A 57671-nucleotide genomic window follows, 5' to 3' on the forward strand; every position below is an offset into this window, starting at 1 on the left:
TTACGTATTGCTCAGGTTGATCAGGGAAACGCGATAGAATCCGAACAGCACCTTCGATCCTGAGGGTGAAGAAGATGCTGGTGATCGAGCCTGTCAGGAATTCGCGCATGGCAAACATCTCGCCGCGCATCCAGAGCGGCGGCAGGATCTCGAACATGTAATCGTGGCCGGCCTGGTCCAGTTCGAACCATTCGCTGCGATAGAGCGCGCTGTCATCATTTGCCCAACGGTTTGGACGCTGGACGTGCCGATCGAACATTCGGAACATCTGCCGGCGGTCGGCGATGCCCTGGTAGACTTTGCGGGTTGTTGAGAGGGTCATGGCTGGGCTCCTTCAAGGCCTCGTCCGGGCTGAAGCGCGGCCATCTTCGCGATGTCACCATTCCTCTTCAGCCCTTCCTGACCCCTCCCCCGCAGCCGCCTCTCCGTCCGGCCGGGTCAAGGGCCGGCGCAGCCGGGCGAAGCTTCACCCTTGACGCAGTCGGCGGGCATGCGGCACTCCCACATTCTCCTTCTTCCCCCTGCCCTCTTTTTCTGCCCCACTCGAAAATTAGTCTGTCCCTGAATGCGGGCGCGCGTTTCAGGTCAGGGGATCATTGCATCTCGGTCGAGTTGCGAGCCATTCGGCGGCGACGATCATGAACTCGGTCCGCTTTTCAAATTCCCGCGGCGCCGGGCACGAAGCTCCTCGTTCCAATCTTCCAGGTCAGGACGAAGCCGCTCGAAATCGCACCCCATCTCGGAGGCGATCCCGCGAAGGCGGTCGGCGTAGACGTCGCCCTGCGCGTTGTTGTCGGTAGCGGCCACCAGAAGCCCCTTATGGCGCGCCGCTATCATTCCGATTGCCGCCTCCGTAGCCGGAGCCCAGCCGCCACCCGTGCTGACATAGAGGCTATCGTGTCGGCCGGTTTCCAGAGCCGCGAGGCTCAGGGCGTCGATTGCCGCCTCGGTCACGCAGAGGCGCACTACACCGCCGTGGCCGAACCGGAACAGCACCTTGGCGCCACCAGTCGAATAGCCGCGCCATTCGGGACCGCGCTCCTCCCAGCCCGTCACGGTCCCCTCCCCGTTTTTGTGCGCGGCCCACATACTGCCGCGAGGGCCCTCGCGCAGCAGGTCGTCACGGACGGCGGCCCGGATCAGGGCTTCCGGAAGATGGCGCTCGTCGCGCAGATAGCGCCAGGTTCTCGAGCCCGGCCAGGGCTTGCGGCGCGTCCTCCATCGCTCAGCCACGGCGATTTCCGGATCGTATTGCCGGGCCTGCTTTTTCCACACTGGCTGGCGCGGCTCGTAGCCGACCAATCGGCCTACCAGCATCTTGGCCTCAGGAAAGCCGACCGTGTGCAAATGGGTCATGAGAGAGAACACGTCCCCCTTCGCATCGGAAAGCGGGTCGAACCAGCCTTTCCCCTCATGGATCACGATGACGATCTCGTCTCCAAGCCTATACTTGACCGCCCGTCGCGTGCTCTCCTTCAAATCGATCGCATAGCCGGCCGCATCCAGCACAGCCGCGCAGGGCACCCTGTTTCTAAGTTCATTCAGTTCGTGCTGATCCATTTTCCTCTTCGTGCGCCGCGGGCGCGCGCCTTTCCTTCGGGTTTTCTTTCCCGCACTTTGCGGGGCTCCTTCCGGACGACGCGAAGAGCAAAGGGGGCAAGGGCGCGGCTGGCAACCTGCAGATCTGCATCTCGGCACCCGCCGAAACAGCCAGCCGCGGCGAAGCTTCCCTTGCCGCCTGCTGCTCGCAAGCGGCACCTCAGGAGGAGGAACCCGGCTCAATGAGCCGGTCTATGGTCGAAGGGATCGAACTCGGCGATGGCTTCGACCTCGCCGTCTTCAAGTTCATCGGACGGAAGGACGCCGAACTCGTTGCCGGAGCGGAAGAGCGTGACGGGAACCATGAGAGTGCGGGCGAGCTGGAAGGCGTGGTTTTGGGCAAGAGCAAGATCAGACATTTGAAGGCTCCATCTTCGGAGCGGGCCAATCCCGCTCGATGGCTCCATCAGTGTCCGTCCCCGGGCGCGATCACCGCGGAGGCGAAGCCGCGCGCTTTTAGGCCCGGGGGTTGCGATCGTGAAGATCCGGGCTTGCTTTGGACTGCAGGGGACGATCGGGTCGATGAAATGCGCGGCCGGTACCGGCGGGATCTCGCCGCTCGCACGAAGGATCGTCACACGAATGTGCCGAAATCCGTCAGGGGTTCGGTGGAGCTTCGGCAAGGCCGCGGCGGAATAGAGCCTGGTCCGAAGGACGTGCCACTTCCAGAGGACACTGGAAGAACAGGATTTTTGTGCCAGCTTGACGAATCGGCACTTGCCCGCCAATCTCATCTTGGCGTGGCCTGCGCCTAACCTCCCAGATCTTCCCCAGCAAGGTCTTGAACGGAGGCAAAGGGACTTCTGTCTCGGGTTGCTTGTCTTGGTCCGATCGTTTCGGGCGGGTTGCTGGGGAACTGCGTCCGAGACGTGAAAGGCCCGACAATGACTCAAAACGGAAATTTCAAACGCCGTGTCCGTGCTCGCGCAGCCAAAACCGGCGAGTCTTACACCGCAGTCTCTCCATCACATAAGCAAGGCAGCGGACAATCCCGCGATCCGTTCAATACGGCTGGCTGTAGCACAAACATCCCTGTTCAACGATCCCCGTGACAGTTCGGCGCTGCACGCCAGCGCAGCAGAGATGCGCCGCCTCATGGAGGAGGCCAATAAAGCGGGGGCTCGCCTTATACACTTTCCGGAAGGCACCACCTGCTGGCCCAACAAGCGGATCATGTCCGAGGTTGGACCGAATGAAATCGGACCCTCCGATTGGACTCGCTTTGAATGGGAAGCTTTGCGTGAAGAACTGGAAGGGATTCGGAGGCTGGCAAAGCAGCTAAAGCTTTGGACGGTGTTCGGCGCCGTGCACCGACTGATCTCGCCGCACCGTCCGCATAACAGCCTCTACGTCGTCTCCGATCGCGGTGAACTGTTGAGCCGCTACGATGAGCGCCTGCTATCGAACACGAAAATCTCGTTCATGTACTCGCCGGGGAAAACCCCCGTGACTTTCGAGGTGGATGGACTGCGCTTCGGTTGCGCCCTGGGCATGGAGGTGCACTATCCGGAGATTTTCGTCGACTACGAGAACCTCGACGTCGATTGTGTCCTGTTTTCGACCGCAGGAGAGACGCCTTCTAACGCTTCGGCATTTGCCGCAGAGGCGTTGGGGCATGCCGCAAGCAATACCTATTGGGTGAGCTTTTCCACGCTCGCACCGCAGAGCACGGCCGCTCCGTCGGGGATCGCCGCTCCAGATGGCCAATGGGCGACCCAATGCCCGAAGAACGGTCTGGCTGCTATTTCAGTCGCTGACATCAACATTGACCCGGAAAATCTTGCCAGGCCATGGCGGCGGCGGGTCCGGACCGACCTCTACACGCCTCACCATGTGGAAGGTGATCCAAGGAGCGACGGGAAGAATCTTTTCTGAATAATATCGATTGTCAGGGACTCGCCGCGGTCCCTGACACCACGACATCAAAAAGTCGGCCCCAGCGCGGATCCTGAAGAAGTGATTCCACCGACCGACTAAACGAGGACATAATGACCGAAGCTATAAGCGTCGAATTCTCTTTGTTTGTCGAGCATGGCCGGGAACGAGAGGCCGCTAATTTCTATGCGGCCGCCTTTGGTGCGCAGGAAGTGGACACCTATAGCATCGACGGCGTTTTGGCGGGTGTCGTGATGAGGCTTTGGGAGATGGGCGTGACGGTCGCCGGGTCCAACCCCAATCGCGAAAAGGAGCCTTCGTCCGTTCTTCCCCAAAAAACCTGGGGCTGTCAGCACGATTTTCCAGCTTAGGGTCGTCGATATAGACAGCGCGATGCAGCGCGCCGTTGCGGCAGGAGCCGTGCTCCGTGACGAAATCCAGACGGACACGCTCAGCCGGCGCGTAGCCTCGATCTTCGATCCTTTCGGCCACATCTGGGCACTGGTAGAGCGGAAGGCCGCGGGCATGTCGCTGGCGGCGTGATCGCCCAGACAGGCCGTTGGTCGGCCCTATAGGTCATTCCTGATCGGAAACATGTCTTCGCCGTAGTGGTGAAGACGCGTGTGATGCCGTCGGCATAACCACCGCACCCTCAAAGGCTCGTCGTATTGATCATGATGGGCATCGACCGCGTCGACGCCACAGACCTCGCACGTTTGCTTCTCCAGCTCTCCTGCCTTCACCGCACGCTGCACAGCAAGGTGAGCATCGTATTTGCCCGGATTGGCACGGCGCCAATTCGCTTGGCGGGTATCGGTTTTCAGCATCGCCGCATCCTGCCTTGTGAAGATCTGTGCTCTGATCTGCTAGATACTTGCGTCAGGAGGCAAGCTCAAGGCTTCCTTAGCGATCAACGGGAGAACGCTCTCGATATATTCGTCCAGCTCGGCCCTGCTCCTGAGGCCTGTTCTTGAGTCCGTACATGCGTCGAATAGCTTCCGGTGCTGAGTTACGGTCCAAGAGCTGTCACGCAGTCAAACACATGTCGGCTTTGACCGAAAAAAGCACACAAGTTTCGGACAGCTATCCTTGCTTGAAGTCCGAAAAAAGACTACAAGTTTCGGACATGGTAGCCGATTCATCCGACCTCAAGAGTGTCATGCTCGATCGCATTCATACCGATCCGCCGCGCAAGGTATGGACGCCGAGCGACTTCGTTGATCTCGCCTCGCGTGACGCAATCGACAAGGCGTTGCAGCGACTGACAAAGGCGGGGACCCTTAGGCGAATCGATCGCGGCCTTTATGATCAGCCGGGATTCAACAAACTAACCCAAAAACCCAATCCGCCGGATCCCCGCTCCGTGATTGATGCGGTCGGGCGACGCGACCAAACGAGGATGCTCGTTGATGGAATGACCGCTGCCAACGATCTCGGCCTGACCGATGCGGTTCCGGCAAAAATCGTCGTCCACACCGATGCCCGGCGTCGTGCGATCAAGCTGGGCAACGTCACAATCGCTTTCCGGCCGACCGCAGCAAGCAAGCTGTTCTGGGCCGGGCGCCCGGGCATGCGGGTCGTACAGGCGCTTCACTGGCTACGCGATCTCCTCGATCGCGAAGGGGAGAGTGATCAGATCAGACGCAAGTTGGCCAAGCTCTTCGACGATCCTACGACCGGACCGCCGCTGAAAGCAGACCTCACGGCTGGCATGACGGCTTTGCCAAACTGGATGAGGGTGTTTCTCAAGCCCCTCGTCGAGGACGCTGCTCCTCAGGGCGATATCGACGATGATGATCAGCGCGCCTCCAAGGTTGTCAGAACGGCGCGAAAACCACTCCCCACACAGAAGACGGAGACCGTCACACGCGGTTCAACTCGATCGGCCAAGACATGAATCCTGCTTTTGACGAAGTTCTCGCAGCCGGAGAGGCTGCGATGTTGAGCGCCTTCGACACGACGGCGCAACGCCTCGGCACGGCCGCTCAGAACATAGAAAAAGACTTCTGGGTTTGCTGGACGCTGGACGTCTTGTTCAACGGATTGAAAAAAGGCGGACCCCGCCTTCTCTTCAAAGGCGGAACCTCGTTGTCCAAAGGGTTTGGCCTGATCAGCCGCTTTTCCGAGGATATCGATGTCACCGTGTTCAGGGACGATATCGGCGAGGCGGCGACTATCGAAGAACTCGAGGAACTCAGCGGTAAGAAGCGCAAGGCACGTCTCGAGGCGATCAAGGATGCCTGCAAGGCCTACATCAACGGCCCACTTCGCGACGAACTGACGGTGATCCTTGCGGACCGCCTCAAGGCCGCCGGTGTTGATGCCGCAAAAGCGCGGATCGAGGCTGACGACAGCGACCCTGACGGTCAGACTTTGCTGATCTGGTACCCCGCGGCGACGCCGCGTTCCGATTATGTGAGGGCGGCCATCAAGATCGAGTCGGGCGCGAAATCCGCGCTTGATCCGAACAGCGAAGTGCCGATCAAGCCCTATGTCGACGATGATCTTCCGGCGCTCGACCTGACGGTGCCGGCGGTGCGGACCGTCGATCCCGAACGGACCTTCTGGGACAAGGTCGTAATTCTCCACGGGCTGCGGCGCTGGTTCGACAAGCGTGATGAATTAAAAGGCGGCGGCCAACGTGTATCGCGACACTATTACGATCTGCACCGGCTGATTGGGACAGCCGTTGGGGCAGCCGCCATCAAAGACAGAGCACTCGGCGACGATTGCGTCGCGCATGCGCGCATGTTCTTCAATCGGCCCGACTTCGACCTTGCGACCGCTGTACCCGGCTCGTTCGCGCTTGCGCCGCATGACGCGATGGTCGAACAGCTCTCGCGTTGATTACCGGGCGATGCAGGGCATGATTTTCGGCGAGGCTCCGGCGTTCGAAGCCGTGATCGAGAGCATCGCTTCGCTCGAGGCAAGCCTGAACAAGATGGCCGAATGAGGCGGGGGCGGCGATGAAGAAGCTGGAGGGATCGGTGGGCGCGAAACCGGAGCCGGACGCATATCGCAACGGCTACGCGGTGGTCGCGCCGCTGCGCAAGCGACGACTGACTGGCGAGCTTTATGAGCGCGACCCGAAGGTGGAAACACTCATCGCAGAACTGGCAGCCCTGCCGCGCGAGGAGTTGATCGGCCGAGCGGCAATCACCAAGCGCTCCGACCCAGGCTACGTACCGAGCGAGTGCCTCGTATATTTCATTCGCGCGTCTCGTTACGACAATAACGAGGCCTGGTTCGAGCGGCTATACCGCATTCTCATGGAGCGGGTGCTGCGCAGCGTGCCCAGATCAGAAAACTCCGACGGCAAGACTGAATCGCTGACGCGCAGCCTGGTCCGTGACAAGGTCTTCAGCCGGTTTGTCGAAATGCTGTCCGCGGACCGGGCATCATACGTCGACAAACTCGACTATTTCGAAGTGCGGTTCGATGGCGCTGTTGCGAGCCTCAGACGCGATGCCCAGGAACAGGCTTGGCGGGACGAGAACAGATCCCAGCCTCTCGAATATGACGAGGAGAGCGGTGAGCTGACCGCGGAGGTGGAGAGAGCGGCCGGGGCCCATGATCCTTTTGCCGCACCGGATTTCGACGATCCGGTTTACCGGTCGCGTCTAGATGCGGCGATTGAAGCTCTGCCGCCAGAACAAATCAGGATCATACACATGTTGAAAGAGGGCTTTCCCATAGATTCAAAGGAGCCAGACGTCATGACCATCTCCAAGGCATTGGGCCGCTCCGAGAAGACGATCCGGACCTATCGCGATAAAGCGATTGCAACATTGCGGTCGGCTCTGGCTGACGGGGAACAGCAATGAGCCCGGCTGGCGAACGCCCCTCCCGTGAAGCCGTGCTTGACGCATTCGCTGTCGAAAGCGAGCAAGATCGTTCGACCCTCGAACGCTATCTGCGGCTTTATCCGGAATATGCCGCGGAACTCGTTGACCTCTCGCGCGAGCTACGCCGTGAAATTCCAGAAGATGACGCGCCGCTCTCCGCTGCGGATCAGGCGCTGATCGAGGCCGCCTGGTCGCAACACGCCAACGCTTTGCCAGCGGCCGGACCAGATCCTTTTGCGGCTCTGACAGCCGACGATTGGCGCGCCGTCGCTCGCCAACTGGATGTCCCGCGCCAGGTCATCACCGCGTTGCGTGAACGGCGGGTGTCACTGCTGAGTATTCCGCAACGGTTTCTTAAAAATCTGGCAGAGGCGATGCGCTGCTCGCTCACACAGCTGCAGATGTCTTGGGGACCGGCACCGTTGATCGCAGCTCGCAGCTACAAGGCAGATGGCAAGCCGAACGCAGGAGACCAGGTCACCTTCGAGAAAGTTCTGATCGACGCCGGCGTTTCCGATGAGAGGCGCGCCGAGCTTTTGAGAGAGGCCGAATGACATGGATAGCGTGGAGCTTGCCAGGCAAGTCGCCGCCGAGCTTCACGCTCACCTGGTTCAATCCGGGGCCGATCCCTGGTCGCCATATGACTTCGTCGTCACCGAAGCCAAACGACGGGGCATCGACGTTGAGCCGACTGCGGCGGGTGCCGCTCTTCTCAACGGCGGTCGCGCGACCTTCATAGCCGCCGACGACCTGATCCTTCATGAGAATGTCGGTTCCTTGTTCGACAGAGCCTTCCTTGTTGCGCACGAGATTGGACATGTCGAGCTTGGCGACGATCCCGATGATGCTCCAGCGCCGACAATCGATCCCGCTCGCGCGGCCGAGCCTTCGCCGGTCGGCATTGATCGGGTTGTCGACTACGGGCGCAAGCAGCGGCGCGAAGTTCAAATGGATCTGTTCGCGCGCGAACTGCTGCTGCCGCGCAACGTCGCGCGGGCACTTCATATCGACCAAGGGCTTTCCGCATCCGACATTGCCACGAAGCTCGGCGCACCATTCGACGTCGTCGCGCAACAGCTGTTCGATGCCCTGCTCCTGCCGCCGGTGCCGCCGGCGAACGAGGCGGCGCATGAGGAACGGCCATTGAATCCTTTGCAAGCGGCGGCAGCGGCACATCGCGGCGAAGCCTATCTGCTCGAAGCGGGTCCAGGCACCGGCAAGACCCAGACGCTGGTTGCACGCGTCATAGGCCTTCTGGAAGAGGGGGTCGATCCGAGGCGGATCTTGCTTCTGACTTTCTCGAACAAGGCAGCGGGCGAAATGGCCGAAAGGATCGCGCGCAAGCGGCCCGAGGCGGCCGCCGCTATGTGGATCGGCACGTTTCACGCCTTCGGCCTCGATATCATTCGGCGATTCTATGCGGAACTCGGCTTGCCGAAGGATCCGCGGATGATGGATCGGACCGAGGCTGTCGAACTCCTCGAGGAAGAGTTTCCGCGCCTGAAGCTTTCCCACTATCGGAATCTCTATGATCCCACCCAGATTATCGCCGATATGCTGGTTGCCGTGTCGAGAGCCAAGGATGAGGTGGTCGATGCCGACAGCTACGCTGCGCTCGCCGGCGCCATGCTGTCAACGGCGGCTGACCCGGAGGCGCGCGAAGCGGCAGAGCGCGCCGTCGAGGTCGCCCGCCTCTACGCGGCCTATGAGCAGCTAAAGCGCAATGCGAACTGTGTCGACTTTGGCGACCTTGTCGCCCTACCGGTGCAAGTGCTCGAGAAGGATGCGGCTATCCGCGCGACACTCCAGGCGCAGTACGATCATGTCCTCGTCGACGAATATCAGGACGTCAACCGCAGCAGCGTGAGACTGCTAAGCGCACTACGCCCCGACGGCGATAATCTCTGGGTGGTCGGTGACGCCAAGCAGTCGATCTATCGGTTCCGCGGAGCGTCATCGTTCAACATGTCGCGCTTCGGCAGCCAAGATTTCACCGGCGGCAAACGCGGTCGATTGAAGCGCAATTATCGCTCGGTGCCTGAGATCACGACCAGCTTTTCCAATTTCGCGATCAAGATGCGCGCTGGCGATGCCGATAGCGGCCTGGAGGCAGAGCGGGACGCCAATGGAAATGAGCCGGAACTGCGCACCGTGCGGCGAGCCGAAGAACAGCAGGTCGCCCTGGCCGAGGCGATCGAGGAACTGCGGCGCGAGGGGCATGCCTATCGCGATCAGGCGGTCTTGTGCACCGGCAATGAAAAGCTGTCCAGGATAGGGCAAGATCTTGAGCGCCTCGGTGTGCCGGTTCTGTTCCTGGGCAGTCTGTTCGAGCGAGGTGAGGTCAAGGACCTGCTGGCGCTCCTATCAATCCTCGTGGACCGGCGCGCCATGGGTCTCGTTCGCATCGCCTGCTGGCCGGATTTCGCGATGCCTTTCGCGGACGTCGCAGCTGTATTCGCGTACTTGAGAGCTACAGATTCCGCGCCGGCGCGTTGGCTGCAAAATATCGACTCCATCCCGGAACTGAGTGAGGCAGGACGCCGGACGCTGGGCAACCTGTCAGTTGCCCTGGATGGATTCGGCGACGCCACCTCGCCGTGGACAATTCTCGCGATGCTGCTTCTTGATCGCACGCAGATTGCGGCACGTCTCGGAGCATCGTCGGACCTCGGTGATCGCACCCGCGGTATTGCAATCTGGCAGTTCCTCAACTTCGTGCGCGTACAGCCGGCGGGTCGCGGGCTGCCGGTAACGCGTCTGCTCGATCGCGTGCGCAGACTTGTGCGCCTGGGCGACGACCGCGACCTGCGACAGTTGCCGGCAGCAGCACAGCATCTCGACGGCGTGCGACTGATGACGATCCACGGCGCCAAGGGGCTGGAATTCGAAGCGGTGCATATCCTGGGACTTAACAGCGATACCCTACCGCGGGCCCCGCAGGCTCCGCCATGCCCGGCGCCGACGGGCATGATCACTGGTGCGGAAGGCAGCGCCCTGGATGCGTTCCGCGTTGGCCAGACCGAGGAGCAAGAATGCCTCTTCTATGTAGCCCTGTCACGCGCTCGCGACCGCCTGTTCCTCTATGCACCGACAGAGAAGAGCAATGGGCACAATCGGCCGCTCTCACCGTTCCTGGACCGCCTCGGGACCACGTTGATGCGCCGTCCGATCGTGCCGGGGCGACCCCTCCCCCCGGCCGCAGACTCGCAGAGTGTTGAATTGATCATCGACGGTCGGCTTCGCTTTAGCGGACCGCAAATCGCTCTTTATGAGTCATGTCCCCGCCGCTTCTTCTACACGCATGTCCTTCAGGTTGGCGGACGTCGAACCACCACCGCGTTCATGCAGTTGCACGAGGCAGTTCGCTCGGTGGTTGGGGCGGTGGTCGCTTCTGACCTGTCTCTTTCTGAGCGGGAGTTGCAAGATCGCGCGGAAGCAGCGTTCGTCAGCCAAGGGCTTTCCGATCATGGATATCGCGCCGAATTCCTCGATCTCGCCTTGGCGATGCTGCGGTTCTTTCTGTCCAGCCGCGCAGGAATGGTCGCGAAAGTCCCTACCGCTGTCAGTCTCATAATTGGCGGCGAGGAAATCCTCGTCCAGCCGGACGAGGTGCTGGTGCGCCCTGATGGCGTCCGCGCCGTGCGCCGCATCGGCACAGGTCACATGCGATCCACGGAGGGCAAGGATGTCGCCGCCGCGGCGTTGATCCTCGCGGTCAAGCAGGCCTTCCCCGGCGCCGTTGCAGAGCTGCTCCACCTCTCGGACAGCGAAGCGCATCCGTTATCCCTGTCGGACCGCGAACTATCGGGGCGCAGAGACAAGCTTGCAAAGTTTCTGGGCGAGATTCGCGCGGGGCGGTTTCCTGCCGCGGTTTCATCGTTCACGTGCCCGAACTGTCCCGCGTTCTTTATCTGTGGCTCGACCCCGGAAGGACCGCTTAAAAAAAAGTTTGCCTGACCTTACCGGTCGGCCAATGTCGCACCGATTGGATCCTTAGAGCCGTGGCGTCGCCACGGCGAATACATAAGGAACCAATCTATGACTACAAACGAACTTCTTGATTATGACGACGTCGGAGACGCCCTGCGCGAAGGCCGGGCACTTCGTCCGGCGAAAGCGTATCGCTTTCTGCTTGGTGAGGGCGACCTCAATTTTCAGCAGCGTCAGGTGAGCGATCCCGTGCCGCTCGGGCGCCAGTTGCTGGAGGCCGCATCGCTCGATCACCGGCATGGCTATAGCCTCTTTGCGATCCTGCCCACGGGCGATTTCGAGGATGTGCGGTTGAACGAGTCCTTCGACCTGCGCGAGCGCGGGGCTGAGCGGTTCATTGCTTTCCAGTCGGATCGCGAATTCAAGCTGACCCTCAACGACGACGAACTGCGCTGGGGCAAACCCGTCATCAGCGGTGCTGTCCTTTATGGTCTGGCAAAGCCAGGAGACAACGAGGCGGTATTCCTCGAGGTTCCGGGCAGTGAAGATCGCCTGATCGAACACAACGAGCTGATTGATCTGAACGGCGCCGGCATCGAGCGCTTCATCACCGCGCGCAAGCCGCCGGTGACCTTCGAAATCGTCGTCAACTCGCGTCTCCGCACGGTGGACGAACAGACGGTCACGTTCGAGCAGGTCGTCCAGCTCGCGTTTCCGGGCCAGCACGAGCCGAATGTCGTCTTCTCGATGACCTATCGGCACGCGGCGTCGGCGCCCCATGCCGGAGAACTCGGGGCTGGCGGCTCCGTCGATGTCAAGAAGAAAGGTACGGTGTTTAATGTCACGCGCACTGTTCAATCGTAATCCGGACCTCAAGCGCCTGCTGGACGAGGGCTACTTCGTCCAGCAGCAGGGCGGCTATCTCGTTATGCGTGAGATCCCTTACGTCGACGAGCGCCGACAGCCGCGCATCGGCACGTTAATCTCCAGCCTCACGCTAGCGGGCGATCAAACCCGTACGCCCGACACGCATGTCGTCCACTGGGATGGTGATTTCCCCTGCCATGCCGATGGCGTTCGAATTCAAGGGATTTCGCACATGAGCGGCACCTTCGACCTTGGTCATGGTCTGAAGGCGACGCACAGCTTCTCCAGCAAGCCGGAGGGCGGCTATGCGGACTACCACCACAAGATGACGAGCTATGCGAACATCATCGCAGGCCCCGCTGCAGTACTGAAGCCCGGTTCGACCGCACGCACTTTCCGCGAGCCCGAACAGGAGGAAGAGAGCGTCTTCAACTACGTCGAGACTGCGTCCGACCGCGTTGGTATCGGCGCGTTGACAGGACGGCTCGTGGGCGAGCGCATCGCCATTATCGGGCTCGGCGGCACGGGCGGCTACATTCTCGACCTCGTCGCGAAAACACCGGTTTGCGAAATCCGGATCTTCGACAGCGATGAATTTCTCACCCACAATGCGTTCCGCGCGCCAGGTGCTCCCAGCCTGGACGAGCTCCGGGACGCGCCCAAGAAGGTCGAATATCTCAAGCGCATTTACAGTCGCATGCACCGCAACATCGTAGCGAACGATGTCGCTCTGAACGCTGACAACCTCCACCTTCTCGACGGCGTGACCTTCGCGTTCCTTTCCCTTGATGCGGGTGAGGCCAAGCAGTCAATCGTGGAGAAACTCCAGGCAATCGGCGCCGGTTTCATCGATGTCGGGATGGGTCTTGAGCTTGATGAAGGCTCGCTGGGTGGCATCCTGCGGGTGACCGCCAGCACGCCCGAAAAGCGGGATCACGTGCCGCAGCGCATTTCCTTTGTGGGCGGCGGCGCCAAAGACATCTACGCCTCCAACATCCAGGTGGCCGACCTCAACGCACTCAATGCCGTTCTCGCGGTGGTGAAGTGGAAGAAGATCCGCGGCTTCTATCGCGATCTGGAGCAGGAACACCACTGCACCTACACGACCGACGGCAACATGCTGATCAACGGAGACCTCGCATGATCCGGTACCAACGACTTGAGCACCGCTTCGTCGAACATATTCCCGAGCGTCTGCAGGCTGGTGTCCTCTACGTGTCGATGGACTATGCGACGTCAGCCCATAGTTGCTGCTGCGGCTGCGGCGAGGAAGTGATCGTCCCCTTCACACCGACGGACTGGAAGATGACATTCGACGGCGAAACCATCTCCCTTCGTCCGTCAATCGGCAATTGGACGCTGAAGTGCCGGTCACATTATGTGATCGAACGAAGCAAGGTTATCGAAGCAGGCCCGTGGAGCGAGGAGCAGGTCGAAGCTGAGCGTCGTCGCGATCGCGCCGCTAAGGAGCGTTTCTACGGCCAGCCGGCAAAGGTCGAACCTCCTGCCCATACCGCTCCGGCAACGCCCCAGCGCGGTGTCTGGCGACGCATTTGGACGTGGATATCAGCACCTAAGCAATAAACCTGTGAGTTACATTGCGACGCAAGCATATCGCGCCAAAGTGTACTTCCAAACCGTTGCTTGTACCTCATAAGAAGGACCGTGCGGCCTGAAAAGCGGGCGTTCGCGCGGTCCACGGCACAGCGAAACCGACCGGGAAACGGGTTGGTGAGGAAAGGGAACATCATGACCACTGTAAGTCGGTCAACACTTGTCGTCCATGGCCGCCTCGCTATGCGGGAAGCCCGGCTTGCGGCTGCGCGCGACGGTCGCCACGGCCTCCAGATCATGTCTTTTGAGCAAGCCGCTGCGCGACTTGCAGGCGGCTTCGCCCGGTCGATCGACGAGGAAAGCCTGCGCGCGGCCATCCAGGTGGTTTTGCCAGAAACGTCGATGGGCGAACTCGAAAGCATCAAGATGCTGCCGGGCATGATTGGCGCGGCGGCCGACTCGCTGCACAAGGCATGGCGCGCAGGCATCGAACTTTCAGCTCGGGCAGGCGACCATCCGCGTCTTGGCGCCATGGCTGGACTGGAGGCTGCGGTCCTTGCGCAACTTCCGGACGGAATGATGCGCCCCGTCGACATCGTCGCCATTGCAGGCAGCCGCATTGCTCACGCACCGGCGATTTTCGGCGACCTCGAAATCGTCGGTCTGACGGAACTGTCCCCGTGCTGGCGTCCGCTGGTCAAGCAGCTTGCTGAGCGCATCCCGGTGCGATGGACGGCCGGACCGCGCTCCGTTCCGGCCTGGCTCGGCGATTGCGGCGTCACCGTCGCCCAAGGTGGGATCGAAGAGCCGGCTGTCCGTTCCATTAGTTGCGCGACCGCTCACCACGAAGCTATCGAGGCGATGCGCTGGGCACGTGCCTTGCTCGCCGCGGGCATCTCGCCTTCCGAAATCGCCATCGCGACGGCTTCTCCGGCCGATTATGACGACCACTTCCTGGCCTTGCGCGCCGACGCCAATATCGACCTGCATTTCGTTCACGGCGTTCGCGCCGTCGCGACGCGAGAGGGACAGGCTGCTGCGGCACTTGCCGACATCGTCGTGCGTGGGCTCACACAATCACGTCTGCGCCGCTTGGCTTCGCTGTGCCGAGAATCGACGCCGCTGTCTGGTCTTCCCGACGGATGGCTGCGAGTGCTGCCGAGCGATGCACCCTTATCGACATCTGCCGCGTGGAATCGTCTGCTCGCACGCCTCAAGCCGGAAGATTGGCCCGATGGCACGGATCACGTAGCAGCTTTGCGGGCGGTGGTTGAGTTACTTGCCCAGGGACCAGATGCCGCAAAGGAGATAGGCGAGGTTTTCCTCGAAGGCAGGGCGCTGTCCATCTGGCGCAAGGCGCTGCTTGCCGGGCCTGCCACGTCCGTTGACGCCACGCTTGATGCATTGAAGCAGGACGACGAGCTGGAGGCCTGCGTGTCGGTCGCGTGGATGCCGGCAAGCGCGCTTGCCGCATCGCCTCGACGCTTCGTTCGGCTGATCGGGCTCAACTCTTCGCGTTGGCCGCGCGGGATTGCTGAAGACAGGCTGATACCCGATCACATCATCCCGACTGGCGAGCTTGACCCTCTTCCCGTCAGCCTCGCCGATCGCAGGGATTTCGAAACGATCCTTGCGACCACCTCCCGTGAGGTGGTGCTTTCCCGCGCCCGTCGTGACAGCGACGGCCGTTTACTCGGCCGCAGCCCGTTGTTTGCCGCCTACGGCGATGAAGCCTATCTGCGCCGTAACGCAATTCCTGAGCATGCCTTCAGCGAAACCGACCGACTGATGGCTCGCCCGCGGGAGTTTGCCGCTGATCCTCAGGCGATCGGCGCCCGCAGCTGCTGGCGGGACTGGCGCACGGCCGACATCACCGCTCATGATGGCCTCGTCCGGCCTGATCATCCGCTCATTCTCGCTATTCTCGAGCGGACCCAGTCGGCCAGTTCGCTGAAAACCCTGCTGCGCAGCCCGCTCGGATTTCTTTGGCGCTACGCTTTCGGGTGGAAGTCGCCGCAGAGCAGCGCTGAACCGCTGGTGCTTGATGCGCTTGCGGCCGGCGATCTCATTCACTTGGTGCTTGATCGCGCATTGCGGGCTCTTGAAACGGCCGGCGGGCTGGCTTCCGCCAATGCGTCCGCCATCGAGGGAGCCGTGGCCGAGGCCGTGGACGCGGTCGCCATCGACTGGGAAAGCGAACGCCCCGTTCCCCCCAATGTCATATGGGGCCGAACACTTGCTGACGTGCGCCTTCTGGCCGGTCAGGCGCTTGCCTATGACGACGTGCATCTGCCCGGCAGCCGTTCCTATGGCGAAGTGCCCTTTGGTGGGTCAGAACCCAAGTCGACGGCAGAGCTACCTTGGGATGCGACCTTGCCCGTGGCAATTCCAGACACCGGGTTTTGCATCGCCGGCTACATCGATCGGCTCGATATTGCCCGCGACGGAAGCCGCGCGCTGGTTCGCGACTATAAGACCGGAAAGCTTCCCAAAGGCGAAATTCGGCTGAACGGCGGACGCGAACTCCAGCGCTGCCTCTACGCTTTCGCTGTGAAGGCGCTGTTGGGCGACCATGTCGCGATCAGCGCATCACTGCTTTATCCGCGCGAAGCGATCGACCTTCAGCTCGATGATCCAGAAGCCACGCTGACGGAAATTGTCCAGCATCTGCGGGCGGCGCGAAGTGCATTTGCGAGTGGCGCCGCCTTGCCCGGTCCGGATACGGGCAGCGATTATGACGATCTTGCTTTCGCTCTGCCGGCCAACGCCAGCGCCACCTACTGCAAACGCAAGCAATCCGCCGCGACCGAGCGGCTTGGCGAAGTCGCTCTGGTCTGGGAGGCGGAATAATGAATACCATGCAGAGAATTCTCAAGGACGATGACGCCCGGCGCGATGCCATCAGCGGGCACGACCGTTCGATCCTGGTTGAGGCCGGCGCGGGTTCGGGCAAGACTGCGGTCATGGCGGGGCGCATCGCAGTCATGCTCGCGCAGGGTGTTGCACCGCGCGCTATTGCGGCAGTTACGTTCACGGAACTCGCCGCGAGTGAACTCCTTTCCCGCGTGCGGGACTTCGTCACCGATCTCGCCGTAGGTCGCATTGCGCCCGAACTCCGCGTCGGGCTGCCGAACGGACTGTCGCAAGCGCAGCGCGATAACCTCATCATCGCGAGCGCGGCCATCGACGAGATCACCTGCTCGACCATCCACGGCTTCTGTCAGCGTTTAATCAAGCCCTACCCTGCCGAGGCGGATATCGATCCCGGTGCAACCGTCATGGACCGCAACCAGGCGGATCTCATCTTTCTCGAAATTGTCGATGAGTGGCTGCGAGAACGCTTGTCGGGCAATCAGAGCGGAATACTCGCCGAAATGGTGTTGCACAGTCCAGGCGAGACCGTGGCGCTCATGCATAAGATCGCCGGAGCCTTGCGCCGGCGCAGGAGCCTCGTCGCGCCAGCGGTAACAGCACTAGCCCAGCATTTGCAGGCATTTCGCCAAGCGGCCGATAGGCTTTCTGCCTTCATGCGGGCAGCCGGCGTCACCGAGCCGGAGACCGAGGTCTACGCGGCTCGCTTTTCCGAAATGGCGACGCGCTTGCCAACTTCAGCTGATGCATCAACGCCTGCAGGTCTCGTCGGACTGTTAGTGTCACGCCCCCATCCCGATCTGTGCACCAAGGCTGGCGGGTTTTCATCTTATCGCAAGAAGGGCAAATGGGTGGCCGCGGCGAAGCAGGCAGGGCTTTCCAAGGCTGACGGCGACCGGCTCAATGATGCTGCAGAGAGCCTTTTTGATGCCTGCTGCGCCGCCTGGACCGCGCTTCTACAGGCCGCGTCCGGCCAGGTGCTCGCGACGCTCATCGATGAGGCACGACCAATCCTGGAGCGGTACCGAGAACACAAGCGCGCCAGCGCCCAGCTCGATTTTGATGACCTCATATACGCTGCCCGTGATCTGCTCCGAGATCATGAGGCGGTACGGCAGGCGCTTGGACAGCGCTACGCCCGCATTCTCGTGGATGAGTTTCAGGATACAGATCCCTTGCAGGCGGAAATCTTTTGGCGCCTGTGTGGCGATGCTGCAGACGGGGCTCAGGATTGGACCAGCTTTCGAATTCGCCCCGGCGCGCTCTTCGTTGTTGGCGACCCGAAGCAAGCAATTTATCGCTTTCGCGGCGCAGACGTCGGGGCCTATGTCCAGGCGCGCGCGGCCTTCGCGGCACGGGATGCAGACGGCCTGGTGTCGATCTCGACCAATTTCCGCTCCTGCGCCTCGATCCTCGCATTCGTCAACGAGCGCTTCGAGGCGATCCTGTCAGCGGATGGACAGCCCGGCTTCACGGCGCTCGACCCTTTTCACAACGATCGCGGCGAAGGCCTTTGCGTCGCCGCCCTCGACATTGCAGTCGCGGACGCAGACGGCAAGGCGAGCGCCGAACAGCAACGTGACGCGGAGGCCGATGCCGTGGCCGAACTCTGCGCCCGCTTGATAGGCAGCCACCACATTTTCGACCGAAAAAGTGGTGAGGACCGGCTGTGTCAGCCTGGCGATATCGCTCTCCTTGCCCCGACCGGCGCGGACCTGTGGCGCTATGAAGAAGCGCTGGAGCGGCGGGGCATTCCGGTGGCGACACAGGCTGGCAAGGGCCTTTTCCGCCGGCAGGAGATTCAGGATCTCATTGCGCTGACCCGCGTGCTGGCAGATCGCCGTGACACCCTGGCACTGGGTGCGCTATTGCGCGGCCCACTTGTCGGGCTGAGTGAAGAAGAGCTGCTGGACATCAGCTGGACCTTGCCGCGCTCGGAGGACGAACCCAACCGGATTCCTCGTCTCGACCTTGGCGTCGATCCGGCGGCTATCGGTCATCTTGTAGCTCGCGACGTGCTTCAAAAGCTGCAGGCGCTTCATCGGGGCAGCAACGGCACAACACCACACGCGCTTCTTTCCCAGGCTATAGATGTATTGCGCGTGCGTCCTATCCTCCTCGAACGACACCGCGGTCAGGCCGAGCGCGCGCTCGCCAATGTCGATCTTTATCTCAGTCTGTCGACGAACTATGCGGTCCGCGGCTTGCGGGCATTCTCCGAGGCGATGACCGCAGCTTGGACCGATGAGGCCCGCGCCGTCGAGGGCCGGCCAGACGCTCAGGAAGAAGCCGTCGCGCTCTTCACCATGCACGCGGCCAAGGGCCTCGAATGGCCGATCGTCATTCCCATCAACACAATGACCGGTGTGATGCCGCCCGACAGCGCAGTGCTCGACCGGCAGAACGATACGTTCTACTGCCCAATTCTCGGGGTCCCGCCGACCGGCTATGAGACCGCGCGGCAGGCAGAAAAGGACGAGCTCGACCGTGAACGCGTACGTCTCTGGTATGTCGCTGCCACGCGTGCCCGGGAGTTACTGGTTCTTCCGCGACTCGACGTGACGCCTTCGAAATCGGCGTGGATCAGTCTCGTCGACTTGTCGATCGCAGCGCTCGCCACGCTGGACGCGTCGCACCTGCCGCCAGATCCCGTTGTGGTCGGTGGCGGCCCGAGCAACGACCAGACGCGCGAGGCCTTCGCCGCCGAGGCCGGCGCGATCGCCGATCGGCAAATGCGCCTGACATGGCTTGCGCCAAGCCGCGACGAGAATGCAGCCGGGGCGATACTGCAGGAAGAGGAACCGGATATCTGGAGTGGATCAGACCAAGGTGCGCCGACCGAGCTCGAAACACCCGCCTCTCCGCAGGGTGGTCGCGAGCGCGGGCTTATCCTGCATAAGCTGATGGAAGAAGTCCTGACCGGCGAAACCGACGACGCGCTCGCGGCGCTCGCCACGCGCGCCGAAGAACTTATCCGCGCGCTCGGCAAGGTTCCGGTCGCCAATTCGGCCGCCGGACTCGTGCCGGAAGAACTGGCCGGCTGCGTTAGCCGGACGCTGGCGCTGCCGGAAATCGCGCCTCTGCGGTCAAGTCTGCTTGCCGAGTTTCCCGTTTATGTCCTCCGTGCAGAAGACAATGAAATTTTCGCAACGGCAGGCATCGCGGATGCTCTTACGGTCAACCACGAAGGTCGCCCTGTCGTGGTGGTCGATTGGAAGAGCGATGTGGACCCAGATGCAAAGACACTGGACCAGTACCGGGGCCAGGTTCATGCCTATCTCGAAACGACAGGTGCCGAGCTGGGCCTGATCGTGCTGATGACGAGCGCGACCGTAATCGCCGTTAATCCGGCAAAGGCGCCCCTGCCGCCCTCCTGACGACGAGATCACCGCAGCCTGCGGAACGCCTGTTCGGCTGGTTTCTTAGCGGTGATAACACCGCCGCAGGAGCCAGCCGCCGATTTTAACTCACTGCCCAGACGGATGCACATGTCCTACCTTGCTTGGATTGATTTCGACCCGGAGGAACGACGACGCGCTCAGACGCTCATCGATCTCTTCAAACAACCAGAAGCTCGCGACGAGTTGGGTCTCGGAACTGTGCGCGACGGGCTTGCCGATTTTCTTTTTCCAAGGACCAGCACCATCCAGACACGGCTGCGCTATATGCTTGTTCATTCCGTGGACCGATTGCGAGGCAACGCCGAAAGGCGACGCAAGCAGAACGCACAAGCATTGCGCGCGATCTGGAATTTCGGCTGAGCGAAGCGCTGCTTCGCGGCGGTGAGACTGTCGGTGTGATCGGCCGTGATGCCGGCCGAGACCTCAAGCGGCTTGCCTCAAGTGTGTACTGGGCGGGTCTGAACAGTCTTGGTATCCGCACCATGATGGGTTCGCAGGCAACCTTCCTGTCCTATGGTCCTGAAATGTTCAAGGATCACGACCTGAAGCTTTGGTCATCAAGCCTGCCGAAGGCGCCTGCCAATCTGTTTGAGGAGGCAACATTCGCTCTGACGCCGAAGGAAGCGGACTTTCTGCGCGACCCCATCGCCAGTAACGCGAAGCCGAGCCTGCTGAATGAACTGTCTGCGACGGGCAAGTCCTTCAGCCAGGATTGGCCATGGCAGAGCGAGAGCACCATCTCAAAGTCCAATCGCGCGCTACTGCGCCACGCAGAGAGATTTTCCGGCGTGATGTATGGCGCAAGCTTGCTCTACAATCTCTTGCTGGCGCGGCGTGCCGCTGAACGACCGAACGCAAAGAAGCACGCTGATGCTCCAGCGCTGATAGCGCATTACCGCTCGCGTCTCGACGATTGGACGACGAAGCTCAATTTCTTCGACTTGAACAGCTGGGACCTTGACGGCCGTGCCTGCCGTGCGTCGGGCGACTTGATATCGACGATCCCGGCATCAAGGGAGCTGCCGAGAAGGCGAGACTCCGTATTATTGACGTTACGTCTGTTCAAGCGTCAGACGGCATAGGGCACGACCGCTATGCATCCCTGGCAAGGTTCGACGCTCAGGTCGCGTCCTTTGACAGTGGCAGACCCGCAACCGCTGGTGAAGTGGGCGCCTACGTCCTTGACACCGCGGGCGATGCAGTCGCGACCCCGTTCCAATTTGCTGGGAGCATCGTTGGCGCTCAGAGATGACGACCTCTAAACCTTTGGGCGCCTTCTCGATGTAGGCCTCACGAAGTACGTCCGCAGTCTACGGTGTCGCGCATTAAAGCTCATCCGCTCGGGGCCGCGGAACTCTGCGGGCGAAGGGCAGCCCCCTGGGCGGAAGTGATCGACGATTGCGCCACCGCGCCATAACTGTCACCGCGTCTGTGATGCGCTCGAATTCGGGGAGCCGGGAGAGATGCAGGTGGTTGTGCCGCCAGCGTGTGCAGATCGGAAATTTGCTTAGTCCGCTCTCACGCTCGGCCAAATTGACGTTGGTTGATCCGGTATAAACAGCTTGACGCACGATCACCGCATGCGGTCCGCTCGAAATGGGTAAGCCGAGTGAAACAATCGTTCAGCGCACCGACGGATCAGCGCTCTCGACTATGATCCACATATATCTGCTGCATGGTGGATTTTCAAGAAAGCGACAGGCAAGATCGAGCACTCAGGAGCCTGAGTGGTGCATCCTCCCCTCAGATCGCCATGACCTCAGCTTGAAATAATCGTCGGCTTTACCGTTCAACAAGTCAGCCTCCAGATCGAGGGCTGCCCGCACGATTGCATCCATTTCCCTCTCCCGATTAACCACTTCATATCGCTCTTCAAGGCGGCGCTGCTGAATTTCAATTGATTCCCGCCAATAGGGGGTTCCCTTAATGTCAGCATGTGTTTCAACGTATCTGGCCAACGGACCGCCCGTTTCCCAGCCTATGAAACCCGGGCAGGCGCGGCAAAACTCGTAGAGCTTATCGTCGCTCGTTGCGATCCAGACATCATGCTCGATGACCCCGAAACTAAACTGCTCCCGCGAGTTGTTCACGATATCTGCAGCAGAAATCAGCTTGAGATCGTTTGCTCCATTCAAAGCGATGCGCTCCAGGATTTTGGCAGGTGTCAAACCTTTGCCGCCGCCCTTTTTCAGTTTCGCGAAATTGTTTGTGATCGCGACTTTCCGCGTCCTTAGTTCTTCCGATATGCCATTCTCGGGCGCGAATATGTATCGCGCGATCGTCAGTTCCTTGAGACTGATAAGGTCGAGTACCTCGGCGCAATAATCGATGTAGAGGACGAATTTTCCTAAGCCATCCAACGCATCTAATCGGTGTATGACATTCATCGCGAGCAATGAAGCGTATGAGCACGCGATTGTCTTCTGACGCTCTAGTGGTAGGGCGCTGAAATGCTCGGGGTCTGCTCCTCCGCCCGCAAGCGGAACTTTTATCGCGTTGGGGTCTCCACCGAACTTTGGCAGATAGTCGCCGAGAAATCTGTCGAGCGCTGCCTCAACGTCACCTCTGCGCGCAGGAGGGAGTTCCTGGTAAGCGGCCGCGGGCGAGATGAATACGCCATACTTCGAGGTTTTCTCGATAAGTCTCGCCAGTTCCAGAACACCAGCATTCTTGAGTTCCTGGTGTCGCTGACCGGTCTTATAGGCGCTTTCGATTGCAATCAGGATATTGGTGTCGAACATAATATTGGTTTGCCTACCAATCCGATGGTTTTTTCGGATAGCATCTCTATCGAGGTTGATGATTTCGGTTGAGTTCGACGATGATTTGAAAGCGCGTATCATGAGATTCTCTGTTCAGTACGTTCTGCGGGAAGTTCTCGATTCTAACGTCTAGCACCGCGGTTTCTTGTCGATGCCAAGATGCCAACCGCCAATTCTGCATAATAATCTGATGATCTAACTAACGTCGGACCTCCAACAGCGACTTTCGTTCTGAAAATCGAGCTCAAGCTTTAAACTCCTCTAATGCCGCGGCTGGCCTGACAGTGCCGACCGCCACTGCGCCTTAGAGCAAAAGATCAGTGGAAGTTCCGGCTTTTGATTTGTAGCGTATCGATGTGCAAGTCAGGCACAAACATGTCCCGCGGGACTACCGGCTTCGGCCTGTCTCTGGAATCCGGCCCGCCGCCACCGTGGGCAAACTCGTCGCCGCGCCCGGTCTGCAGCCTGAGCTCGCTATCCCGATCAGCCAGCCCGACGAGATCGCCCGAGAGGTCAAACATTTGTTGTGCGACGAGGTGCACGACCTCCCCTTCCCGCTGGATTCGCCCATTGATCGCCATCATCGAGGAGCCGAGCACGACACGTCGGCGCTTCTCGAACAAGGTGGGCCAGACGACGACGTTGGCCGGCCCCGTTTCGTCTTCGATGGTGATGAACATCACCCCCTTGGCTGACCCGGGTTTCTGCCGCACAAGGACGAGACCGGCGGCATAAACCCACCGGCCGTCCCGCGCATTCATCGCCTCCGCACACGTGATGATATTGCGTGCCGAGAGGTCCTCGCGCAGAAACGCGACGGGATGCTGTCGCAACGTCAGTCCGGTATGGCTGTAGTCCTCGATGACGTTATGGCCGTCTGTCATTTGCCGGAGGACAACCTTCGGCTCCTGCTGCTCGGCAATTGCTGTCATTTCGCGTCCGGCCGCGGCAGCAAACAATGGCAATGGCTCATCGCGCAGCGCCTTGATCGCCCAGAGGGCATCACGCCTTTCGAGTTCGAGCGAGGGTAGAAAAGCATCAGCCTCTGCAAGCTGGACAAGGGCTTCCGTCGGCACGCTCGACCGGCGCCACATATCATCCACCGACACAAAAGGGCTGTCCATGCGGGCCGTCACGATGCGGGCGGCATCCGCGACCGCCAGTCCCTTCACTCTGCGAAACCCAAGCCGCACTGCATGCCGATCGTTGCTCCCGATCTCTTCCAGCGTACAGTCCCAGCGTGAGCGGTTGACGCAGACCGGCCGCACCTCGACGCCATGTTTGATTGCATCACCGACGATCTGGGCTGGAGCATAAAATCCCATCGGCTGACTGTTGAGAAGAGCTGCGCAAAATACATCCGGATAGTGGCACTTGATGTAGTTCGATGCGTAAGCGATCAGCGCAAATGAGGCTGCGTGGCTCTCGGGGAAACCGTAGGAGCCGAAGCCTTCCAGCTGCGAAAAGGTCTTTTCGGCGAACTCGGACGAATAGCCGTTCTTCACCATGCCGGAGACGAGTTTCTCCTTGAAACGTGAGACCCCTCCGGTGAACTTGAAGGTGGCCATTGATTTGCGCAACTGGTCGGCTTCGCCGCCGGTAAAGCCGGCGCAGACCATTGCCACGCGCATGGCGCTTTCCTGAAACAGTGGAACACCGAGCGTCTTGCCGAGCACAGCCTCAAGCTCGGGCGTTGGATATTCGACCGGCTCCTTGCCTTCACGCCGGCGAAGATAAGGATGCACCATGTCGCCCTGGATCGGGCCGGGCCGGACGATCGCCACCTGGACGACGAGATCATAAAAGGTGCGCGGTTTTAGCCGCGGCAACATCGCCATCTGGGCACGGCTTTCGATCTGGAAGGTGCCGAGCGTGTCGGCCTTGCGGATCATCGCATAGGTGGCGGCATCCTCTTGCTCGATCTTCGACAGATCGAGATCGTCATCCTTATGCTCGCGAATGAGATCAAAGGCCTTCGCCATGCAGGTCAGCATGCCAAGTGCCAGCACGTCCACCTTCATGAACTTCAGCGCTTCGACATCATCCTTGTCCCATTCGATGATCTGTCGGTCTTTCATCGTGGCGGGTTCGATCGGTACGAGATCGTCCAGACGGTCATGAGTAAGGACAAAACCGCCGGGATGCTGGCCAAGATGGCGCGGCGCGCCCATCAGTTGCTGCGCCAGTTTCAGGGTGAGCGCTAAGCGCCGGTCGTCGGGGTTAAGATTGAGTTCACGGATATTGCGATCCGGCACTTCCTCCGACCAGGACCACATGCCTGACGACAGCGCCTTGATCACATCTTCCGGCAGTCCAAGCGCTTTACCGACATCGCGGATCGCGCCTTTTGCCCGGTACCTTGTAACGGTGGCGCAAAGCGCCGCCTTTTCTTTGGTGTAAGTCTTGTAGATCCACTGGATGACCTCTTCGCGCCGCTCATGCTCGAAGTCGACGTCGATATCCGGCGGCTCGTCACGCTCCTGGCTGACGAAACGTTCGAAGAGGAGATCATTGGTCGAAGGATCGATCGAGGTGATGCCGAGGACATAGCAGACGGCGCTATTGGCCGCAGATCCCCGGCCTTGGCAGAGAATGCCCTGGCTTCTGGCAAAGCGCACGATCGAAAACACCGTCAGGAAATATGGGGCGTATCTCATGGTGCGGATAAGATCGAGCTCGTGCCGCACCGTCTTCAGAACATCCGGCGGCAGGCCTTCCGGATAGCGATCGGGCACGCATTGCCAGACATAGTGCTCCAGTGAGGCCTGGGCGTCCTTACCCGGTACGATGGCCTCTTCGGGATATTGGTAGGTCAGTTCCTCCAGCGAGAACGTGCAGCGTCGAACGATCTCCATCGTCCGCGCCAGTGCCTCTGGATAGCGCGGAAACAACCGCTCCATCTCCTCCGGCGGCTTCAGGTATCGATCGGCATGGCGCTCGCGTTCGAAACCGACCTCGTCGATGGTCGTGCGAGTGCGAATGCAGGTGACGATGTCCTGCAATTGCCGCCGGCTCGACTCATGAAACAGCACGTCATTAGTGACGACGGTCTTCACCTTGAACCGCGCCGCCATGTTGGAGATTTCATGCAGACGCAGTTGGTCGTTCGGTCGCCGGCGCAGACAAAGAGAGACATAGGCGCGATCGCCGAACGCTCCAGCCATCTTGCGAAGCTGCGCGGCGCATGTGGCGTCCGGCAAATCCGGTACCAGAATGCCGATCATGCCTTCCGAGTAGGCGACGACATCGTCCCAGAGCAGGATGCAGTTATTCTTGCCGCCACGCGACTTGCCGAGCGTGATCAGCCGTGTCAGGCGTGAATAGGCGGATCGATCGATCGGGTAGACCAGCACAGACATTCCATCCTGAAGATCCAGACGACAGCCGACGACGAGCCGGACACCTGACGTGCGGGAACCTTCAAGTGCACGGACGATTCCTGCCAGCGAATTGCGATCGACGACACCGAGCGCCTGGATACCCAGAGCCTTTGCCGTCTCGAACAATTCCTGCGCCGAGCTTGCGCCGCGCAAGAAGGAAAAATGGGTGGTGACCTGAAGCTCGGCGTAGCTCATGCGAAGATCCCATGGCAGAACCAGCGGTGGCTTCCGGTTTCAGGATCGATGCCATCACCGGACCGAAAGACCCAGAGGCGCTCGCCTGCCTCATCCTCAATGACAAAGTAGTCGCGCACGGCGTCCATCTCGGCGTCGCGCTGCCACCATTCCCCGAAGATGCGTTCCGGGCCGTCAGCATGTTTGACCTTGCGACGCTTGCCACGCCAGACGATCGAGACCGGCGGGCGGTCGGGCATCAGCGCAATCGCCTCGATCAGCTCGGGACGTGGCAAAAGCCGCACCGGCCGGCGCCAATGGCTGACCCAGGCAACAGCAATCGGCTCAGCGACAGGGCTGATCCTCTTAACGGAGCGTTCCGGTACATCGGAGGCAACCGGTGCGACGCGATAAACCCTCTGCCCCCGGTTTCCATAGATATCGATGAGCGGAGTGACGTCGGTGACGTCATCCTCGACCAAAGCCGACGCTTTCTGCGCTTCCTCCAATGGCTCAGCCATTACGGCGACGAGAGTGAGCTTTTCGATCCCGAAACCAGGCTCGATCTTTTCCGTCCGGTCTCGAAACAGTTTTGTCAGCCAGGCGACATCACGGGCAGGCCTAGCTGTACCCGCCCGGATCGCCTGTCTCTTGCCATCGACCTTCTCGACAATGAGATCGGCGCGCCGCACGCCAAGCCCGCGCTTCTGGAGCTCACCAACCAGCTGGACAACGAGGCGGCCGACATATTTGTTGATCGTCTCGGCAGCCCCGATCGGTTCGGCAAAGGCTTTGGAGACTTCAATCAGCTCAGGCGTGCGGATTGGCTGGATTGGCTCGGAGACACGACAGAACATCTGGTCGAGACGGCGGCCCACCTCAGGGCCGAAGCGCAGGGTGAGTGGCGCGCGTGGCGTGTTGGCAAGCTCGCCGATTGTTCGGAAACCAAGGACGCGCAGGTCGCCGACGATCTTTGCCGGCAAGCGCAGGAGCGAGATTGGCAGCTTTTCGACGGCGCGCACCGTCTCGCCGGGCGGAACGACGATCGTCTCGCGACTGATTGCCCGGGCGCAGGCATGTGCCGCACCCCAGCTGTCGGCGACAGCCACACGGGCAGTCAGCTTCTTTGCCAGAAATTGGTTGGCGATCTTCGTCACCATCGGCAGCTCTCCCCTGCAGATGGTCGGCGCCCTCGGTATCCATGACGATGCCATCGATCCCGTCGATGGCGACAATTGGCGAATAGATCGTCAGCGCCCAGAGCGTAATACGTTCGAGTGCAGCGGCGTCGGCAGCGGGATCCGCATCAATGAGCATCAGGCCGCGAAACAACGACTGCGCTTTTGCGGCTGCCATGCCGACGCGCACACCTGCCTTTTTGGCAGCCAAGTCGGCGGCCGACACCCATCGCTTCGAACCGCTTTTGGCGATTATGGCCATTGGCTGTTCAGGCGGAATAGAGGGATCGACTCGACGAATGCGATCCGTCGATAGATCGGGAAGATAGATCGAGACGACCCTTGTCATCGCATGCCCTTACGAGAAACTCAGCACACTCACCCGCTTTCACGCGCATTAATTCCAGGAGCCATTGTGCCCGCCCCACACCTGGTACCGGTAGTTCTTCCGATGGCATCACACTGACACGCCACCGCGTGGCCGCCGCCGTCGGCTGACCGAAGTCATTTGCTTCCGTCTGCCGTCGCCAACGCCTGACCGCGAGCGCCATCGTCCCCGTCCGCTCTGCGGCCAGCTGCAGCCGGCGCGAGGCGACCATCGGTAGACGGACAAGTTCACCGACCACAGCGCCGAGACCGCCGAAGGAAAGTCCCTCCTCCATATTGGCAAGTACATCCTCTTCCCTGTCGGACTCGACGAAGATGACGCGGTCGGGATTCAGGCCGACCTGGGCTAGAGCGGGAAAGAACAAATCGGGCCTCGTCAGGCACCAGACGATCGGGCCTTTGGTGCGCGCGACAATGCCGGCGGCACACAGAGCGGCAGCCGCTCCATCGACGGTGCCTGAGCCCCCACCGGCAAACTCATGCAGCGCTCCATAGGCGAGACCACCGTCCGGCAAGACCGCATCGATCTCGGACACTCCGAAGGGCAGGCTGCCGGCGCGTTTGCCCGACACGCCCTCGAGCAACGAGATGCGCTCACGCAAATCGGAAATTACCCGCTCACGGGCAGCAGTCATCGTTCACGGCTCCCTTCAAGGTCGTGTTGGCGGGATCGACGTCATGTCGGGCGGGCTTTATGTTCTTTATTTGTTCTCCGGCTCGCTTAGAGTCAAGCGGCATCAGGCCTAGGAATATTGGCCTAGGCGAGAAAAGTCGAAGATTCGGAGTGGAATCAATTGCCTAAAGCCAGAAAGAATTTTTGCTCTGGGTTCGGGTGCGCGCACTGTTCCCGTGCATAGTGGGGACAGTACGAGATCTTCAGCGTGTTTTTAAGATTTATCTGCTGAAGTCTCGGAATGACGAAGCCTCCGAGATCTAAACCGCTCCTTCGTGATGCCGAAGCCCCGATCCGCTCCAAGCCGCGCGGGAAACGCAATCCCGCGCAGCCACAGTTGCCGTTCGACCCGATGCCTGACCGCGTCGAGCCGGCACTCGCGCAGTTGAAGGCGCATCCGCCACGCGGCGACCAGTGGAGTTGGGAGCTGAAATGGGATGGCTATCGCTTGGCTGTTCATATCGAGCCAGCAGGGATCCGCATCCTGACACGCGGTGGCCATGACTGGACGCATCGGTTTCCGGCGATCGAAGCAGCCGCCCGTGCGCTCGGTCCTGCCACTATGATCATCGACGGCGAGGCCGTTGTCCTTGACGAAGAAGGGCGGCCGGACTTCGGGTTGCTTCAGCAGTCGTTGGGTGCCTCCGGAAAGATGACCGGCAACCGTGCCTCCGATGCAGTCCTCTATGCCTTCGATCTCATCTATCTCGACGGACATGACCTGCGCGGTGTCGAATATCGATCGCGCCGGCATCTTCTTGAAGACACGCTTGATGGCAAGGACGGTGCAATTCGTCTTTCTGAAACTCTCGACGCCGAACCGGCCGTGCTGCTTGAGCATGTTTGTCGCCTGGGGCTGGAAGGCATTGTCGGCAAGAACCTCGATCAGCCCTATCGTTCCGGTCGGATCGGTGACTGGGTGAAGGTAAAATGCGTCCAGAGCGAAGCGTTCATGGTCGTCGGGTATGAGCCGTCGACGGCGTCGTCTGCCGGCTTCGGCTCGCTCGTGCTCGCTGCCTACCGCGATCACGATCTTGTCCATGTCGGGAGCGTCGGTACAGGCTTTAGGGAAGCCGAGACGAACAAGCTACGTAAGATGCTGGACAAACTGCGCTGGAAGCAAAAGCAGCCACCTGTTCCCTATTCCGGAAAAGCGGACATTATCTGGGTCGAGCCGACTTTGATCGCCGAGATCGAGTTTCGGGCATGGACCGCGGACCACAAACTGCGACATCCATCCTATAAAGGTCTGAGAGAACGGCAGGATAATGCCGACATCTTCCGCCTCGACTAGTGAAATCAACGGCGTCCGCTACATTGACTCACTCTTGAGCAAAATGGACGGTGTTCGATGTGCAACCTCTATCGGATGGAAGACAAGGACTGGGTCTCGAAGTGGGCCGAGGACGCGGAAAGCATGGTCAACCTGATGCCGGCCTATCAGATGAACCCTGACCAGATGGGGCCGATCGTGCGCAATACTGCGGACGGCAAGAAGCAATTGGTCCATGCGCGCTGGGGACTGCCCTCGCCCCGCTTCGCCCTCGAAAAGGCAGCAAAGACCAAGGCCGAGAAACTGGTCGCCAAGGGTAGGCCCTTTGACCTTGAGGAGTTGATTCGAATGGAGGCCGACCGTGGCACGACTAACGTGCGCAAGCTCAACTTCCCGCACTGGACTCGATGGTTCGGCATCGAACACCAGATGCCTCGTCCCGGTCACCAGCTTTGCCGAACCGGATCCAGCAAGCCAGGCAGACGGCGGAAAAGTTCCAAATGCCTGGTTTGCTCGCGACGAAGCAAAATCGCTGATGTTCTTCGCCGGCATCCATGTGCCTCAATGGAAGAGTGTCCGGAAGGTCCGGGACGGTCTCACGACCGACGATCTATATGGTTTCTTGACCACGGATCCGAACGATCTCGTCAAACCAATCCACGAGAAGGCCATGCCTGTTTTGTTGATCACAAAGGAAGAGACCGACAAGCTGGATGCGGGCGCCGTGGGATGAGGCGAAGCATCTGGCCCGGCCTCTCCCAAACGACGCATTGATCATTTCGTCGCGAGAGCCTTACGGCTCCTCAATCGTCGCCAAGTCGGGCGAACCGGTCGAACCAAGCCTGTTGCTGTGACGAGGTTTATATAGGAGCGTCACACTTCTAAGGAACACTCAAGCAAAGACATCTAAAGATGCCCCAACGCAGCTTTGGAGTTGGCGCGGGCAAGTTCCGCCCGAGCGGCATATAATCAGGCGAATAGTGCAACGCGACGTGATCAAGGTCGCCTTCCGGCAAGGCTTTCACTGGTCATCGCGGGACTTCTAGTAACCATCTACAACTCACGAGCGGTCAACCATTTACGAAGATCCCGGCGCATCTCGCCAATCGGCCCATTGATAACGGTAACCACGGCATGTTCGTCAACATACCCGTCGATCCTGAAGAGCCTGAGAAGTTCCTGCATGATTTCGACATAGCGATGACCGCCGGCAAGAGCGACAGAAGAAAAGGGATAGCGGCCAAAATCGGTCATGCTCGCAATATGCATACCGGGATGTTCTCCTGAGGGCATAACCCGCCGTTGCGTTTTTTGCTGCGGCCAGCGAGTCCCCAGATTTCCGGCCTTCATGGCCGCAGCGATTTGCTGCGTCATCTGGGTACTGTAGATCTCAATTGGCGCACTGGCGGCACGAAAACCAAGATGGGCGGACAAAAAGGCTGTTTGAGCCATTTCGCCTCTGGGATCGGTCGTGCGCAGGGTTTGCCATAGTGGCCCATCGTACCTGTCAATGGCAGGCATGTATCTCGGTCCACCCTTCTTTGTTGCTGAGCAAGCTAGGATCAGAAGCCTGGAAGAAGGAGTTCTTCTCGGACAGCCCGCCTGACTTTCTTCTTCCTTTTCATTCATTTCTTCACCTCCACCAGGGGAGTCCCGACGATCGCGACCCGTTACGGAGGTCCGTCAGCCGGATGCCGTCAGGGGCGCGCACCCCTGGGCCGGAACGAAGAGAAGGACGGCGTAGCCGTTGCGCGGCCCGGGGGATCCGGCAGGGCCAACAGGGAACGGGGCGCGATTTGGCACGGCCAATTTCATCCGCTGTAATGCAGGACCTCGACGCCCTCAATTGTCGGATGGGCGCCGACGGTAGCGGTTGGCAATCGAGTGTGAGGGCGCTGAGTGATGTATCGTCAATGCCTAGGCTGTCGCGTCAGCGACGGTCCAGGCGAGATGGGCCGCAGTTATTGGGGATGATATTGAGTCAGTTGCAGTTATTCGTTGAACTGCTTTGGACTCGCAGTTATTTTCACCGTCGAAAGTGATTTGCAGTTTTGTCCGGGCCTATAGCATGACAGTCATTCTTACAGCTTGCACCATGCGGAAACGGTTTTCCCCAGATCCCTTACTCGTTGCCACGGGTCTTTCGAAGGGATCTGTTCGTTCCGTGGGTGACGAATGGCGCAGTCGGGTCGCTGGAGGGGTTGGCGTTGCCGAAGCGAGCAGTGTGTATGCTGGCCGCGGTATGCTTGAGGCAAAAAATGCCGCCTCGATCGCAAATGCCGACCTTTTTATTGCATCGGCAGGTCTCGGCCTCGTAAAAGCAAACGACGTGATCCCTGCATATGACCTCACTGTGGTGAGAGGCCTTCCTTCCTCGATCCTGTCGAAGCTTCCTATAGGTACGAGCGAGGGTGAATGGTGGGACGAGATTTCGACACAAGACAAGGTCGTTCGGTTTGAGGCGCGGTTAGAAACTGATCATGCCCTTCTGCTGGTGGCTCTTCCGGCGAACTATCTCAAAATGCTCACTAGGTTTCTGAAGGCCTTGCCCGCCTTTTCAGACGGCCGAATTCGGATTTTCACTGGATCGGAGCAATTTAAGATCGACGCTGACCTGAAGCCCTATCTCATGCCTTACGATCGTCGCCTCGACGGCGGCCCGTCACCCGGTACCCTTGGCGACTTCGCTCAGCGGGCCCTTCGTCATTTCGTGGATGAGATATTGTCAGCATCCCCGAACGGTGATGCGTCAGACCACGCTGCTCGTGTTTTATCCGCACAGGGCCGGTGGGAAAGGCCGGTTTCAAAAGCTGGGGTCCGGCTCAGTGACGACGACCTATTGAAGACCATCCGCGAAGAATGGGATTCGGTCCAGGGTCGTTCAACACGTCTCCTGAGGAAGCTTCGCGATGACCTCGGCATCGCGTGCGAGCAGAGCCGGTTTGCCAAGCTTGCTGCGACGGTCCGCGCCGAAAGGGCGGAGCCATGAACCCAGGCCAGTCAATGATCGTCCGCGCAGTTCGGACGCAGCAAGGCTACGGAACTGACGTTTACGCGTTTTTCCTGCCCGGTTCTGCGGTCTTGCAGTTTGCCGAGATCAGCCGCATCAAACGCGATGAAGCCGAACTGGAGGGCTTCCAGCGGCAGGAGATCCGCAGCCATGTGAACTCCATTGTTGAATTTCTGAATAGTGGCCCCGTTCTTTTTCCCAACGCTATCATTCTTGCGCTGTCAGACGCGGTCCAGTTTAAGGCCGCGCGAGGAAGCAAACCTTCCGACATCGTCGAGATCGGGACGTCGGGAACTCTGCATCTCCCCATCGGGAAGGACGGGAAGAAGATCGCTTGGATCGTTGATGGCCAGCAGCGATCAATTGCTTTGTCTCGGGCCGAAAACAAAGACATTCCCGTGCCGGTCATCGCTTTCGTTTCGCAAGATATTGAGGTCCAGCGTCAGCAATTCATCTTGGTTAACAAGGTGAAGGCGCTCGATACGCGGCTCATCAATGAACTCTTGCCGGAAGTCAGTACGCTGCTGCCGCGCGACCTGGCGGGAAACAAGTTGCCGAGCGAGTTGTGCAATCTCCTGAACAGCCACAAGGCATCACCGTTCTTCCAACTTGTGAAACGCCGATCGGATCAGAAGAAGGGCGCCGCGGTCGTCAGCGATTCCGCTTTGATTGCTGCAATCAAGATCAACCTAAAGGCTCCAACGAGTGCGCTGAGCCAATATTCGAGCGTCGATGGCACGAACGACGCAGACGAAATGTTCCACGTTCTGGCGAAATACTGGTCTGCAGTCCGGGATACGTTTCCGGACGCATGGGGCATAGCTCCTGAAAAAAGCCGCCTCATGCACATGGCTGGCATTCGCGCGATGGGTGCCTTAATGGACCCGATTATGCTCCGTGCGGAAAGCGTCAGCGACAGCGAGGATGATATCCGCCGATCGCTCGCCCGACTTCGCGATTATTGCTGCTGGACTTCTGGCAAATGGGATGAACTCGGCTGGAAGTGGAATGAAGTTCAAGGGACCCAATTGCACATCGATCGCCTTACCCAGTATCTGATCCAATTAGATCGCAAACTATCGAAGGCATCGCGATGAAGTTTATTTTCGCCGACAGCCTCGACCATGTGGATCCCGGTTACGATTTTCTTCGCGACCGCTATTCCGAGGGCCGCACGCCCTATTGGGACGACGCATACCCGCACGAAATCATGGGTTACGCGCCTTATAAGGGAATGCTGGTCTCAAGAGGCATCGTTGGAGGCGCTGCGGTCGGCGGCAAATACACGGAAGCGCAGGCTATGCGGTTCCGGCGCGTGGGTGCTCGTGAGTTCCTACGCCTCGACAAGCCACCGTTCGAACATCTCCCGATCTTCGGCGATTGCGGCGCCTTTACCTACCATAAAGAAGATAAGCCGCCTTACACGCCGGAAGACACGGCCGAGTTCTACGATGATGCCCGTTTCACCCATGGATGCTCCGTCGACCATATCATTTTCGATTTCGACGAAGGCCTGAAGGGGATGGATGGCGGTACCGAAGAGGCGCGGCGCCGCTTCGAGATCACGCTTGAAAATGCATCAGCATTCCGGACGGCGACAGCACATATGTCTGCTCGATTCACGCCTCTCGGAGTCATCCAAGGGTGGTCGCCCGGCAGCATGGCCGAAGGTGCCCGTCGCCTTGTAGCGATGGGCTACGACTATCTCGCCCTTGGGGGTACCGTCCCATTGAAGGCATCTCAGATCAAATCATGCCTGGCGGCTATTCGGGACATCATACCAGCATCGATCCGAATCCACATCCTTGGCTTCGCGAAAGCAGACGAGATTAACACTTTCGGTTCGTTCAATATCACCAGCTTCGATACGACCTCTCCTCTCATCCGCGCTTTCAAGGATGCGAAGGCAAATTACTACCTACCCTCCAAGGGCGGCAAACTCGATTATTACACTGCCATACGGGTGCCGCAGGCATTAGAGAATCCCAAACTCATGCGATTGGCCAAACGAGGTGCGCTTCACCAGGAAACGCTGGTCGAGATGGAAAAGAAGGCCCTGTCGGCGTTGCGGGCCTACGACCGCGGTGAGGTTGGGCTCGAGGAAACGCTCGATACCGTGATCGCCTACTCGGCACCGGCCGTGACGGGGTCACCCGTCGAAGAACTGCCGGACGCCAAAGCGGTCAAGGATCTTCGTGAGCGATACAAGCGAACGCTCGTCGACCGGCCGTGGAAGAAATGCGCTTGTCCGATCTGTTCGGCACTTTCCATCGAAGTCGTGCTTTTCCGGGCCAGCAACCGCAATAAACGGCGCGGCATCCATAATCTCGGCGTCTACAACGCCCTTGTCGATCAACTTCCAAGCAATAGCGATAACAATGACCCTAATCAATTTTCCGGCCATCCGAGCAAAACAGAGCGAGACGCACACGGTTCTTTCGTTTGCAGCGAAAGCGTCTGACCTCAAGTCTTTCGCCGTGATCGAACGGGTTGCCCGCAATGTCGATGGCGCGCTGAGCGGCTTTCAGCGCCCGCAGATTGCGGGTCACATTCGTGAAATTCGCGACTACCTGGAAAAACCGGAAGCGATCTTGCCCAATCCGATTGTCGTCGCTTTTACGACCGGAATAAAGATCATCGAGGAAGGTTCAGACGGCCGATGCACCGTGGAGATTGATATCTCGGGCGGGGCACCGGGTCTCGTCGTTGACGGCCAGCAGCGCCTTACGGCGCTTAGTCAGGTCGAGGAAAAGGATTTTCAGATTTTCGTGTCCGCCATCGTCTGCAGAGACGAGGAAGAATTGCGACGCCAGTTTGTCCTGATCAATAATACACGACCGCTGCCAAAGTCGCTGATCTATGAACTGCTCCCCACTGTCCGCGGGCTTCCGCGCCGGCTGGGCGATCGTTCTGTTGCCGCCGATCTGGCGGCCCGTCTCAATTATGATGACAGGTCCTCGCTCAAGGGGAAGATCTACCAGCACACTAATCCGACCGGCATCATTCGAGACACTGCCATCCAGCGGGTCGTGATCAACTCGATGAGCGATGGCGTCATGCGGGAACTCATGCGGGACCCCGACGGCGCGGATCTCAGCTTCCGCCTCATCAGCGAATTCTATCGGGCCGTTCAGTTCGTGTTTCGCGACGAATGGGAAGGTCACACGCCCAAGACGTCGCGACTCGTCCACGGCGCGGGGATCATGTCGCTCGGCTACGTCATGGAGATCCTCGCCCTTCTTGACGGCGCAAGAAGCTGGGAAGACTTCTCCAGGGGTCTCGCGTGCCTGGTCGACAATACGGCCTGGACGTCAGGTGAATGGAATTTTGGTGATGGAGATCGACGTCACTGGAAGTCCGTGCAGAACGTCAACCGCGACATCGTCACCTTGGCACAGTACCTCATCGGTATCGTGCGGGCCGACGTCAAGCGTCGGCGGGCCGATGTTGTTGAGCCAAAGCAGGCGAGCATGTGATGAGCTACGCGGTCAAAGAACTTTTCAAGACGTTGCAGGGAGAAGGCGCACAGGCCGGCCGCGCCGCCGTATTCTGCCGCTTCGCCGGATGCAATCTTTGGTCGGGGCGTGAAGAGGATCGCGACCAAGCAGTCTGCAAGTTTTGCGACACCGACTTCGTTGGAACGGACGGCGTAGGCGGCGCAAAATTCAAAACCGCGGCGGCTCTCGCCCTTGCGATTGCGACGACTTGGGGCGAGGCGGCGGATCGGCGCTACGTTGTCTTCACCGGCGGTGAACCGCTGTTGCAACTGGATGCGGACCTTGTTGATGCGGTTCATCGCCAAGGGTTCGAGATTGCCATCGAGACCAACGGCACGCTTGAACCGCCTGAAGGCGTCGACTGGATTTGCGTCAGCCCGAAAGCAGGAGCGCCATTGAACCTGCGGGCGGGAAGCGAACTAAAGCTCGTTTTTCCGCAGCCCGACCTCCTCCCGGAAGCACTGCCGGACATTCGATTTGAACACTATTTCCTGCAGCCCATGGATGGACCGCGTCGGGCTGAAAATACAGTCGCCGTGACAGAATACTGTCTGGAAAACCCCAAGTGGCGCCTGTCCCTTCAAACGCACAAGATCATCGGGATCCCATGAAAATCACCCAAGCATTTACCTTCGAGGCGGCCCATCGGCTGCCACATGTGCCCGCCACGCACAAGTGCCACCGGATGCACGGCCATTCGTACCGGGTCGAACTGCAACTCGACGGCAAGGTCAATCCGCAGACGGGCTTCGTCATTGACTTCTTCGACCTAGAGAGGGCCTTCGGCCCGCTCCTCGCTCAACTTGATCACCACACTCTCAACGACATCGAGGGGCTAGAGAATCCGACAGCCGAAAACATCGCGACGTGGATATGGACCAGGGTCCGCCCGCTTCTTCCCGAATTGAGTTCGGTGAAAGTGTTCGAAACGCCCATGTGCTGGGCGGAATTTGATGGCAACTGAAAGGTAAAGGGCCAATGACCGCAACAGCGCTCGTTTTGTTTTCCGGCGGACAGGATTCGTCAACCTGCCTTGCCTGGGCACTCGAACGATACCAACGGGTCGAGACAGTTGGATTCGACTACGGCCAGAGACACCGGATCGAGCTCGACTGCCGGGACACACTGCGGCGGGAACTCAGCGCTATGAACCCGGTATGGGCGGAGCGTCTGGGCGACGATCATACTATTTCGCTGGCCTCGCTCGGTGAGATTTCTACCACGGCGTTGACCAGCGAAATCGCCATCGAAATGGAAGACACCGGTCTTCCGAACACGTTCGTGCCGGGCCGCAACATCATCTTTTTGACCTTTGCTGCGGCACTCGCCTATCGACGGGGGCTGAAACACATCGTCGGCGGCATGTGCGAAACAGACTACTCGGGATACCCGGATTGCCGCGACGATACGATTAAGGCCTTGCAGGTCGCGCTCAATCTCGGCATGGAAAAGCGGTTCGTCCTCGACACCCCCTTGATGTGGCTGGACAAGGCCGACACCTGGCGGTTGGCCAAACGTCTCGGCGGTTCGCAACTTGTCGAGACCATCGTGAAGGAAAGCCACACCTGTTACCTTGGCGAACGGGGCGACCTCCACGATTGGGGATATGGGTGCGGTACGTGTCCGGCCTGTGAATTGCGGGCAAATGGATATCAACGGTTTGTTGCAGAACAGGTTTGAGACGAGGGCGATCGAATGAACGCGACAAGCAGACAACATATTGAAGGCGCACTGTTTCTATTCGGGTTCATGGCCTGCATCCCGCTGGCGAACTACATGATCGGGCATGTCGGCACGGTATGTGTTCCAAATGGTCCCTGTATCATTCCGGTCGGACCAGGATTGACCGCGCCGAGCGGTGTGCTTTTGGTCGGCCTTGCACTGGTTCTGCGTGATCTTGTCCAGCGCCGGCTCGGCCTGGCCTGGGCATTCGGTGCCATCCTTGTCGGCGCCGCACTTTCGACGACCTTCACGGCCCCTGCTCTCGCATTCGCATCCGCAGCGGCTTTCCTGTCATCTGAGGTCGCCGATTTGCTCGTTTTCACCCCTTGCAGAAGAAGGGTTTGGTGAAAGCCGCACTGGCGAGCAGCGTTGCCGGCCTCGTCGTCGACAGCGTCATGTTCCTTTGGTTGGCGTTCGGTTCGCTGGATTTCCTCGCCGGACAAGTCGTCGGCAAGGCAATCATGGTTATTGCCGCGCTGCCGGTGCTCTTCTGGATCCGCAATCGTGATAGACGCTTGGGACTCACGCCAGCTTGACGGATACCGATAATCTTCGGGGTCCCCACAACTCTTGTCGGCCGGCGCCACAACGACATGTCACGCCGCGCGGGCGAGAGTGATGAGGCCCACCGCGAAATTTGAAATGCTCAATTGCCGATCGATCAACCGGCTCGGAGGTCGATCAACGAATGGTTCTTGGGTCAATTGAGCCGATCGAGAACTGCCCGCAAAATGCTGGCCGTTCCTTTGCCGGGCGCCCAGATCGGCTCTTTGCCGGCAAGCGCATCCTTCACGCAATAGAAGGCTTGGTGGCTACTGCTCTTCCAGGCGAAGACGAACAGGTCGGCAGCCTTTGCGAGATTCGTCAGCTGATTGGTTGCAACCAGGTCTGAATTCACGACTACCTTGCAGCCTGGGAATAGGCTTTCGAGCGCCACCTTCGCTCGGCTTCCGGCCGCTTCAGCCAGCGTGTAAATACCGATTGTCTTCCCCTCAAGGTTAGGGAGAGAAGCGGAGCCGACATCATCTGCGCGCTGCTCGCGCTTGAGGGCGCTGGCGGCGTCGGGGTCGACGCCATAGTCTTTTGCGAGCGTGTCAACCGCAACAAAGTCTGCCGGGGCCAGCCGATGAGCAAAACCGGCGGCTTGACCGAGCACCTGCAGAAACAGTCTGAGACGGGCGTCGCGGGCCTCATCGGACGGGCAAGGGAGGATCGCGAGGGCCTCCGCGACATCAAGGCTCCACGGCAGATAAGCGTAGGAGCCAATCCTCTTCTGGACATCTTCGAGATCATTCATCAAGGACACGTACTCGGATGATGACAATCCCTGCTCGATGAGAAGTGTCGTCAACTGTGCGAGTAGGTCGACATCGGTGCGCGACAGCGTATCACTGATCGCGATCAGCATGAACAACAACGATGCGATGGGTTTCGCCGCAGGGGACACCTCCATGGTATCGGGAAAAAAGCTCGCGAGGATCTGCGGAACGGCAGCGCGGGCAATCGCGCCGGCTTCGCCGTCCAGGCCACCGATGGTGTCGGCGAACTGCTGGGCGAGCGCAGGGCTTGCTCTTATCTCCGATACATCCCAGTTGGTCGGCGCGGATTGCGCCTCGCGCTCGGCGGCGACCAGATTTCGTCTCGCCTGCAACTGCTGCGCCCACCGCAGCCAGGGGCTTAGCGCCTCCCCGGGGGTGGGTCCGGTTTGCGCTGGCGCCGGCGCTAAGCCGAATGCTTGAGACAGTCTCAGGCTCTCGATTTTCCCGGCAACGGCGGGTGCTAATGACGCGAGGATCTCCGGATCGGAGCCGTCAAGCAGCGAAAGAAGCCGATCTCGCGCGACGTCGGTTCCGATCGTATCCAGGCAGGACACCAACCTGCTGATGGTCTTCTTGCTCGGCGGCAGCCTCAAGTAAAATTCGAAAGCGCGATCGATCTGCCTGTCGTCATAGGCTTCATCCGCCTCGTCCAACGTTGTGGCAGATGGGGACTTAGCCTCTGTTACGGGAGCCAACTCGAACAAGCCGGTGTCCGTTCCCGCAGGCAACAGCGCGAGGAGCGACGCGACGATCGCCGGGTCGGGGCTCGGTTGCGACTGCTCGAACAGCGCGAAGGCCTTGACAACGCGTGGTGTACGAATGCCCCGACGCGATGCAAACAATTTGGGATAGGGTGTTGCGATATGATCTGCGAAGGCAATGCGTAGAGCAACGGGATCACCACCCGTCTCTGCCTCGTCGATATAGGTGCGGTAAAGCGCCTCGATCAGATCTGCGAGAATTTGCGGAGGAAGGGCAAGCTCCGAGAGCGTCTTGATGAGCCAATGATCGCGTGCGATCTGCGGCCAGAGGCCGAGACCAGCGCTCAGCCGCACGTCGAGATATTTGAGATTTTCTTCGTTGAGGCGTCCGGTCTGTTTCAGCTCGGCGATCATTGCCTCCGCCTGCGCCTCGTCGCCCGCCAGCAGCGCGCGCTCGAAGTCGCCACGGATCGCTCCGACCGGACGAATCTGCACGCGGGTCACCGTCGGCTTTCTTCCGAGAAGCACGGCACAATCGCCTAGGCGATCAGCGATCGCCCGCCTTGCTGCGCCATCGGGTCCGGTGAAGCGGTAAACCGCCCCACCGAATCGGCCGCGAAGCGCGACCGCCATGCGATCGGAGGCATCACTCGGGACTTGCTCGAAGCGGCTGAGCCATGATCCCAGCCACGCTTTAAGTTCCTCCCCGAGTTCATCTCCCCCGGCCACGCCTTGCGTGGTGGCGTACCAACCCATCACCTCACCGCCGCGCGCGAACGGCAAAACCAGCGGCGCGTTGGCACCATCATGAGTCAGATTGGCAAGCCATCGCCGAACCTGATCCGCCTGTTCTGCAGGCGCGGAACCGTTGAGAAGCGACGTCCAACTTAATTCGTTTGGAAGTGCGAAGAAGGTCTCGAGCCACGTTTGCTCATTCTCGGGCAGATGCTCGATCATGCGACCGCGCCTATATAGGATTCGAAATTGATCCGCGCTTCGGCGAGTGTCTTCGGCGTTGTGTCGTAAACTACCATCTCGTCGTTCAATTCGAGGCCGTTGTAGGTGAGATTCATCGACCCGGTGAGAAGGCCTCGCTTGAATAACACGCCCTTGATGTGGAGATGCTGTCGCCGGACAACGCGCAACTTGTCCGTGAGGCCTGCCTCCTCGACCGCCATTGTGAGTGCATCTATGAGCGGTTCGTTATGATCGTCAAGGCTGGTCGTGATGCCGACGGCCGTGCCGCGCGCCATGACGTCGGTCAAAACCTCAACCAGTCTGATCTCGCGGGTGCCCCACTCCGGATTGATCGAACCGAAGCCGGCTGCGCGGTTGTCGAATAGCACCACGTTGCTGATCCACGGGCTGACCAACCATGCACGCTCTCCGCCCGGCGCTAGGAGTTCGCCGAGGAACATTATTTGAAGGAGTTCACGAATGAGATTCTGGCTCGTCACCGCGCTCTTGAAAATACGTCGTGTTTCGAAGCTCATTGTAGCGCCTCCGCCACATCAAGATCTACGTGGAAGGCGTTCTCCACCCGTCGCACAGCCCGTACGCGGCCGAACACCGACAGATAGGCGGACTGCACCGGATTGGTCGCCAGAAAGCTTAAAGCATCCGCCAGACGAGGTGAAGCTACCATTGGGCAAACCAAGGTCGCCGCGCCGATAGTCGCAAGGCGATCAAGACAAACCTCCTGCCAGCCATCCGCTTCCAGATCAACGATCTCAGCGTCCTCCGCTAGATAGGTTCGTACCAGCAGGGGATCAGTCGACGGCAGATCAGCAAATGGCGAGTAGGGTCGAAGACCCGATTGCCGGATATGGGCGCCCCGCGGCCAGAGCAGCCCGTAAATCACGCCGTATCGCCACTGATCCGGATTGATCGTCGGCGTATCGATGCCCGCCAGGGCAAGGGCTGCGTCAATATCGTCGGATCGCGCGAGACGGTATGCGAGCACGCGGGCGTCCAACTCGATGCCAAGCCGCGCTTCCTGGGCGTCCCACAACCGGACTGCACCGAGGAAAAAGGCATCGCTGTCGCCGCTCGATCCGGGCCGCAGGATGCGGTTGGCGAGCGCGACGATGAATGCATGAAAGGTCACGAATCCATCATCCGCGAGCGCGTGGCGCAACGCGGCGAAGCTCGCATGGCTTTCCACCGCGCCCGAGGCCTGGCGGAACGCGCGCGTTGCGGCTGGCAATGGACCATCGCTATCCCCGTCCACGACCGACGCGAGGAAACGAACGAGTTGATGATCGCTGAGCGAAAAATCATTGTCGCGTAGAGCCGCCGTCATCAGGCTGAAGAACCGCCGCGGGTCCTCGCCGTATTGGCGCTGCGCCTCTTCGATCTGTCCGTTGCCGCCCGGCGCCATCTCGCTGATCCAAATCTCACCATCGGGCGTGCCGGCGTGCACGTCATCATCTTCGCGAACCCCTGCCGTGACATCGAGGATCAAACTGTCGCTATCGATCTGCGGACATAAGCTGGCGATGGCGCTGAGCACGGCCGCGCCAATGGTCGAAGCGTATCGCTCCCGCAGCCATGGCTCCCAACTCGCGTTGATCGGCGTCCATAGTATTTCTGCCAAGTCGAACAGGCCAGCCACCACTTGCGGGTCAGCGAGCAGGCGGGCGATATCTTGGCGCAGCTTATCCTGCTGGTTGCCTTGCGCATTCGCATCGTCGACGATTGCAGACTGAAACAGGATATTGAGCGTCTGGTCGAGGTCGAGTTCGGCATTTCCGGACGCCAGTTGTACCGCCGCTTCCCTCAACGTAATGTCACGCGCGATCGCTTCGTTGCTAAGGGTTGCGAGCATAAGGTGCGCCAGCCATTCGCGCGCGAACGGGTTTTCTACTCGTTGGGCAAGCGGTCCATGCAATGCCTGATGGTGGAACCGCGCTGTCCGCATTGCCCTGTAACGCGGGTCTGACTCCGGCCCGAGGTTTGACCACAGGGCTTCGGGGAACCGCAAGCGCACGCACATAGCATCGACTGCGAGCCTGAACCCTAGGGCGACCGCTTCACCATCCAGTTCGAAGTGGAACTCCTTGGGAAGTGATACGCCATCGCGAAAGCGAATGCCCGCGTCGCTCCCGAGCGCCATCCGGCGGACCTCGATCGGGTTCAGTCCTTCATGCGAGTAGAACCGGACATCTTCGATCAACGAGGTCCAGGGACCACCGCGCGGCGGATCGAGCACCAAACCTTGATTGCGGGCGACGATCTGACTGCGCCAACGAAGGCGGGCGTTGGACGTATCGACCACCGTGTTTGGTGGTGGTTGGACCTGGAGGACCCGCGGCCGATACACGGGAACCAGCCGAACCGAACCGGCCTCAGTAATCCGCCAATCGCCAAGGTAGTCGAGACGGGCGAGCGGTTCGAGCGGCACTGCCTGTGCGCGGTTCTGATCAAGAGGCGGGCACAACCAATGACGCTCGGATGCATGACTGATGCCGTATCGCCGCGACACGCGGCCGGGCGCGAACTCGCGCAGGGCCTGTGCGATCGGCATCGCAGCCCGCTCGGGCGTTGCGCTGCCGGGTTGCGGCAGCACGATATCGACTTCGGGAAGATTGAGGTCGCTGAACAGGTTTGCCGGCGCGAATTCAGGGAGAGGTGAATTGGAGACCTGATAATCCTCGCCTGCCTGCCCCCCGGCGCGCCAGTTGGTCTCGAGACGGCGAAGGGCCGTTGGCAGGACCTGCATCATCAGCGGCCGAGGGTGGTCCCAGAGCAATGGTGTGATCGCGCTTTCATCTACCTTCAGCGCCGAGGCGAGATAGGCCGCATAACGGTCGAGTTCCGCTGGTATGGTCAGGATGCGACGGATGAGTGCGGCGAGCGCGGTCTGCCGCGCCCGATCGTAGGCGTCGTTGCTACTGCGCGATAGGTCCCGCCACACGCTCCCAGGGCGAGCAGAGCCCAGCATCTGGCTGAGAAAGTCGAAAGTCGCATAGACGGCCTGAATGCGCATCACATAGCGATTTGCGATCGGCAGTGTACGCAGCGGCAACTCCGGATCGAACAGCAGGTCATAGCCCTGATAGGCAAGTCGGTCCCTGCCATAATCGGACAGCACGGCGACTGTCCAGGGTCGCATCTGGCGCGATCGGCCAGCGCGACCTTTTCGCTGGAGAAATTGCGCGACGTCGCGCGGTGCCTTGTGCTGTATGACCGCGCCGACGCGCGGATCATTGAATCCAACCTCGAGCGAGGCGGTCGCTACGATGATATCCAGGTTGTTGCCGACGCCCGGATCCATCGACATTACGCGACCAACCGCCTTGCGATCCTGCGACTGGAGCGTGTGGCCGATTTCGACCACAGCCTCCCAATCCTGGCCATGCAGCTTTCGGTGCTGGGCCGGCAGCGGACGTCGCAGCGAAGCGAGGCCCCCATCCGGCTTGTTCGCCATGTCGAATGAGCGATTGCTGCGACGGCCTTCGGCATCGAGCATGGCAAAATACATGCGGTTGGTCACATCGATGTCATCGGTGAACAAAAATACGCGCTCCCCAATGATGCCTTCGCTTTTCTGTTCATCAGGCGCATCGAGAAGCCGGGAAAGAAGCATTCCTGTCTGGATCGTCGTCGAAAGCAGGGCGGTTCGCGACACGGGATCGCCCCGCAGCGCGAGCAGGTATTCGGCGCCTTCCGCGATCATGTCATTATTGGACGGGGTGATTTCAGCCGACGCCTGTTCGTACAGGCCAGTCAATTGCGCGAAGAAACGGGCACCGTCCTTGAGCGTAGCAGACAAGCCGACAAAGGTGACGTGCCGCCGCAGGAGACGCCGCCATCGACGCAAGAGGAAAGCGACTTGAGCGCCGGAACTGCCAGCATAAGTATGGACTTCGTCGAGTAGCATCATCTCCGCCGGCCGATGCGCACGCTCACCGATCCCGAACAGATGCCGGAAATTGTCGTCGCCCATGCGCTGGTTGAGCATCTCAGTCGTGGTGAACAGAATGTCGGGCGCCTCAGTCTTCAACCGCTCACGTGTGAGAATGATCTCATCGCTCTCAATGGCGGCGGAACACGCTAGGCATTCGAGGCGCTCACGCCGGGTTCGTCGGTCCGCGTCACGCCACGCCATGTCGCCGCCACAACCCGTCTCGGGACAACGAAGATATTCACAGACGAGACCGTCAGAGGTTTGTCGCCAACCGCTGCGCGCCTCGTGCGCTTTTTCGGCGGACCAAGGCGTAGGGCCGAAAAAAGTGCCGATTAGGATCTTCCTGCGCCCGCGCCCGGCAAGCAGGGGATCGAGACGGCGCGCCTGGCCGTAAACCTCGGCGAATTGGTCCTTGAGGAGTTCGTTGCGGGGATAAAGGGCGAGGACCTTGACCCACCGGTCGCCGACGGCATCTCGCTGTATGTGCGAAGCGATCCGCGACAGAGCGGGAAGATAGAAGGCCATAGTCTTGCCGCTACCGGTGCCGGCGCTGACGAGCGTTGCTGTCGATTGGGCGGCTTCAAAGCTTCCAAGGATCCTCGCAGCGGCCGCGACCTGAAAGCCTGCTAGCGCGAATCTTGGCCCATAGCTGTCGATGAGCGCCGACAGGGCGCCCCTCGCGGCTTGGTCGGGCGTCGCAGACGCTATCGTCGATAGCGCAGTCGCCGAGTCGATTTCGCGCCGTGGATATCGGCGCCGCCGCCAGATGAAACGAAAGTCAGCAACGAGGGTCGGCGCGGTCTGCCAGCCGATCGGTCCGCGGTGTTGCGGAAAGAGTTGTCGCAGCCGGAACAGGAGACGTACGCCCTCGGCCATCCGCGACCGATATCGCAAACCCGGCTCCTCACCGATATCGAACAGCAGAGCGCGATCGATCAGCGCGCCGATGACCTGGCCCGCATCCGCAAACGAGACCCCGACGCCCAAATTCGGATCGTCGAGCAGTGCATTGATAATTCCGTGCAGTTCACCCGCAGAAACGTGGCCATCGACCAAGCCCCACGTCAAGAGCCGGGCCTCACGTTGCTCGATCTCGTCGAGCGCGGCGATCAGGAGCGCTTCATCGGCTTCCATCGGCACTCCCCGGCACGATACGGTAGTTCCCAAACGCTTTATTCTCGTTGAGCCACTCAAGCACCGCTTCGGTCAACAGGTCGAGCCTCGCTCCGCCACTCTGGATGGCCTCTAGAAAGCGTTTTACGTCGACCGGCACATCGAAGTCGAACTCTTTCGCCGTCGCGGTTAGTCGAGCCGCCAGCGCCTTCACCCGTTCGATCGCTGCCGCATCCGCCGGGAGTTTGTCGAACTCTCCTCGGAACGTTTGGTGGAGTTGTTCGTAGGTCTTGAACGCCGCATCGTTCGTTGGCGTAAAGGCGATGCGGCCTTTCACCAATGTTGGCAACTCGCCGGTAAACACAGTGTGCCTATATCCCTTCCAGGCTTCCACGACGGCCGCAGAGACGTCCGTCGAGGCTGCCTTTATCTCCTTGAGCAGGCTGGCCCAACCAGTGCGCTCTTTTAACACGGCTGCTTTTCGCTCCGCGCTAAAGCGATTGAGCAGTGTCGCAGCCCGTTTGCGTGCTGTTCTAAGCGAGGGTGGTTCGGGCGTTTCGATTCCCGAACCAAGCAGCAGCGCGCGCTGGTCAAGGGCGCGGCTGAGTTCAGCCGCAAGCGGCGCGAGGTCCGTACGCAGGTCCTCAAGCAGCCCCGTTTCCTTGACATTCGCACCAAGCAAGTCAAGCGCGACCAGACGTTCGCGAAGTGCCTTGGTGCGCGCGGGGAGCGAAATTTTCATTCGGCAGCCTCCGTTGCGCCGTATGACGTTCCGCTAACGCCTTTGAGCAGAGCAGTAATCTCGGCGGCAACCGAGTGGGGATCCGATTGGCCGCGAACCGCCTCCTGCTGCGTGACACGTGGTTCAGCTTTCGACACGATCTGGTTTGCGAGGGTCAGGAACGACATGGTGCGCTGAATCAATCCGAGATCGAGCGACCCAAGCGCGTTCAGCAACTTGGGGGTTTGCTCACGGTCTGCTTCATCGACGATGACCGCCGTTTTTTCCACCAGGTCAACGAAGCGACTGGTCTGGAACTCTGTTATGCGACTGTCGAGTTCGCTGTTCTTGATTGTGACATCGTCCGGCCAGCAATTGGTCTTCTGCAGCAGTGTGATGATGTCGCGCAAATCTGCAACAAAAGCGTTCTTGTCGAAGCTGTCATCGACATAATCGGCGATCTCGCTGCGAAAGGTGCGAAGCTTGGCTATGACCGACTGCAATCTTCCCCAGATGCGCGCATCGGACATGGTTGGAATGAAGGTTCGCGCCTCTTCGGGAAGGCCGTCCGGAAGCGGCCCTGTTGGCGGATCCCCGGCAAGCACGTCAAGTAACCGAGGGCTGTCGATCGCGAAGGGCTTGTTTCCGGTTCCCTGGAAGCTGGCGGTGCGATCGAGCAAAAGCTCTTGCAGGATCGTGCGCGTGCTCCGTCCGTTGGTCGACCCCGTTGCCTGCGCGCGAAGCTGATCCCAACTTTCTTCGAACCCCTGCGTCTCCATCTGGGGCGCCGGCGAGAAGAGGCCCCGCAGAAGCGGTTCCGCACCGGCTGGCCGAACTGGAGGTGACAGGCCGATGATACGCGACTGATTGAGCAGGGCGCGGCCGATGACCGCTGTCTGCGCATTGGCCTCAGCGATAAGCAACGGGACCAATTGTCCGACCAGCCGATCGATGATCGCCGCACTTGCAACATAATCGACATCTGCTTCGGGGTAGTCCCAGCGATGGTCGTTATAACCGAAGCGCAACGCACCGAGAAAACCCTCGCGCAGTGTACCGTCTTCATCGTCATGCCGGTCGCACACGATTAAGGTTCGCCCCACGATCGGGTTATTGCGAGCGCCTGCAATGGAAAGCCAGGCGAGCTTGATTTCCTGTTCAGGAATACGCAGCGCCGGCCAGTTGATCGCACCCTTCAACATTGCCAGCAGGGCATTTCTCAATTCCCGGGCTTCGGTCTGCACCAATTCCGTTCCGGACGCCCAAGCGTCGAGCCGCTTCGACCATGTAGCAATGCGGGGGTCCTGCTGAACTGCGATCGGCAAGTGCTGAGCAGGAGCCGGCGCTGGCTCCTTCCCTCTGGCTGGTTCAGTCGATTCGATTGCCGGGCTCTGTTCTGAACGAAACGCGATATTCGCAAGTTCGGCCGGCGTAGGTAGCGAAAATGTCGAGAAAATCGCCGGAGGCACGTGCGCGAGTGCGGCTTGGTCGGCGGCGTTGCCTGCCCATACAGCCAGTGCTGACGCCAGTCGCCGCTTGACCTGCTCTGTCTGGCCTGCCTGTCGGACAAGGCCGGCAAGATAGACGTTTGGGCGCAATCCATGAAAATCGGGCGGTGGAAAATCCCCGTTTACAAAGGCGGTCCGCATCAGCAGCGGACGCCGGAGGACTTCATTGATGACACGGCGCGGATTGAAGACGAGCTTGTTTGCTTCCGCGAGATGCAGTTGGATCAGTTGCTCGACGGCCAAGCGGTTAAACGGAAAGAGCGGGTGCCCGCGCGTGGAGAATCCAAAGGCGTTGAGGGCTTCGCCTTCAGCGTCGCTCTGTTCCTCGTCGTGCCAAACCGGAAGCCAGCCAACCAGACCGTCGTCGCCCGTACTATGTCGGCCGAATTGCTTGCGCAACCCATCTTCACCCCACCTTGCGGCATTGAGATAGGCCCCGACCATCTCGACCGCAGCAGCCTTCACCTCGTCATCGCTCTGCTCGCGGTTGCCGATAACCCAAACGCGTTGTGCCCGGGTCAGAATGGTGTCGCGTGATGCAAGGTAGCCATCGGTAAGCGCGATTGCGGTGCGCATCGTCGCACGTACCTTTTTGCCGTCGTGCGTGCCTTCCTGCACGCAAACCTTGAGAAGCACGTCCTGGATACCCGAAAGCGCAGCAAAATCTTCCACAAGCAGAACGAGATCCATTTCGTCCTTCAGCAGTATTTCGCGGATCCCGAGGATGATATCCTGAAGGGTGATACCTCCAGTACTCTGTTCAAGCTGGAATACGTTGCCGATCGCCGTATCTACGATCTTATTGAGCAAATCGACCGCAATCTCGCGCCGACGAACATCCTGTACCGCGAGTTGAGTCTGATAATAGGTCCTCACCGCGAATGCCGCGCTGTTGAGGTCGACGTCATCGGGCAGGACGAGATCTTCGACGAAAAACTGCGACTGGGTCTCGTCGCCTTCAGCACCGTCCTCCCGGCCTTTCAACGCACGCGCCACCACTCTGGCGAGCACGACGTTGTCGAAATGATCCTTCAGTGCCGCATCACCGAATAGCTTGGGCAGCATCTGTGCATGGCCGATGAGCGGTCTCAAATCAGCAGCGCGTTCCTTGTGCTCGCGCATTTCGGTCGTTAGTGTTTCGGCCCGGCTTGCCAACGCATTCTCGATCTGTGCCCGGAACAGGACTACGGCCTTGCGTTTATCGACTTCGGCAATCGCGCGGGTGAGCTCCGATCGGGCCTGCTCAAACCGCGAGTCGTTGGCCAAAGGTTCCAGTATCAATTCGACGACGCGGCGAAGGCTCGCGCTCTTGGGGATCCGAATGATATGGAGCCGCTTGCGCTGCGGCGATCGCTGCAACCGCGCATCGAGCCATCGAATAATGTGCGACTTGCCGACGCCAGAGGGTCCGGTTATTGGAAATAACAGATACCCGCCGGGAACGTCATCGGAAAGAAAGGCGTCGAGTAGTTCTTGCTCTGACGCAGGGTTTTCAATATTCGTGCCCGCATTTCGCGTCGTGAGCGGCGCTGGCTGATGAACTGCGAGCAAGACGGAAACGTCCGCCGTTTCGGCTTCATTTTTGATGCAGGCGTTAACTTGGTCGGCCGCAGGCCAGTATCTTTCAAGCATCACCGGTCCATTCCTGCCTGAACAAGGCCGATATGCGAGACATCTCGCCACGTGCGCCCATTGCTGCCGGTCAGCGACACCACGCCTTCGGTATCGCTTCGATCCGAAAGCGTGATGAAACCTTCCCTATCAAGGCGCTGAAGCGCGCGCGACAACGACGAGGAGGCGAGGCCTGCCCGCAGCCGGGGCCAGGCGGTATCCCTCAGCGCAGCCTCGACCTGCACCCTATAGGCGCCGCCGTCTAATACAGGCAGCACGGCGGCGGCGCGCTCGACGAAAGCCGGCGCCGACAACTCCTTGCGCGACGCGAAGATATCGGGGAGAGCATCGCGCAGCGCATGAGTGGGATCAACGACCCACTGCATGCCGTCCCGAGCAAAGCCCAAATACATCATCCAGGCCTTCAGACCGTTCCATCGCGTATCGTTCTTCCCGATGGTCTGCTTGGTGGAGTCCGCGATCTGCGCCTCCTCCAGCACAGCAAGCTTCTTCACATTGCCATCGAGCGCATAGACGTCCTGCGCAAGCATCCATGAAATGGCACGAGAAAGGTCGGCTGACTTCGACCGTTCGCGCTCCCAGAAGCGCTCATTATTCTCAGCCAACATTGCGACGGTCCGAAGGATCGTCGGCAGCCGTCGTTCAGCCTCGTCCGCCGTCTTGCCAAGATCCGAGCGATATCGCTCGGCGATGCACACATCAGCGCCATCTTCCCCGCTAAATAAACCGAGTTCGGTCCATCGGTTGAGCGTCTGCTTCAACTGGTTGGTTTCAACAGCATCCACAGCACCGCCACAGGCCAGAAGCAAATCTTCGCGGCTGCGTGGACCAAATCGGACCGCCGCACGGACCAGCACGATCAAGACAGTGTAGAGGCCGTCACTGGCCTGGTTCAATACACTCACCGTTGAACCCCCAGCTTGAATTGATCAATTGTCAGCACGTTGGAGCCGGCATCAGCAATGCGGCGGGCAGCGTTCCATGGGTCCGGTGTTGACGCCGGCGCAATAATGACATGCAGCGGCCGCTTCATGATAAACAAATCCTTCGCAAGTTTCATATCATTGCTCCCTGACCAGAGCGTCACCCTGGGGAGTTCGTAAGAGGATGGCCACAACGCTTCCTCTTCGAGCGAATGAAGCAAGAGAACATGATCATCGCTGTACTTATGCAGGCTTGCCAGGGACTTGTTTCGCTGCCTGAATGCTGACGGAATGCTGATCTCGCGGACCCCAAACATTGCAACGAAATCGCGCAACAGCCCGATCAGCGACGCATCGTCGACAGGCTCTTGGACGGGCATGATCACGGGTTCACGAAGATCGAGTTGCGGGAACCGGTCGATGAAGCGACTGAGATCAAAGTGACCGACATGTTCGATGCCGTATGCGGGTGGCGCTGAATAGTTGACATCCAATGATGCGGTCCGTCTGTGAACTGGGCATCCTCCGCACGCGCGCGACACGATAACCGACCTTCCCGGTGCGTTACTGCGATAGAGTTTGTCCAGCAGGATGGAGACCTCGCTGGCGCCGCCTAGCAATTGGTCAAGCAAGGCGCGATTTTCGGTCGCTGCATCGAACGCACGCTGCCGCTCCTTACCAATCAGACTCTCAAAACGCTCTCGGCTCATATGGCCGAACTCGGACATGCTCACTACGGTTCGCTTGAAATATTCTGACCAATTCTCGTCGCTTCCAAACGGGAAAGCGCCTTCACTTTCATCCTCTTGCAGGGCAGTGCGGGGCGGGGGAAGCGATTCGAGATCCAGAATACCTGCACGCGCCATCATGATCAACGTGCGCATGTTCCACGCCTGATTGTAGTCGGACTGCCTTCGGAGCCGCGGGGGGACGGCCGTCAGATCTACTTCGAGCAACCGTCCCACCGTATCGAGGTGCCTAGCGCCGCTATACATCGTTGACCAGCGTTCGAACGCGAGATCGTCGCTGATCAAGGATGGCGACGCGATCTGGTTGGCCGTCTCCTGATCTTCGCGCGAATAGATGAGAAACGACGCCGACGGGCATCCATCGCGTCCTCCACGTCCCACTTCCTGGTAAAAACGATCGAGCGTCTCGGGCACGGCGGCATGAATGACGGTTCGAACGTCGCGCTTATCGATGCCAACACCGAAGGCCGAGGTGGCAACGATTCCATCGAGGCGAGCCTCAGACCAATCGTCAATGATGCGCAGTCGATCGGCGTTTGGTGTCTCGCCATGAAAGCAATCGATGCGCGCATAACCCTCGCTCCGCAGTCGCCTGATCCAGCGTTTCGCATCGTCGCGCTTCGTCACATAAAGGATGAACGGACGTGGCGCTTGGCGCAGAAGTTCAAGAACCTTACGGTCCTTGACTTCGAGATCGTCCTCACGGTGCACCCAGTATTGTGGCTCCGGCCTGAGGTGGACCGAGGCAACCAAGTGGACAGTCCGTGCCGGCCCGAAAAGCGCGTCGATTGTCTCGATCGTGTCAGGTGTGAGCGTGGCGGACATAAGGAGCGTGCGAAACTCCCGGCCCGCAGGGCATACGTCCAGCAGTCCGCGGCGCACGCCCGACAGCATTTGGAAATCGGGGCGGAAGCTATCACCCCATTGGCTCACGAGGTGGGCTTCGTCGACGATATAATATGAAATCAGTCCCGCCCGAGCAGCATGATAGAGCGAGGGCAGCAAGGCGCCTGTCACAGCCTCGGGCGAACAATAGAGTATTCCTTGGCGACCCTCACGGATGGCGGATTTTATTGCGGCGCGATCTTCGGCGCGGAGACCTGCATGCCAGGCAAGTGCTGGCACGTCGCGGCGGGGGTAACGGCGTTTGAGCATTTGCCGCATCTGCCGCGCTTGATCGAGGACCAGCGCGGTCGTCGGCACGATACAGAGCGACAGACCGCCTTCCATGCCTCGCGCGAGCACGGAGGCCTGGCCGACGAAGCTCTTGCCCGACCCAGTGGGCAAAGCGACCAACAAAGTCTCGCCGGGCGGCAGCAGAAAGGCGCTGCGCACGGCTTCTCGCTGACCCGGAGAAACGTAAGTGTCGAAGCCACTCGCCTCGCCGAGAAACGGGTCGATCGGTCGCTGCCAGTCGAGGCGGACGTTCTGCTCGGCAAAGACATCCTCGAACACCGGATTGTCGCGATCCTCGAGCCAAGCAGCTCGCCAAGGCCTCGCTTCGATCAGGAAATGTCCGTTCGCTTCGCTGTGGGCGCGAATGCCGAAGGCCGCCCATTCGTCTCGATTGGGCCAACCGGCCTGAGACGGTACACGCAACTGGGCCGGCTGACCTGCGCAAAGCGACTGGCGGCGCAACACGTGACGGAAAAGCGCCATAGCATCGCACGGACTATCCAGCCGACCCGCTTGCCTTGAGGTCAGGAGCACTTGGGACAGCCTGTCAAAAATGCCGTCTGTGGTAGGTGATCGGGTAACGACCTTGGTGAGGTCCAACAGAACATCCTGCAGGCTTCCAAAATCATGCACTGGCATCAGACGTCGCCCGCAATTTGGTCGGTCGTTGATCGGCTCGCTGAGATGAAAACTGCGCCAATTGTATCAAGCCTGACACGAGGGACATTGATGCCCGCCCGCAATTCGGCGGCGAGTTGCTCCTCGAATGCAAGCTCCCTACGATCCCCTGCGCCCGTCTCTGCACGGGCGCGCACCTTCAATTGCCCGAGGCGCCCTTGATCGATCCTCGCTGCTCGCTGCTCCGCCTGGGCAAGGCTTGCTATGAGTTCTGGATTTGAGCGTAGCGCGTCCTCCGCCGTCCTTCTGGCCTTTTCGCAGAGTTCTCTCCAGTGGGCCAGTTCCGGGAGTTGCAGTTGGAGGAGACGCGGCCATCGCCTCGAGTTGAGGTTGAGATCGAGTGCCCCGTTACGGTCGGGTTTGACGCTATACGGACGCCCTAAGCTGGCCAATAGCGCGTCATCATGCACTGGGTTGAGTTCACGATCGAGCCATATCGAACGATAAAAGGGCGCAAGCGCAATGTCGCCGCGGCGGCGAACCGCGGCGCGGGCAGCGCTCGTATCACGTTCGTGCGTTGCCAGCACACGCATCGCCGCGGCACTGTCGGCCTCCAAAAGGAAATCAAATCGGAAATAGAACTCGGCAAGCGGATCGCCAATGTGATCGGGTACGAAGCGCCACATAGCGAAGGATCGGCCCCGGTCGTCAGCGTCTGTCAGCGCCGTCAACCCATTGATTAAGGGATCGCCATAGCGCAACAGGCCAACGCCTTCGACGCGGGCGGCATTGCTGAGGGCGGTGCGTCTCCGGAATGTGTAGGGGATGGTCCTGATCACTCGCCCGTTCCTCGACCCTAACTCCAGATCGAGTGCATCCGCGCACCGTACTAGAAACGCCGGAAGCGAGACCAACGTATGAGGATTGGAGGTTGAGTAGACGTAACGAAATGGTGCCGCCCCGCCGGCGCCTGCGGGCGTGCGCGCTGCGTCCGTGCGCCCGAACTGCAGGGTCTGATCGAGCCAAGCTGCGGTATCGCCTGCGATAGACTGCCAATCCTCGTCGACATCCGAAAGTTCATCGACCGCATCGGTCGAAGGCGTTCCCAAGGCATCGAGGGCATCTTGCTGATCAATCGATTTGATCTCCCGTTCGATGAAACCCTGGTCGCCCGTGGCGCTCTCTGTCAGATCGACGACAGCTTCGGCGCCATCCGTGAAAACGGAGCGCGCGATCCCGCGCACCGTTTGATCGATCAAGTATTGAAGGCTCGCAACCGACCGGTCATATACCCGTAGGGCGGTGTCGAGAAAGTCGATCCAGGCTATTTCCAGCGGATCGTCTTCGCAGGCGAGTACGAGCGAACGAACCGCTTCGCCGGATCCATAACGATCGACCCGCCCAAGACGCTGCTCGACCCGGTTTGGGTTGAGTGGCAGATCATAATGGACAACTACCTTCTTTCCGCCCTGGAGATTGAGCCCCTCCTCTGCACGTCGGTCGCATACGAGCACCGGATGGTCTGCCGCCGCTGTGAACGCTGTCCAGGCATCATCGTCTGGATCGTGTCGATCGACAGTGATTTTGAACGCGTCACGGATGCGGTGCGTGAGGGCGTCGGCAGTCTTTGGGTCGGAACAGAAAACCACGCACTGCGTGCGACTACGCACCAGTGGAGCAAGGGCTTCGAGCAGCGCTCGTGCGCGGTCCTCGAAAAGGCCGTCCCGCTCGAGGCAATGGTTGACGGCCGCCAAGCGTTCGCAATCGCCGATCTCTATGGATTGGTCGGCGAGATACCCCGAGATCGCCGACCCTGACCCCGGATATTGCGAAGCGCCTTCAAGGAAGGCCCAGAAAGCACTCACGCGATCGCTCCAAAGCGCCTCCGAGCCTGCCGCGTCGAGTTTGACCGCCTCATCGAAGCGCCAGTCGTCCAGAGCGGACGTCAAGGCTGCGCGATCAGAGCTGCGATACCGGACAATCTCTGCGCCAGACCTGTCGGGCGTCAGTCCCCCAATACTCCGGCGTCGGTGGCGCAAGATACGCCGATGTAATCGGTAAACTTCGCTGAGATGAGCGTGCAGCCGTCCGATCGCCCTGACGAGTGCAGGATCGTCAGCATCGGGCATCGTGTCGATGACGCTACGCAGATCCCCCGCATACACTTGCAGCAACTCGTCATGGGGAAACAGGGTGGCCAGTTGGTCAATCGTGTAATCTAGATAGAGCGCGTTTTCGACCGTCAGACCCGCCACAATCTCAGCCAGGGCCTGGCGGCTTTCGACCTTTTGGCGGAATGCTTCCTCACCGCCCAGTGGGTAGGTCGAGGAGTCGAGCAGGTGCAGCATCTCAAGAAAACCCCGCTCATTGTGGAGAGCGGGCGTCGCGGACAACAATAAGACACGGTCGATGGAGGGCGACGCTGCCGCAACATCGGCGTATATCCCCTCGCCGATGCCCGTCTTTTGCCTCGTTAAATGATGTGCTTCGTCGATGACCATCATGGTCGCGCCGGGAAGTAGCGCGCGTATCCTCTCGTGATCGTCGAGTGGAACAATGTGAATGCTGTGATCCAAGCAGCGGCCGAGAAAAAACTTGTTTGTGAGCTCCCATCGCCACTGATCGGCGAGCGGAGGAGGCACAATCAAGAGGATGCTGCATCTATTTTCCGTATCAAGAATGCATTGCCGGATAAGCACACCCGCTTCGATGGTTTTGCCCAGCCCCACCTCATCTGCGAGCAGATAGCGCTGCACGGGGTCCTGCAGAATGCGCCGAACGACCTCCACCTGGTGCGCTTCGAGTTCGATCGCCGATGCAAGGAGAGCCGACATTCCCATTGACGCTGCGCGTTGCCTCGTCTGCGACCGGACGAACGCGCTACGTCCATCGGAAAACCGCGGACTCTCGTTGATCCGGTTTGCGAGGAACAGCGTCGGGTCTTCGATCGGGCGAGCCCAACGCACGAAAATCGCATTGACCTGCAGGTGCTTTGTTTTGCTGTTCGGGAACTGGACGAGTTGGCTGTCACCGTGATCGTCGAGCAACCGACCGATCTCCCAGGCGCCTGCTGGCTCGTCGAAATGATAGATGCGGGTCTGTCCGGCAAGCGTGACTCGCGCGATCAGTTCGCTCTCAATCTGATGGACGATAGGCTCCGCTGTAGGTGAATCGAAATACTCGACGAAGCAGAGCGACCCTCGTCGGTCGACCAGCTTGCCGATACCCAGCACAGCATATTCGCCCCCGTTCGACTGAACGAACACTACCACCCCCCAACTACTACAACGTCTTATTTCATTTAAATCGATGATTCGCTGCTTAGTCGTTAAAAATCTTCGTTCGGCAACCCAGGCGTTTCCTGTACAGACACAATCTGGCCGACCGGTACTCTCGACGCTTTCTTTATCGTCAGAAGCGCCTCATGGATCGAAGGCCCGCCGTTGGCCGGGCAACAAGCGGGTGCGATCAACCTCGCGTACGATTTCCTTAAGACACGGTTGATCTGTCGCCACGGAGATTTGCAGTCCCCGGTCCAACACCGCTCTTTAAATCGCCCGGTATTCACACGGCTAGGCGGCCACTTGACTATCCTGCGCGATCACCCCGCGCCGGTTGTCCTTGAGCAAGAACCATGAGGGCGCCCGAACCCAAACAGCCGATCGCGTCAGCTCAAATTATTCTTCACCATCATCGGCAATGAGTGGTGCCTCCTCCTTCACCGTCCGACTGAGCAAACCAGCGTCCTCAAGTGCCTCGATGTTCGGCAAGTCGCGCAGTGTCTCCATCCCGAAGGCCGAGAGAAAGTGTGGCGTCGTCACGTAGCTGTAGGGTGCGCCTGGCGTCGGGCTGCGTGGCCCAGAGCCGAGGAAGCCCGCGCCGCGCAAGTTTGCGATCGTGTCGCGGCTGATCTCTTTTCCGAAAACCTTCGACAGCTCGCCGCGGGTCACCGGCTGGAAATATCCCACCGCCATCAGCACCATCGCCTCGAATTCTGATAACGCCGCAGCCCCTCCCCGCGTCGGCGCCGACGAAGCGCGGATCGTCTCGGCGAACCGCGGTCGGGTTCGATGCTGCCAGCCGCCGGCGACCGACACCAATTCATAGGGCCGATCCCGAAGCTCCTCGATGAGATCGTCGATCAGCAGATCGATGCTGCAATCTTTTCCTGCCACCCGCGCCAGCGTCTCTCGGCTGACGGGCTCGGCCGAAGCAAAGATCACCGCCTCCACCCGCATCATCCATTCCCGCCAGCGCAGCTCTGCAGGCAGGTCTTCGAGCTCGCGATCGTACAGGACTTCTTG

At 60.0% G+C, this 57671-nt stretch carries 36 protein-coding genes and 7 pseudogenes (1 of these 43 running past the window's edge); 25 read left to right on the forward strand and 18 right to left on the reverse strand.

What is annotated here, in order from left to right; genetic code table 11:
- From MF410_RS34010 to MF410_RS34020, 3 genes are all read right to left on the reverse strand, one after another.
- On the reverse strand, positions 1-322 hold a 322-nt coding region (locus tag MF410_RS34010), incomplete at its 3' end, for a DUF1419 domain-containing protein (protein WP_239621178.1).
- Between the two features lie 314 nt (positions 323-636).
- Positions 637-1560: a DUF3991 and toprim domain-containing protein gene (locus tag MF410_RS34015; RefSeq protein WP_239621180.1), complete on the reverse strand. Its 924-nt coding sequence runs from the start codon at positions 1558-1560 to the stop codon at positions 637-639.
- A 218-nt stretch (positions 1561-1778) separates the two neighbouring features.
- Positions 1779-1958 carry a hypothetical protein gene (locus MF410_RS34020; RefSeq protein WP_239621182.1) on the reverse strand — a complete coding sequence of 60 codons (180 nt, stop codon included), beginning with the start codon at positions 1956-1958 and terminating at the stop codon, positions 1779-1781.
- 525 nt (positions 1959-2483) lie between these two features.
- On the opposite strand from MF410_RS34020, the pseudogene MF410_RS34025 reads away from it, so the two are divergent.
- The 3 genes and pseudogenes from MF410_RS34025 to MF410_RS34035 all read left to right on the forward strand — a co-directional run bounded on the left by MF410_RS34025 (position 2484) and on the right by MF410_RS34035 (position 4017).
- Positions 2484-3474: pseudogene (locus MF410_RS34025) on the forward strand (carbon-nitrogen hydrolase family protein).
- Positions 3475-3587: 113 nt separating this feature from the next.
- On the forward strand, positions 3588-3845 hold the full coding sequence (locus MF410_RS34030) for a hypothetical protein (protein WP_239621184.1): 258 nt from the start codon (positions 3588-3590) through the stop codon (positions 3843-3845).
- A gap of 22 nt (positions 3846-3867) precedes the next feature.
- Positions 3868-4017, forward strand: coding sequence for a hypothetical protein (locus MF410_RS34035; protein ID WP_239621185.1), 150 nt, complete (start codon positions 3868-3870; stop codon positions 4015-4017).
- Positions 4018-4043: 26 nt separating this feature from the next.
- On the opposite strand, the gene MF410_RS34040 is transcribed toward MF410_RS34035, so the two are convergent.
- Positions 4044-4301, reverse strand: a complete 258-nt coding sequence (locus MF410_RS34040; protein ID WP_239621186.1) for a hypothetical protein — start codon at positions 4299-4301, stop codon at positions 4044-4046.
- 215 nt (positions 4302-4516) lie between these two features.
- On the opposite strand from MF410_RS34040, the gene MF410_RS34045 reads away from it, so the two are divergent.
- The 12 genes and pseudogenes from MF410_RS34045 to MF410_RS34100 all read left to right on the forward strand — a co-directional run.
- Positions 4517-5371, forward strand: a complete 855-nt coding sequence (locus MF410_RS34045; protein ID WP_239621187.1) for a DUF6088 family protein — start codon at positions 4517-4519, stop codon at positions 5369-5371.
- Positions 5368-6427, forward strand: a pseudogene (locus MF410_RS34050) (nucleotidyl transferase AbiEii/AbiGii toxin family protein). The gene MF410_RS34045 and the pseudogene MF410_RS34050 overlap by 4 nt, the downstream one beginning before the upstream one ends.
- Before the next feature lie 13 nt (positions 6428-6440).
- The gene (locus MF410_RS34055) at positions 6441-7298 is read left to right on the forward strand and encodes a DNA-binding response regulator (protein ID WP_239621188.1); all 858 of its coding nucleotides are present in this window, start codon (positions 6441-6443) and stop codon (positions 7296-7298) included.
- Positions 7295-7873: a hypothetical protein gene (locus MF410_RS34060; RefSeq protein ID WP_239621189.1), complete on the forward strand. Its 579-nt coding sequence runs from the start codon at positions 7295-7297 to the stop codon at positions 7871-7873. The genes MF410_RS34055 and MF410_RS34060 overlap by 4 nt, the downstream gene beginning before the upstream one ends.
- Before the next feature lies 1 nt (position 7874).
- Complete coding sequence (locus tag MF410_RS34065; RefSeq protein ID WP_239621190.1) at positions 7875-11276, forward strand: UvrD-helicase domain-containing protein; 3402 nt, start codon at positions 7875-7877, stop codon at positions 11274-11276.
- A gap of 81 nt (positions 11277-11357) precedes the next feature.
- The gene (locus MF410_RS34070) at positions 11358-12113 is read left to right on the forward strand and encodes a multiubiquitin domain-containing protein (RefSeq protein ID WP_239621191.1); all 756 of its coding nucleotides are present in this window, start codon (positions 11358-11360) and stop codon (positions 12111-12113) included.
- The gene (locus MF410_RS34075) at positions 12088-13260 is read left to right on the forward strand and encodes a ThiF family adenylyltransferase (RefSeq protein WP_239621192.1); all 1173 of its coding nucleotides are present in this window, start codon (positions 12088-12090) and stop codon (positions 13258-13260) included. The genes MF410_RS34070 and MF410_RS34075 overlap by 26 nt, the downstream gene beginning before the upstream one ends.
- Complete coding sequence (locus MF410_RS34080; RefSeq protein WP_239621193.1) at positions 13257-13700, forward strand: DUF6527 family protein; 444 nt, start codon at positions 13257-13259, stop codon at positions 13698-13700. The genes MF410_RS34075 and MF410_RS34080 overlap by 4 nt, the downstream gene beginning before the upstream one ends.
- 165 nt (positions 13701-13865) lie before the next feature.
- Positions 13866-16520 (forward strand): PD-(D/E)XK nuclease family protein, encoded by a 2655-nt coding sequence (locus MF410_RS34085; RefSeq protein WP_239621194.1) that lies wholly within the window; start codon positions 13866-13868, stop codon positions 16518-16520.
- Positions 16520-19918 carry a UvrD-helicase domain-containing protein gene (locus tag MF410_RS34090; protein ID WP_239621195.1) on the forward strand — a complete coding sequence of 1133 codons (3399 nt, stop codon included), beginning with the start codon at positions 16520-16522 and terminating at the stop codon, positions 19916-19918. Before MF410_RS34085 ends, MF410_RS34090 begins: the two co-directional genes overlap by 1 nt.
- Positions 19919-20029: 111 nt before the next feature.
- A pseudogene (locus MF410_RS34095) lies at positions 20030-21024 on the forward strand (DUF6361 family protein).
- Positions 20922-21194: pseudogene (locus MF410_RS34100) on the forward strand (hypothetical protein); the annotation flags it as partial. The pseudogenes MF410_RS34095 and MF410_RS34100, both read left to right, overlap by 103 nt.
- Before the next feature lie 463 nt (positions 21195-21657).
- Here the strand turns inward: MF410_RS34100 and MF410_RS34105 are convergent.
- The 4 genes and pseudogenes from MF410_RS34105 to MF410_RS34120 form a co-directional block, all read right to left on the reverse strand.
- Entirely contained in the window at positions 21658-22785 is a 1128-nt protein-coding gene (locus tag MF410_RS34105) for a hypothetical protein (protein WP_239621197.1), read from the reverse strand.
- Between the two features lie 236 nt (positions 22786-23021).
- Positions 23022-26279 carry an error-prone DNA polymerase gene (locus MF410_RS34110; protein WP_239621200.1) on the reverse strand — a complete coding sequence of 1086 codons (3258 nt, stop codon included), beginning with the start codon at positions 26277-26279 and terminating at the stop codon, positions 23022-23024.
- Positions 26276-27785: pseudogene (locus tag MF410_RS34115) on the reverse strand (DNA polymerase Y family protein). The gene MF410_RS34110 and the pseudogene MF410_RS34115 overlap by 4 nt, the downstream one beginning before the upstream one ends.
- Positions 27706-28458, reverse strand: a complete 753-nt coding sequence (locus MF410_RS34120; RefSeq protein ID WP_239621202.1) for an ImuA family protein — start codon at positions 28456-28458, stop codon at positions 27706-27708. The pseudogene MF410_RS34115 and the gene MF410_RS34120 overlap by 80 nt, the downstream one beginning before the upstream one ends.
- Before the next feature lie 279 nt (positions 28459-28737).
- Here MF410_RS34120 and ligD point away from each other — a divergent pair, with 279 nt between their 5' ends.
- Together ligD and MF410_RS34130 are read left to right on the forward strand one after the other, a co-directional pair.
- Positions 28738-29790, forward strand: a complete 1053-nt coding sequence (ligD, locus tag MF410_RS34125) for a non-homologous end-joining DNA ligase (protein WP_239621204.1) — start codon at positions 28738-28740, stop codon at positions 29788-29790.
- A gap of 57 nt (positions 29791-29847) precedes the next feature.
- A pseudogene (locus MF410_RS34130) lies at positions 29848-30623 on the forward strand (SOS response-associated peptidase).
- Between the two features lie 199 nt (positions 30624-30822).
- On the opposite strand, the gene MF410_RS34135 reads toward MF410_RS34130, so the two are convergent.
- Positions 30823-31398, reverse strand: a complete 576-nt coding sequence (locus MF410_RS34135; RefSeq protein WP_239621206.1) for a hypothetical protein — start codon at positions 31396-31398, stop codon at positions 30823-30825.
- Positions 31399-31933: 535 nt separating this feature from the next.
- Between MF410_RS34135 and MF410_RS34140 the strand changes: the two genes are divergently transcribed.
- From MF410_RS34140 to MF410_RS34175, 8 genes and pseudogenes are all read left to right on the forward strand, one after another.
- Entirely contained in the window at positions 31934-32758 is an 825-nt protein-coding gene (locus MF410_RS34140) for a hypothetical protein (protein ID WP_239621208.1), read from the forward strand.
- Positions 32755-33876, forward strand: coding sequence for a DGQHR domain-containing protein DpdB (gene dbpB, locus MF410_RS34145; RefSeq protein WP_239621210.1), 1122 nt, complete (start codon positions 32755-32757; stop codon positions 33874-33876). Before MF410_RS34140 ends, dbpB (MF410_RS34145) begins: the two co-directional genes overlap by 4 nt.
- Positions 33873-35240, forward strand: coding sequence for a tRNA-guanine transglycosylase DpdA (gene dpdA / locus MF410_RS34150; RefSeq protein WP_239621211.1), 1368 nt, complete (start codon positions 33873-33875; stop codon positions 35238-35240). The genes dbpB (MF410_RS34145) and dpdA overlap by 4 nt, the downstream gene beginning before the upstream one ends.
- The gene (gene dbpB / locus MF410_RS34155; protein ID WP_239621213.1) at positions 35158-36255 is read left to right on the forward strand and encodes a DGQHR domain-containing protein DpdB; all 1098 of its coding nucleotides are present in this window, start codon (positions 35158-35160) and stop codon (positions 36253-36255) included. Before dpdA ends, dbpB (MF410_RS34155) begins: the two co-directional genes overlap by 83 nt.
- A complete protein-coding gene (gene queE, locus MF410_RS34160; protein WP_239621215.1) occupies positions 36255-36887 on the forward strand; it encodes a 7-carboxy-7-deazaguanine synthase in 633 nt (210 codons plus the stop codon). Before dbpB (MF410_RS34155) ends, queE begins: the two co-directional genes overlap by 1 nt.
- On the forward strand, positions 36884-37240 hold the full coding sequence (gene queD, locus MF410_RS34165) for a 6-carboxytetrahydropterin synthase QueD (RefSeq protein WP_239621216.1): 357 nt from the start codon (positions 36884-36886) through the stop codon (positions 37238-37240). The genes queE and queD overlap by 4 nt, the downstream gene beginning before the upstream one ends.
- Positions 37241-37254: 14 nt before the next feature.
- Positions 37255-37956, forward strand: coding sequence for a 7-cyano-7-deazaguanine synthase QueC (queC, locus tag MF410_RS34170; protein ID WP_239621217.1), 702 nt, complete (start codon positions 37255-37257; stop codon positions 37954-37956).
- Positions 37957-37971: 15 nt separating this feature from the next.
- Positions 37972-38534: pseudogene (locus tag MF410_RS34175) on the forward strand (VUT family protein).
- Positions 38535-38698: 164 nt separating this feature from the next.
- Here MF410_RS34175 and dpdD read toward each other — a convergent pair.
- From dpdD to MF410_RS34220, 9 genes are all read right to left on the reverse strand, one after another.
- On the reverse strand, positions 38699-40975 hold the full coding sequence (gene dpdD / locus MF410_RS34180) for a protein DpdD (protein ID WP_239621218.1): 2277 nt from the start codon (positions 40973-40975) through the stop codon (positions 38699-38701).
- A complete protein-coding gene (gene dpdK, locus MF410_RS34185) occupies positions 40972-41511 on the reverse strand; it encodes a phospholipase D-like domain-containing protein DpdK (RefSeq protein WP_239621219.1) in 540 nt (179 codons plus the stop codon). Before dpdK ends, dpdD begins: the two co-directional genes overlap by 4 nt.
- On the reverse strand, positions 41508-46061 hold the full coding sequence (dpdJ, locus tag MF410_RS34190) for a protein DpdJ (RefSeq protein ID WP_239621220.1): 4554 nt from the start codon (positions 46059-46061) through the stop codon (positions 41508-41510). The genes dpdK and dpdJ overlap by 4 nt, the downstream gene beginning before the upstream one ends.
- On the reverse strand, positions 46048-46782 hold the full coding sequence (locus MF410_RS34195) for a hypothetical protein (RefSeq protein ID WP_239621221.1): 735 nt from the start codon (positions 46780-46782) through the stop codon (positions 46048-46050). The genes dpdJ and MF410_RS34195 overlap by 14 nt, the downstream gene beginning before the upstream one ends.
- Positions 46779-49901 (reverse strand): protein DpdH, encoded by a 3123-nt coding sequence (gene dpdH / locus MF410_RS34200; RefSeq protein WP_275593062.1) that lies wholly within the window; start codon positions 49899-49901, stop codon positions 46779-46781. Before dpdH ends, MF410_RS34195 begins: the two co-directional genes overlap by 4 nt.
- Positions 49901-50797, reverse strand: a complete 897-nt coding sequence (gene dpdG / locus MF410_RS34205; protein ID WP_239621225.1) for a protein DpdG — start codon at positions 50795-50797, stop codon at positions 49901-49903. The genes dpdH and dpdG overlap by 1 nt, the downstream gene beginning before the upstream one ends.
- 5 nt (positions 50798-50802) lie before the next feature.
- Complete coding sequence (gene dpdF / locus MF410_RS34210; RefSeq protein ID WP_239621227.1) at positions 50803-53349, reverse strand: protein DpdF; 2547 nt, start codon at positions 53347-53349, stop codon at positions 50803-50805.
- A gap of 38 nt (positions 53350-53387) precedes the next feature.
- Positions 53388-56633 carry a protein DpdE gene (dpdE, locus tag MF410_RS34215; protein WP_239621228.1) on the reverse strand — a complete coding sequence of 1082 codons (3246 nt, stop codon included), beginning with the start codon at positions 56631-56633 and terminating at the stop codon, positions 53388-53390.
- Positions 56634-57044: 411 nt separating this feature from the next.
- Positions 57045-57671, reverse strand: partial view of an SMC-Scp complex subunit ScpB gene (locus MF410_RS34220; RefSeq protein ID WP_239621310.1) — the 3' portion only. Its footprint extends 54 nt past the window's final position; only the last 627 of its 681 coding nucleotides appear in the window; the start codon falls outside the window, past its right edge; the stop codon is at positions 57045-57047.

Origin of the sequence: Rhizobium sp. C104 (genome assembly GCF_022354505.1) — a bacterium.
In the GTDB taxonomy this organism is placed as follows: Bacteria; Pseudomonadota; Alphaproteobacteria; order Rhizobiales; family Rhizobiaceae; genus Rhizobium; species Rhizobium redzepovicii.

Coding starts and splice junctions, on each gene's coding strand:
- MF410_RS34085 (WP_239621194.1), top strand. CDS start 13,866: ATGACCACTGTAAGTCGGTCAACACTTGTCGTCCATGGCCGCCTCGCT.
- MF410_RS34120 (WP_239621202.1), bottom strand. CDS start 28,458: ATGACTGCTGCCCGTGAGCGGGTAATTTCCGATTTGCGTGAGCGCATC.
- MF410_RS34055 (WP_239621188.1), top strand. CDS start 6,441: ATGAAGAAGCTGGAGGGATCGGTGGGCGCGAAACCGGAGCCGGACGCA.
- MF410_RS34015 (WP_239621180.1), bottom strand. CDS start 1,560: ATGGATCAGCACGAACTGAATGAACTTAGAAACAGGGTGCCCTGCGCG.
- MF410_RS34060 (WP_239621189.1), top strand. CDS start 7,295: ATGAGCCCGGCTGGCGAACGCCCCTCCCGTGAAGCCGTGCTTGACGCA.
- MF410_RS34075 (WP_239621192.1), top strand. CDS start 12,088: ATGTCACGCGCACTGTTCAATCGTAATCCGGACCTCAAGCGCCTGCTG.
- queC (WP_239621217.1), top strand. CDS start 37,255: ATGACCGCAACAGCGCTCGTTTTGTTTTCCGGCGGACAGGATTCGTCA.
- queE (WP_239621215.1), top strand. CDS start 36,255: ATGAGCTACGCGGTCAAAGAACTTTTCAAGACGTTGCAGGGAGAAGGC.
- MF410_RS34105 (WP_239621197.1), bottom strand. CDS start 22,785: ATGATACGCGCTTTCAAATCATCGTCGAACTCAACCGAAATCATCAAC.
- MF410_RS34135 (WP_239621206.1), bottom strand. CDS start 31,398: ATGAATGAAAAGGAAGAAGAAAGTCAGGCGGGCTGTCCGAGAAGAACT.
- dpdA (WP_239621211.1), top strand. CDS start 33,873: ATGAAGTTTATTTTCGCCGACAGCCTCGACCATGTGGATCCCGGTTAC.
- dpdD (WP_239621218.1), bottom strand. CDS start 40,975: ATGATCGAGCATCTGCCCGAGAATGAGCAAACGTGGCTCGAGACCTTC.
- ligD (WP_239621204.1), top strand. CDS start 28,738: ATGACGAAGCCTCCGAGATCTAAACCGCTCCTTCGTGATGCCGAAGCC.
- MF410_RS34065 (WP_239621190.1), top strand. CDS start 7,875: ATGGATAGCGTGGAGCTTGCCAGGCAAGTCGCCGCCGAGCTTCACGCT.
- MF410_RS34080 (WP_239621193.1), top strand. CDS start 13,257: ATGATCCGGTACCAACGACTTGAGCACCGCTTCGTCGAACATATTCCC.
- dpdH (WP_275593062.1), bottom strand. CDS start 49,901: ATGCTTGAAAGATACTGGCCTGCGGCCGACCAAGTTAACGCCTGCATC.
- MF410_RS34020 (WP_239621182.1), bottom strand. CDS start 1,958: ATGTCTGATCTTGCTCTTGCCCAAAACCACGCCTTCCAGCTCGCCCGC.
- MF410_RS34040 (WP_239621186.1), bottom strand. CDS start 4,301: ATGCTGAAAACCGATACCCGCCAAGCGAATTGGCGCCGTGCCAATCCG.
- MF410_RS34070 (WP_239621191.1), top strand. CDS start 11,358: ATGACTACAAACGAACTTCTTGATTATGACGACGTCGGAGACGCCCTG.
- MF410_RS34035 (WP_239621185.1), top strand. CDS start 3,868: ATGCAGCGCGCCGTTGCGGCAGGAGCCGTGCTCCGTGACGAAATCCAG.
- dpdJ (WP_239621220.1), bottom strand. CDS start 46,061: ATGGAAGCCGATGAAGCGCTCCTGATCGCCGCGCTCGACGAGATCGAG.
- MF410_RS34030 (WP_239621184.1), top strand. CDS start 3,588: ATGACCGAAGCTATAAGCGTCGAATTCTCTTTGTTTGTCGAGCATGGC.
- MF410_RS34090 (WP_239621195.1), top strand. CDS start 16,520: ATGAATACCATGCAGAGAATTCTCAAGGACGATGACGCCCGGCGCGAT.
- MF410_RS34195 (WP_239621221.1), bottom strand. CDS start 46,782: ATGAAAATTTCGCTCCCCGCGCGCACCAAGGCACTTCGCGAACGTCTG.
- queD (WP_239621216.1), top strand. CDS start 36,884: ATGAAAATCACCCAAGCATTTACCTTCGAGGCGGCCCATCGGCTGCCA.
- MF410_RS34110 (WP_239621200.1), bottom strand. CDS start 26,279: ATGAGCTACGCCGAGCTTCAGGTCACCACCCATTTTTCCTTCTTGCGC.
- dbpB (WP_239621213.1), top strand. CDS start 35,158: ATGACCCTAATCAATTTTCCGGCCATCCGAGCAAAACAGAGCGAGACG.
- MF410_RS34045 (WP_239621187.1), top strand. CDS start 4,517: ATGTCGGCTTTGACCGAAAAAAGCACACAAGTTTCGGACAGCTATCCT.
- dpdK (WP_239621219.1), bottom strand. CDS start 41,511: ATGAGCTTCGAAACACGACGTATTTTCAAGAGCGCGGTGACGAGCCAG.
- dbpB (WP_239621210.1), top strand. CDS start 32,755: ATGAACCCAGGCCAGTCAATGATCGTCCGCGCAGTTCGGACGCAGCAA.